Genomic DNA, 53,777 nt, shown 5'->3' with positions numbered 1-53,777 from the left:
GTCATCACGCTCGGCCGCGGCGGGCTTGGCGTCCTCGGCGGCAACCGGAGCGGCCGCAGCCGGCAGCGGCGGCGGGGTCGGTGCGGCCGCCGGCGCGGCCGGTGCTGCGTGGCCATGGCTGTGGCCGGTGTCCTGGCCGTCGGCGCGCTGCGGCAGGTTCGGGTCCAGCTCGAAGCTGGCCAGCACCGAGCCGGTCGGGATGATGTCGCCGGCCCCGCCGGACAGCTTCAGCACCTTGCCGGAGAACGGCGAGGGCACTTCCACCACGGCCTTGGCGGTCTCCATCGAGACCAGCGGCTCGTCCAGCTTGATCACATCGCCTTCCTTGACGAACCACTCGACGATGGTCGCGTCCGGCAGGCCTTCGCCCAGGTCGGGCAGGTTGAAGTTCTTGGTCTGGCTCATTTGCAGTTCTCTTCCAGCAGTTCCAGTTCGCGGGCCGGCAGCCAACCCGTCGCGCCATTGGCGCGCTCGGACCACCACCACCCGCCGTGTTCGTGATGAAGCTTCACCATCTCGCCGCTTTCCACATCCAGCTCGCGGGCGTCGTAGTCGCACAGGGCTTCAGCGCGACCCTCGTCCAGCAGCTGCAACCAGGCGATGGGCGCCCATCCAGCGCGACCATCGTTGGTGCGTACCCAGGCAAACGCCGGCCATTCCTCGTCACGGACACCTACTTCGACGATCTGGCCGGTGTGGAACCGGAGCGGGTTGGGATACTGGCTGCGGTAAGCCCCCAGAAGGCGGGCCCGCATGTCAGCCGGCCGCCACCGCGCGCTTGGCCGCAGCCACGATCCGCTCGACGCTCGGCAGGTACTTCATTTCCAGGCGGAACAGCGGAATGTGGGTGTCGTAGCCAGTGACGCGCTCGACCGGGGCCAGCAGGTCGTAGATCGATTCCTCGGCCAGGCGCGCGGCGATCTCGGCGCCAAAGCCCGCCGTCTTCGGGGCTTCCTGCACGATCACGCAGCGGCCGGTCTTGGCCACCGACTCGGCAATGGTGGCGAAGTCCAGCGGACGCAGGGTGGCCACGTCGATGACTTCGGCACTGATGCCTTCGCCGGCCAGCTTGTCGGCCGCTTCCAGCGCTTCCTTCACCTGCGCGCCCCAGGTCACCAGGGTCACGTCGGTGCCGTCGCGCAGCACGAAGCAGACGTCCAGCGGCAGGGCTTCACCGTCGTTGACGACCACTTCCTTGTACTGGCGGTAGATGCGCTTGGGCTCCATGTAGATCACCGGATCCGGTTCGCGGATCGCGGCCAGCAGCAGGCCATAGGCGCGCTGCGGCGAGGACGGCAGCACCACGCGCAGGCCCGGCACGTTGGTGAAGATCGCCTCGTTGGCTTCGCTGTGGTGTTCCGGCGCGCGGATGCCGCCGCCCCACGGCACGCGCAGCACCATCGGGCAGTGCAGGCGGCCACGGGTGCGGTAGCGCAGGCGCGCGGCGTGGCAGACGATATGGTCGACCATCGGGTACATGAAGCCGTCGAACTGGGCTTCGGCCACCGGCTTCATGCCCTGTGCGGCCAGGCCGATGGTCAGGCCGGCGATGGTGGTCTCGTCCAGCGGGGTGTCGAGGATGCGGTCCGAGCCGAAGCGCTGCTGCAGACCGGCGGTGGCGCGGAACACGCCGCCGTTGACGCCCACGTCTTCGCCCAGCACCAGCACCGACGGGTCATGTTCCAGCTCCCAGGCCAGCGCCTGGGTGATGGCTTCGATGAGGGTGATCGGGGTGGTGGTCATGCTGTCATCTCCGCGCGCGACAGCAGCGCTGTCGGCGGCGTTGGTGTGCGCGCCGGGCGCGTTGTTCTTGATCTCATCCATGGCGCTTCTCCAGGGCGATCGCCTGGGCACGCTGGGCCAGCAGGTCCGGCGGCGGATCGGCATACAGGAAGTCGAACATCGCCTCGACCGGCTGCACCGGCGTATTGAGGTACAGGTTCACTTCCTCGTCCACGCGCGCGCCGCACTCGGCGACCCAAGCAGTTTCCTCTTCTTCGCTCCACACACCAGCGTTGATCAGGTACTTGCGCAGGCGCAGCATCGGCTCGCGCTGCCAGGCATCCTTCACTTCGGCGTCGTCGCGGTAGCGGCGCGCGTCGTCGGCGGTGGTGTGGTCGGACAGGCGGTAGGTCATCAGTTCCAGCACCGTGCCACCGTCGCCGGCCAGCGCACGCTCGCGCGCCTGTTCCATCGCCGCCAGCACGGCGATCAGGTCGTTGCCGTCCACCTGCAGGCAGTGCAGGCCGCCGGCCAGGCCCTTCTGTGCCAGCGTCTCGGCACCGGTCTGGGCCGAACGCGGGACCGAGATGGCCCAGCCGTTGTTGACGATGCACAGGATCAGCGGGAGCTTGTAGGCGCCGGCCGAATTCAGTGCCGCGTAGAAGTCGGTCTTGGAGCTGCCGCCATCGCCACACACGGCCACGGCGATCTGCGGTTCCTTGTTGAGCTTGAACTTCAGCGCGGCGCCGGCGGCATGCAGGCACTGGGTGGAAATCGGCACGCAGAACGGGAAGTCCTTGGCCGCGTTGCCGCCGTAATCGTTGCCGCGTTCGTCGCCGCCCCAGTACATCAGCACGTCGTGCGGGCGCACGCCCCGCATGAACATCGCGCCATACTCGCGGTACGAAGGCGCGAACACGTCGTCCTTCTGCATCGCCGCGCCGATGCCCACGTGCGCGGCTTCGTGGCCCAGGCAGGCGGCATAGGTGCCCAGCTTGCCGGTGCGCTGCAGCGCGATGGACTTGCTGTCGAACGTGCGTACGAACAGCATCTGCTTGAACAGCGGTACCAGGACCTTGGGGTCGCGCAGCGACGCGGGCAGGTCATCGCGGACGAGCTTGCCGTCCGCGTCCAGGTACTGCAGGTATTCGATCTTGAATTCAGCGGCAACCGTCATTGCGTACTGCACCTTCGACAGAGAAGTTACAAATGATATGAATCGCCATGTTAAGGAACGCGTACGGAATAGCCTTCCTGCGCCGCAACACGGCAACGCCCTGTTTTACCCCTGCCGGCGGGTGGGGGGCCAATAACAACAACGTATTCAGTCGTTGCTGCAAAGCATCAGAATACGCCTCTGGCTGACCGCCGGCGCAACGACCCGATCGGTTCCACGCGCAGGCCCGGCATCGGCCAATGCTCCACGGGGCACCGCACGCCCCGGTATGGACGGCGCGGCTGCCCGCGCGGCTGGCAACGCGCTACCCTTGCCGCCCCCGATCTGGCCGCACCCATGTCCGTCGACAACAACCAACGCGATCTCGAAGCCGGCATCCACACCGACCTGCAGGGCCGCCTGACCTATGGTGGTTACCTGCGGCTGGACCAGCTGCTCAGCGCGCAGCAGCCGTTGTCCAGTCCGCCGCATCACGACGAGATGCTCTTCATCATCCAGCACCAGACCTCGGAGCTGTGGCTGAAGCTGCTGGGCCACGAGCTGCGTGCGGCGATCGGCTTCCTGCAGCGCGATGAGGTGTGGCAGTGCCGCAAGGTGCTGGCCCGCAGCAAGCAGGTGCTGCGCCAGCTCACCGAGCAATGGTCGGTGCTGGAAACGCTGACTCCGTCCGAGTACATGGGCTTCCGCGACGTGCTGGGCCCGTCCTCGGGCTTCCAGTCGCTGCAGTACCGCTACATCGAGTTCCTGCTGGGCAACAAGAACGCGCAGATGCTGCAGGTGTTCGAGCACGATCCGGCCGGGCAGGCGCAGCTGCGCACCGTGCTGGAGGCACCGAGCCTGTACGAGGAGTTCCTGAAGTACCTGGCGCGCTTCGGTCATGCCGTCCCGGCGGTGTACGAGGCCCATGACTGGACCCAGCCGCATGTGGCCGACGACGCCCTGCAGCCGGTCTTCGAGCGCATCTACCAGGACACCGACCGCTACTGGCGCGAATACGCGCTGTGCGAGGACCTGGTGGATCTGGAGACCGCCTTCCAGCTGTGGCGATTCCGGCACATGCGCACCGTGATGCGGGTGATCGGCTTCAAGCGCGGCACCGGCGGCTCGTCCGGCGTGGGCTTCCTGGCCAAGGCGCTGGAGCTGACCTTCTTCCCCGAACTGTTCCAGGTGCGCACCAGCCTGCAGGCCGCGCCCCCCTCAGCGCTGGACTGATCCCCATTCAGCTTGGTCCCGGCCGCTGGCTGGATCGTTTCAGATGCAAGTTCAGCGAGCAGGCCGGCACCTGCCTCAAACGGCGTGTATTTGACGTGAACGCCAGAAGTCGGTGATCCTCGCGCGTTGCTCCAACTGCACAGCGGACGTGCTCGTCATCCACCGAACCAGGAAATCCGCATGAGCCTAAACGCCACTGCGAACACCCCAGAGCCGGCGCTGCCGGACTTCAAGACCACGCTGGGCCACCCGCGCCCGTTGTGGATGCTGTTCATGACCGAGTTCTGGGAGCGCTTTGCGTTCTATGGCATCCGCTGGGCCTTGGTGCTGTACATCGTCGCCCAGTTCTACAACGGCAGCGCTGCCGGTGAAGGCGACGCCAGCCGCATCTATGGCGCCTACCTGGCCCTGGTGTACGCCGCGGCGATCTTCGGTGGCTACGTGGCCGACCGGGTGCTGGGCTACCAGCGCTCGATCCTGACCGGCGCGATCATCATGGCCGCCGGCCTGTTCATGATCTCGCTGCCGCAGGAGCACATCTTCAAGCTTGGCCTGGCCACGATCATCGTCGGCAACGGCCTGTTCAAGCCGAACATCTCGACCATGGTCGGCAAGCTGTACGGCCTGAAGGACGAGCGCCGCGACTCGGGCTTCACCATCTTCTACATGGGCATCAACATCGGCGCGATGATCGCCCCGGTGCTGACCGAGTACCTGGCCCGCAAGGTGTTCGGTACCGATGCGATGCCGTCCTACAAGGTCGTGTTCATCGCTTCGGGCGTGGGCATGCTGATCTCGCTGGTGTGGTTCTACATCGGTCGTGCCGGCCTGAAGGGCATCGGCGCACCGCCGGCCGGCGCTGAAGGCTTCGGCCGCATCATCATGGTGCTGGCCGGTGCCGTGGTCGCCATCCCGGTGGCGTACTTCCTGCTGGCCACCGGCGCCACCGCGCTGGCCTGGATCCTGGGCGCGATGTTCACCGCCCTGGCCGTGCTGCTGCTGGTCGAGGGCGTCCGCGAGGGCAAGGTGCAGCGCGACCGCGTGATCGCCATGCTGATCATCTTCGCCTTCAACGTGATGTTCTGGATGTTCTTCGAACAGGCCGGCAGCTCGTTCACCTTCCTGGCCGAGAACATCGTCAACCGCCAGTTCGGCAGCTGGACCTTCCCCACTGCATGGTTCCAGTCGGTCAACTCGGTGGCCATCATCACCCTGGCGCCGGTCATCGCCTGGATCTGGGTGGCCATGGGCCGTGCCAATCCGTCCATTCCGCGCAAGTTCGGCCTGGGCCTGCTGTTCAACGGTGCCGCCTTCGCCCTGCTGATGTTCGCCCTGTCGCAGATGGTCGTGGACGGCAAGATTCCGTTCTGGACCCTGTTCATGGTCTACGTCATCCAGTCGGTCGGCGAGCTGTGCCTGTCGCCGATCGGGCTGTCGATGGTGACCAAGCTGGCCCCGGTGCGCCTGGTCGGCTTCGGCATGGGTGGCTGGTTCCTGTCCACCGGCATCGGCAACAACCTGTCGGGCATCTTCGCTGGCGTGGTCAGTGGTGAAGGCGGCATGACGGTCGAGTCGGCCCTGAAGGGGTATACCTTCGGGTTCTGGGCCCTGATCGGCTCCGGCGTGGTGCTGTTCCTGATCGCCCCGCTGATCAACAAGCTGATGCACGGCGTCAAATGATGATGAGAGGGTAGAAGGCATGCGTAGCAAGCTCGGTACTGCGGTAGTGGTGGTCTGTGCGGCGCTGATCGGCGCCTGTTCGCAACCGCAACCGCCTGCCGCCGCCGAGCCCACGCAGCCGCTGGATACCCGCCCCACCGAGCCACCGGTCGCTGATCCCAGCGAACCGGTGGCCTCGGGCAATACCCCGGTGGCGGCGGACATCGCCGCCATCGCCGGGCTCGGCGCGCAGTTCGACCCGGCGCGCGACCCCGCCGATGACCTGGCCACCGCCAAGGTGGAAGCCCAGCGCGGCAAGAAGCGCATCCTGCTCGAGGTCGGCAACGCCGCCTGTGAGCGCTGCCGGGCGCTGGACGACGTGGTGGAAGGCAACGGCGACCTGCGTCGCTTCCGCGATGCCCACTACGTGTGGGTGAAGGTCAACGCCAGCGACGAGCAGCCCAACACCGCCTTCCTTGCCCAGTTCCCGGTGATGGAGCGCGACTACCCGCACCTGCTGGTGCTGGACGCCGATGGCGGCCTGCTGGTGTCGCAGGCCACTGCTGAGCTGCGCAAGGGCGAAGCCTTCCAGCCCGCGCGGGTGGACGCCTTCCTCAAGCAGTGGGCACCGGACAAACCGGAGTAGGGTAGTGCCGGCCGCTGGCCGGCAGCTGCGGTAGGGGTCGACCGTGGGTCGGCACTGAGGCGCATCCACGCCTTGCGCGGATCTACTGCGCGCCCCGTCACACTCTCTGAATCCGTGTCTCAACTTCACCGTGAGCACGCCGTTACCGGCAAGGACCTCAGTCGACGCCCCGTCGACGCAACCTTCCGGAACGCCCATGCACAGCGACCACGCCGAACGACTGCCCGAACCTGCCAGCGACCTGGCCGAGGCTGGGGCAGGCGAGGGCGTGACCCTGCCCCAGCAGGAGGCGCTTCTAGATGATGCCGGTACCGGAGAGGACAGCGTCGACCTGGCACCGCCACGCCACCGCCTGCCGCAGATCGCGCTGCCCGACAACGTGGTGCTGAAGGGCGCGGTGCAGAAACTGGTCGAACAGAAAGCGCGCCTTGATGCGCTGGCCGCCGAAGCCCAGCTGGCCGGGCTGCTGCCGCCCGAATGGCAAGGCCACGGCGCGCGCGCGATCGAGCTGTCCACCTTCATCCAGGGCGTGCTGCCCTTCCTGCAGACCGGCGAGCGTGGCGAGACCGCCCCCGCGCGACTGCCGGTGCGTCACGTACTGGGCGATGACAGCCGCTGGGGCCTGGAAGATGTTGCCGAACCCAAGTCGCTGGCCTGGTACCTGGCCAGTGACGAGCGCGCCACGGCCGGCAGCAAGGACGTCGCCGAGGCGTATCTGGTGGGCGCATTGGGCCTGGCGTGGATGCAGGAAGGCCGCAGCCGCCCCGGCTTCCTGCGCGCGATGGGCCAGGACAGCCTGGCAGCGCGGGTGACCATGCTCGGCTACCCGCCGGCCAACGAACTGGCGCTGTACAGCGTCACCGCGCACGGCCAGCCGCAGATCTGGTGCGTGCACGGCCGTCGCCGCATGCGTCCGCTGGTGGCGCCGTGGTTGAGCGTGCCGCTGCTTACCGCCTACGGCGTGCCGGCGCCGGTGGCGTGGCCGTCCAGCTTCCCGCCGGTGGAGGCGGTGGCCGAGCTGCTGGCGACCGCCCGCCTGGGCCGCGCGCTGCCGGAGGTGGACCTGGCCAAGGCGGTGGCGAAGATCGCCGAGGACGCCGCCTCCGACGCCTGGCAGCCGGTCAGCCTGCTGCAGCTCAACACCTGGTCGCCGCGCTGGCACTTCTTCCTGGGTACCTTCGTCGGCCTGCCTTCGTTGCTGTTGGTGGCGGCGGCGCTGGCGCTGCCGGGGGCGGTCGAAGCAGCCACGGTGGCCGCTTCACTGGGCTTCGCCGGCGGTGCCATCGCGGCGCTCGCGGTGCCGTGGATCCATGCACGCCGGAAGCACCTGAGCTGAAGCATGAACGCCATCCGCGCGTGGCGTGGATCTACGGGAGGCCGGGCGCCGCGGTCTGCAGCTGTTGCCGCGCCCGCTCCATGGCAGCCTGCAATCTTCGCTTCAGGACCTCACGGGAGGGCAGCGTCGTCAGGTACTCCGCAACATGGATGCCTGAGCGATCCAGCTCCAGCAGTTCAATCTGGCCCGCCTTCTTCCCCGTGCAGAGGATGATACCTAACGGCGCCTGCTCGCCGTCCTCACGTTCGTAGCGGTCCAGCCAGCGCAGATAGAGTTCCATTTGTCCCTTGTAGGCCGGCTTGAACTCGCCGATCTTCAACTCGATGGCAATGAGTCTTCGCAGGCGCCGGTTGTAGAACAGCAGGTCCAGGTGGAAGTCATCGCCGTCGATCTGGATGCGCTTCTGGCGGGCGACGAAACTGAAGCCGGTACCAAGTTCAAGCAGGAAGCCCTGCATCTCGCGAAGGATCGCGGTTTCAAGGTCCTGCTCGTCCCAGCTGTCCTTGAGGCCAAGAAAGTCCAGTACGTAGGGATCACGCAGTACCAGCCCAGGAGACAGCTGCTGGTTGCCGCGCAGTGCCGCCAACTCTTCGGCGATGGTCTGCTCTGGCTGGCTGGAGAGTGCCGTGCGCTCATACAGCATCGAATCGATGCGCTGGCGCAGCGTGCGTACACTCCAGCCCTCGGTGGCGGCCATCTGGGCATAGAAATCGCGCTTGAGTGGATCCGCCAGTGGGATCAGCGCGATGAAATGGGTCCAGCTCAATTGTCGTATCAGCGATACGACAATCTGCTCGTCTGCAAATGCGATGGAGAACTGCACCATCCGGCGCGGGCTCTTCTCACCGAAGGACGTGCCGAACTCGGCAGACAGCGCCTTGGCGATCCGGGTGAAGAGAGCCTCGCCGTAACGCGCACGCTGCCCCGCCATCTGGTCAACATGGATGCGACGACCGATTCGCCAGTACAGCAGCGTCAACTCGGCGTTGATGGACCTGTGCATCCTGCTGCGCGCTGCGCAGATCAGCTCTCTGAGATCGGCCAGCAATTCCTGGCCATGCGGCGACGTTGAACGCGAGTCATCCATGAGGGGGCCGTTCGATGTGGATGGCCGGGCTGATGCCCGTTGAACGCGTACCGTCCGGCCGCACGCGCCGACAGTCCAATAAGAGAACTCATTGGATCAGCCCGTTTCGATACACCAGCTTCGCGGAAACGGGTCGTATCGGGCCAATGCGGAAATGCCGACGGGCGAGGGCGACACTTCATGACGGATTCCGCGGGAAGTGAATGCGTGCAGTGTCATCGCTTGTGGTCGGCCCACAGCTCGTACAAGAGCGGGGCCCGGCAGATCAAAGGGGGGCGGACGACAATCGCCCAGCCACTGTTCTGCTGCCGGCCAGGGTCGGCACCCGCGCCCTGGTGCCCAAAGCGACTTAATCCCCTCCGTCCCCTTTTTTCTTTCAGACCCCTTGGCCCATCCGCTCCAGGCCTTCGCCGGCCAGGCGCAGGATCAGCTTCTCCAGCACCTGCTCTTCCTCTTCGCTCAGCACCGACATCAGCTTGCGGGTGATCTCGATCACCATCGGGGCGATGGTCTCGTAGACCTCGAAGCCGGCGGCCGACAGCGCCAGCACCGAGCGGCGGCGGTCGTCGCCGTGGGTCTCGCGCTTGATGAAGCCGCGCTCCAGCAGGCGGGCCACGGCGCGGCTGACCGCCACCTTGTCCATTGCCGTGCGGTCGGAGACCTCGCTGGCCGAGGAACCCGGGTACAGCGCCAGGATGGTGATGACCCGCCATTCGGGAATCGCCAGACCGTAACGATCGCCGTATAGCTTGGCGATGTTGCCGCTGACCCGGTTGGACAGCACGCTCAGCCGGTAGGGCAGGAACTGTTCCAGGTCGAGCAGGACGTGCGAGGCACGCAGGCGGGTCGAGGCGGGATCGGCGGGGCTCATGTTGCGGTGCACCTTGCTGGTGGTTTCAAGTGTAACTATAAGGGGTGGGTCCAGACCCTGCATTCTCGCCGGGTCCCAACCTGCCCGCACCTGGTTTGTACCGATGCGGTACCGATTCGGAGCCACGCCATGAATACCGCAGTCCCGACCGCCTCGCATCCCAACCCCGGCATGCAGGTCACCACCTTCGAGAATCCGATGGGCATCGACGGCTTCGAGTTCGTCGAATTCGCCGCCCCCGCCGGCCGAGGCCAGGAGTTGCACGCGTACTTCCGGAAGATGGGCTTCAGCGCGGTGCTCAAGCACAAGCAGCGTCCGATTACCGTCTATCGCCAGGGCGACGTCAACTTCCTGGTCAATGAAGACCCCGATTCGTTCGCCGCCGACTTCGCCGAAAAGCACGGCCCCTGTGCCTGTGGCTTCGCCATCCGCTTCAAGAAGCCGGGCCAGGAGGTCTACCAGACCGCACTGGGCAACGGCGCCGAAGCCATCGCCTTCAAGCCGGACAGCAAGGCGGTCAGCGCACCGGTCATCAAGGGCATCGGCGACTGCATGCTGTACCTGGTCGACCGCTATGGCGCGGCCGGCAGCATCTACGACGGCGACTACGAGCCGATCGCCGGTGCCGACCTGCACCCGTTCGGCTTCGGCCTGACCTTCATCGACCACCTGACCCACAACCTGTATTTCGGCAACATGCAGCAGTGGTCGGACTACTACGAGCGCCTGTTCAACTTCCGCGAGATCCGCTACTTCGACATCAAGGGCCTGAAGACCGGCCTGGTGTCCAAGGCGATGACCGCGCCGGACGGCATCGTGCGCATCCCGCTGAACGAATCGTCCGACCCGAAGAGCCAGATCAACGAGTACCTGGACGCATACAAGGGCGAGGGCATCCAGCACATCGCCTGCTTCACCGAGAACATCTACGAGACCGTCGAAGCGATGCGCGCGCAGGGCGTGGATTTCCTCGACACGCCGGAAACCTACTTCGATGTGATCGACCAGCGCGTGCCGAACCACGGTGAAGACGTGGCACGCCTGGCCAAGAACAAGATCCTGATCGATGCCGATCCGGAAACCCACCAGCGCAAGCTGCTGCAGATCTTCACCCAGAACTGCATCGGCCCGATCTTCTTCGAGATCATCCAGCGCAAGGGCAACGAAGGCTTCGGCGAAGGCAACTTCACCGCGCTGTTCGAGAGCATCGAGCGCGACCAGATCCGCCGCGGCGTGCTGTAAGGTCTGCAGGCACTGCCGGCTTCCCGCCGGCAGTGCCTGTCCGAATGCTAGTGCCGGCCGCTGGCCGGCCATTTCTGGAGCCCCCATGTCCCCCGCCATCACCGCCCGTGGCTACCAGTCCGGTTTCGGCAACGAGTTCGCCACCGAGGCCATCGCCGGCGCGCTGCCGGTCGGGCAGAACTCACCGCAGAAGGTGGCCCACGGGCTGTACGCCGAACAGCTGACCGGCACCGCCTTCACCGCGCCGCGCGGAAGCAACCGCCGCAGCTGGCTGTACCGGATCCGTCCGGCGGTAACCCATGGCGAGTTCACCCCGTTCGCGCAATCGCAACTGCAGTGCGATTTCGGCGCCCAGCCTGCCTCGCCGAACCAGCTGCGCTGGAGCCCGCTGCCGCTGCCGGAACTGCCGACCGACTTCGTCGAGGGCCTGTACACCATGGGCGGCAACGGCTCGCCCGACGCGCATGCCGGTGTAGGCATCCATCTCTACGCCGCCAACCGCGACATGGTCGGCCGTTACTTCTACAACGCCGATGGCGAGATGCTGATCGTGCCGCAGCTGGGCGCGCTGCGCCTGCTGACCGAGCTGGGCGTGATCGAGATCGAGCCGCAGCAGATCGCGGTGATCCCGCGCGGCGTGCGCTTCCGCGTTGAACTGCCCGATGGGCCGAGCCGCGGCTACCTCTGCGAGAACTACGGTGCACTGCTGAAGCTGCCCGACCTTGGCCCGATCGGTTCCAATGGCCTGGCCAACCCGCGCGACTTCGAAACCCCGCACGCGGCGTTCGAGGATGTGGATGGCGATTTCGAGCTGATCGCCAAGTTCGAGGGCCGCCTGTGGCGTGCGCCGATCGACCATTCGCCACTGGACGTGGTGGCCTGGCACGGCAATTACGCGCCGTACCGCTACGACCTGCGCCGTTTCAACACCATTGGCTCGATCAGCTACGACCACCCGGATCCGTCGATCTTCCTGGTGCTGCATTCGCCCAGCGACACGCCGGGAACCAGCAACATGGACTTTGCGATCTTCCCGCCGCGCTGGCTGGTGGCGCAGAACACGTTCCGTCCGCCGTGGTTCCACCGCAACATCGCCAGCGAGTTCATGGGCCTGGTGCACGGTGCCTACGATGCCAAGGCCGAAGGCTTCGTGCCGGGCGGGGCATCGCTGCACAACTGCATGAGCGGCCACGGCCCGGACGCACCGACCTTCGACAAGGCGTCCAATGCGGATCTGTCGAAGGCCGATGTGATCAAGGACACCATGGCCTTCATGTTCGAAACCCGCGCGGTGATCCGCCCGACCGCACAGGCGCTGGCCGCCGGCCACCGCCAGGGCGATTACCAGCAGTGCTGGAACGGCCTGCGCAACAACTTCCGCTGACCCGAAAAAGGGGACGGAGGGGATTAAGCCGCAATCAGCACACGTGTGCCTGAAACGACTTAATCCCCTCCGTCCCCTTTTTCTTCAGGCGACCTCGGCGAACGCGTCGCAATGCTCCAGCGGCAGCGCTTCCAGCAGGCGTTGCCGCACGCGCTGGCAATAGCCTTCCGAGGCCAGCCCGGGCAGCGTCCGCATCGCAGACTGCAGTACCTGCAGGACATCGCTCTCGGCCCGGGCCTGTTGCAGTTCGCGGAACAGGGCCGCTGCCTGTGGGTGGCGCTGCATCTCCAGGATCCCCAGCACATAGATGCGCGCGGCCACCAGCGAGCGGCGGCGTTCGCTGCCGGTTGCGGGTGCAGCCGGTGCCGCAGCCGGCGTGGCGGGCGCCGGTGCTGCCGCGGCTGCGGGTGGCGGCGGTGCGGTTGTGGCGGCGGTTCCGGTGCTCAGGTAACCGGCCTGCACCAGCTGGATGACCATGGCCGCCGCATCCTGGCCAATCAGGCCGGTCAGGTCGGCCAGGGTGCGCTGGCCGTCGCACAGGATCAACAGCCGGCGCTGGCGCATGTCCAGCGGCGCGCGATGGGCCTGCAGCGCGGTTCGGGCGAGATCGGTCTTGCGCGGTTGCATGGAAGGGACAGCCAAGTCGGTGCACGCCGAGCCTGAACGAAGGCGATGAAACGGCGATGACAATGCAGCGCCTGCACGCGCGCTGCGCTAGCGTGCAGCTACCTTCGTGCCAGGGAACCGCACCGATGAAGCACCTCCCGATTGCTGGTCTGTTGCTCCTTTCGCTTGCCGCCTGCAGTGGTGGCCCCGACAAGCAAGGCGCCGCCGGCAGCGGCAGCGACACCCCGGCAGAAACCGCCTCGGCGACCGGGCCGGCTCAGTCGACCGATCCCGACCTGGCGGCCCGCCCGGCGAACGATCTCCGCAAGGACAGCCCGGCGCGCCTGGATGGCTTCGGCGGCGCCGCGCTGGGCGCCGGCATCGCCGAGGTCCGCAGCGGCTTCGGCACGCCGCTGCAGGGACTGGGCACCGACGCCAGTGGCAAGCCCTTGCCGGCCGACGACAGCAACGACGGCTGCTACTTCCTGCGTCCGCAGGGCGCCGAAGACCCTCGCCTGATGATCGAGGCACGCAAGCTGGTGCGCTACGACGTGCGCAGTGCGGCGATCATCGCTCCGGGCGGCGGCAAGGTCGGCATGACCCTGGGCGAGCTGCAGGTGCTGTACCCCGAGCGCGCGGACGTCGGTCCTGACAAGTACGACGAGAAGGCGCAGCACCTGCGCGTGCGGCCGGCGCAGGAGGGCGGGGCGGTCATCGACTTCGCACTCGGCGCTGATGGACGGGTCAGTGCCTGGCGCGTCGGCAAGACCCCGCAGGTCGATTACGCCGAAGGCTGTGGCTGATCCTTGATCCACCGCCCAGCCATGCGCTCGGGCCACGCGTAGAATCGCGCCACCACTGCTGGGGGAGTGCTCGATGATCGCCATTGCCATTGCCTGGTTCCTGCTTGGCCTGCTGCTGCTGGCCCTGGGCGGGGACTCCATCGTCAAGGCCGTGTCCGGCCTGGCCCAGCGTTTCGGGGCCAGCCCGTTCACCGCCGGATTGCTGCTGCTCGGGGTGGCCACCTCGTTGCCGGAACTGGCGGTCAACGCGCGCGCGCTGGCGGTGGGCCAGCCAGAGCTGGCGCTGGGCAATGCGGTCGGCAGCAGCATCGTCAACCTGGGCCTGACCCTGGCCGTGGCCGCCATCGCTGCGCCCCTGCTGCTGCGCGCGCGCCTGCAGACCGTGCTGTGGTGGTCGCTGCTGGTGGCCGGCGTGCTGCTGGTCCTGTTCGGGCTGGATGGCCGCCTGGTGCGCTGGGAGGGCGGCGTGCTGGTGGCGGGCTTCATCGTCATGCAGGTGCTGCTGCTGCGCCGCGGCCGCAGCGAGAGCGAGGAGGTGCAGGCCGCCATCGCCGAGTCCGCCCTGAGCCGCACCAGCCTGCCGTTGAACGTGCTGCGGGTGCTGATCGCTGCGCTGACCCTCTACTGGGGCGCACGACTGGTGGTCGGAGCCGCCGCCGATTTTGCGGTCGCACTGGGCTGGACGCCGCTGCTGGTCGGCCTGCTGCCGGTGGCGATCGGCACCGCGCTGCCGGAAGTGGCCGCGGCGATCGCCGCCGCCCGTCGCGGCCACGGCGACATGGTGCTCGGCCACGTGCTGGGCTCCAGCGTGGTCAACCTGCTGCTGGTGGTCGGCGCGATGGCGCTGTTGCAGCCGTTGGCGTTGCCGGCCTCGTTCGTGCGCCTGGAACTTCCGGCGCTGCTGGCCTTCGCGCTGGTGCTGTACCCGATGCTGCGCGGCGACCTGAAGATCAGCCGCAGCGAAGGCGGCATCCTGCTGGCCGCATTCGTCGGCTGGTTCGTGCTGGAACTGCTGCTGGTAGGCGCGGCATGAGATAGTGCCGGCCGCTGGCCGGCAACCTCATCGCCTCTGACGGATCCCTTGCCACTGCCGGCCAGCGGCCGGCACTACCGGTTCTGCGGGGTGTCTTCTTCCCGCGCCGGTTCCGGCGGCGGCAGCTGCTCTTCGGCGGCACGCTCGTTGCCGGGCAGGCTGGGGCGGGTCTCCATCAGCAGCGACAGCGCGGCCTTGGCCATCATGTGCGCGCTGATCGGTGCGGTGATGAACAGGAACACGGTAATCAGCAGTTCGCGCGGTTGCGGGTCCTGGCCGAGGAAGATGTGGTAGCACACCGAGCACACCAGCACGCAGCCCACGCCCAGCGTGCTGGCCTTGGTCGGCGCGTGCAGGCGCTTGAAGAAGGTGGACAGCTTCACCAGGCCCAATGCGCCGACCAGGATGAAGAAGCAGCCGAACAGCAGCAGGATCGACAGGCCGATCTGGATCGCGGTGATCATTCGACGATGTCCCGGCGCAGCACGAACTTGCTCAGCACCACGGTGCTGCCGAAGCCGAGCATGGCGATGATCAGGGCCGCCTCGAAATAGATCGGCGAGTTGAGGTACATGCCGAACAGCATCAGCTCGGCGATCGCGGTCACCGACAAGGTGTCCAGGGCGAGAATGCGGTCGGGCACGGTCGGCCCGCGCAGCAGGCGCCAGGTGGCCAGCAGCATGGCCAGGCCGACCACGTGCATGCACACCACCAGGGTGGTCTGGATGACTTCAAAACCGGTCATGGGAAGATCTCCATCAACGGCGCCTCGTAACGGCGCTTGATCGTATCGATCAGGTCCTGGGGGTCCTCCAGGTGCAGCACGTGCACCAGCAGGAACCTGCGGTCGTCGCTGAGCGCGGCCGAGACCGTGCCCGGGGTCAGGGTGATCATGCTGGTCAGCGCGGCGATGCCGTGGATGTTGGCGATGTCCAGCGGCAGCCAGATGAAACCCGGGTGGATGTTCTTTTCCGGGCCCAGCACCTGCAGGGCGACGCGGATGTTGGACATCAGGATGTCCCACAGGGTCACGCACACCAGCTTGGGCAGTGGCCGCAGCGTACCGATGCGCGCGAACTCGCGGTCCAGGCGCGCGGCGAACAGCGGCACCACCACGCCCAGCAGCAGCCCCAGCACGATCTGGCCGAGGGTGAAGCTGTCGGACATCAGCAGCCAGAACGCCACCACCATGATGCTGAGCATCGGCGAGGGGATCAGGCGGCGGAACAGGGAGCGCTGGGCAGTCATGGCTGGCGGATCTCCGGCGTGGTCGCGCGCAGCTGCTGCACGTACTCGCTGGGTTGCAGCAGCTGTGCGGCGGTGGCGTCGGTGTAGCGCATCAACGGTGCAGCGGCCAGCGTCATCCCGATGCCGTAGGCCAGCAACAGGCAGGCGGCGTAGAGCTCCACCCGGCGCAGGGGAGCCTTGCGCGGCTTCGGTGCCTCCGGGTCGACCGGCGGCACGCGCCAGAACAGGCGGATGCCGCCGCGGGTCAGGCCCATGATCACCAGCAGGCTGCTGACCAGCACGGCGGTCCAGACCGGCCCGGTGTACTGCGCCGGCATGCCGGCCAGCAGCGCGGCCTTGGCCAGGAAGCCGGACAGCGGCGGCAGGCCGGCCACCGACACTGCCCCGATCAGGAACAGCACCGCTGGGGTTTCCTTGCCCGGCATCGGCGCCACCACTTCCTTGCGGTCGCTGGCACCGCCGCGACGACGACGGATCAGGTCGGCGATCAGGAACAGCGCGGCGGCGACGAAGCTGCTGTGCGGCAGGTAGTACAGGCCCGCCGAGAGAACCTGCGGCGTGCCCACCGAGAAGGCGATGAACAGCGTGGCCGCCGACACGATCACCAGGTACGAGATCAGGACGCGCAGGCGGGTCGCGGCCAGTGCACCCAGGCCACCGAGCACCAGCGTCGCCACGCCGGCCCACAGCAGCCAGTCGCGGCCATAGCCGGCCATCGCGCCTGCGTCGTCGCCGAACCACAGCATCTGGATGCGCAGCACCGAGTACAGGCCGACCTTGGTCATGATCGCAAACAGCGCGGCGACCGCCGCCGGCGCGCGCGAATAGGCTTCCGGCAGCCACAGGTAGAGCGGCATCAGCGCGGCCTTGGCGCAGAACACCAGCAGCAACAGGCCCATCGTCGCCTTCACCAGCGTCAGCTGTGCCGGCGGTACCTGCGCGATGCGCTGCGACAGCTCGGCCATGTTCAGCGAACCCAGGGTGGCGTACAGCAGGCCCAGCGCGATCAGGAACAGGGTCGAGGCGGTGACGTTGAACACCACGTAGTGCAGGCCGATGCGCATGCGCAGGCCACGACCGCCGCTGAGCAGCAGGCCGTAGGAGGCGATCAGCATCACCTCGAAGAACACGAACAGGTTGAAGATGTCGCCGGTCAGGAACGCCCCGTTGAGGCCGACCAGCTGGAACTGGAACAACGCGTGGAAGTGCGGGGCGCGGCGGTCCCAGCCGGAACAGGCATGCAGCAGGCAGGGGATGGCCAGCAGCAGGGTGGTCAGCAGCATCCACGCCGACAGCCGGTCGGCCACCAGTGCGATGCCCAGCCGCGACGGCCAGTCGCCGAGCAGGTAGACGTTGATCTCGCCGCCGGCGGTGGTGGCAAACAGCAGGCCCACCGCCAGCGCCAGCGCCGACAGGGCGGTCCAGGCCACCGCGCGCTGCACCCGGGGGCCATAGCGGCGGTGTTCGACGAACAGCGACAGTGCGGCACCCAGCAGCGGAATCAGGATCGGCAGGATCACCAGATGGTTCATGCGCGGTCCTCGCCCTGGCGCGGCGGCGCGCGTTCATCCTGCAGGTCGTCATCCGGCTCATGGGCGTCCACATGGTCGCTGTGGTTGTCGCTGCGGCTGCGCATGGCCAGCACGATGCTCACCGCGGTCATCGCGAAGGCGATCACGATCGCGGTCAGCACCAGCGCCTGCGGCAGCGGGTCGGTGTAGTTGCCGAGGTGGCTGTCCACGCCTTCCTGCAGCACCGGCGCCTTGCCCAGCACCACCCGGCCACCGGCGAAGATCAGCAGGTTGGTCGCATAGGACAGGAAGGTCATGCCGAGGATCACATCGAAGCTGCGCGCACGCAGCAGCAGGTAGATGCCGATGGCGGTCAGCACGCCGATCGCGGTGGCCAGGGCCAGTTCCATCAGTGCATCTCCCCGGTGCGTGCCGAACGGCGTTGCAGGTCGATCTCGCCCTTGCGGGCAGTGCGGGTACGCGACGGCTTGATCGTGCCCATCATCGACAGCATCAGCATGGCGCCGCCGAACACCACCAGGTAGACGCCGATGTCAAAACCAATCGCACTGGCCAGCGGCACCTCGCCGATCAGCGGCAGGTGCAGGTCGAGATGGCCGCTGGTCAGGAACGGCACGCCGAACAGCATCGAGGCGCTGCCGCTGAGCAGGGCGATCAGCAGGCCCATGCCGATGCAACGGATGTAGTCGAAGCCGAAGCGCGACTCCACCGACGCGGTGCCCTGGATCACGTATTGGATCAGCAGCGGCACCGCCAGCACCAGGCCGGCGATGAAGCCACCGCCCGGTGCGTTGTGGCCGCGCAGGAACAGGAAGATCGACACGGTCAGGGTCAGCGGGAACATGATCTGGGCCAGGTCGGCCGGCACCGGCAGCTTGATCGGCGGGCCGGGCATGATCTGCTCCGGTGCCATCCGCGTACGCCGCAGCAGCGCATGCACCACCAGCGCGGCGATGCCGAACACGGTGATCTCGCCGAAGGTATCGAAGCCGCGGAAGTCCACCAGGATCACGTTGACCACGTTCTGGCCGTAGGCCTCGGGCAGCGCCCGGGCGAGCAGCTCGCCGGCCATGGTGTTCGGCGGCAGGGTCATCGCGGAGTAGGCCAGCGCGCCAAGCCCGGCACCGGCGATGATCGCGATCACCGCATCGCGGCGCTTGCGCCAGCGCGGCCGCTCCGGCCCGGACTGCGCCGGCAGGTAGTTCATGCCCAGCAGCATCAGCACCAGCGTCACCATCTCCACCAGCAGCTGGGTCAGGGCCAGGTCGGGCGCGGACAGGAACACGAAGGTCAGCGCCACCATCAGGCCGACGCCGCCGACCAGCAGCACCGCCAGCAGGCGCTGCTTGTAGATGCGCAGGGTAGCCACCGCGCAGGCCATCATCACCAGCCACAGCGCCCAGCCCAACAGCGGGATCGGCTGTGGCCTGGTCCAGTCCGGCGAGGCGGGGTTGGCCACGAACGGCGCGGCGGCGGCCACGATCGCCACCAGCACCAGGCCCAGCAGCATGCGCTGCAGGCTGCCGTTGGCGATGCCGTTGGTCAGCCGCATGGCCAGTGCGGAGATCGCGTCCAGCTGCGCATGGAACACATTGCGGCCAGTGCTGACGTTGGTCACGGCGTGCAGGTTGATCAGCTTGCGCAGGCCGAAGTACAGGGCCACGCCGCCGACCACGCCGATCGCGCTCATCGCCAGCGGCAGGTTGAAGCCGTGCCATACCGCCAGGCTGTACTCGGGCATGGCGTCGCCGAGGATCGAGGCCGCAGCGGCGTGCAGCACCGGCGCTACGGTCAGTGCCGGTGCCACGCCCACCGCGATGCAGATCACCACCAGCAGTTCCACCGGCACCTTCATCCAGCGCGGCGGTTCGTGGGGCACGCGGTCCAGGTCGTGCGGGCCGGGGCCGAAGAAGGTGTCGTGCACGAAGCGCAGGCTGTACGCCACCCCGAATACGCCAGCCAGCAACGCAGCGATCGACACCGCCGTGCGCATGATTCCCGGGCCGCCGGCCGTGATCGCTTCGGCGAACAGCATTTCCTTCGACAGGAAGCCATTGAGCAGCGGGATGCCAGCCATCGCCAGCGAAGCGATGATCGCCAGCGCGCTGGTGAACGGCATCAGCCTGCGCAGCCCGCCCAGCTTGCGCATGTCGCGGGTGCCGGTCTCGTGGTCGATGATGCCGGCGGCCATGAACAGCGAGGCCTTGAAGGTGGCGTGGTTGAGGATATGGAACACACCGGCCACTACCGCCATCGGCGTGGACAGGCCGAACAGCAGGGTGATCAGGCCCAGGTGCGAGATCGTCGAATAGGCCAGCAGGCCCTTCAGGTCGTGCTGGAAGATCGCGTTCCAGGCACCGATCAGCAGCGTGAGCGCACCGATGCCGCTGACCGTGTAGAAGAACAGGTCGCTGCCGGCCAGCACCGGGTGCAGGCGCGCCAGCAGGAAGACGCCGGCCTTCACCATGGTGGCCGAGTGCAGGTAGGCCGAGACCGGGGTCGGCGCGGCCATCGCGTGTGGCAGCCAGAAGTGGAACGGGAACTGCGCGCTCTTGGTGAAGATGCCGGCCAGCACCAGCAACAGTGCGTACGGATAGAGCGCGCTGGCGCGGATCTGCTCGCCGGCGGCCAGCACCACGTCCAGGTCGAAGCTGCCGACGATGCGGCCGATCAGCAGCACGCCACCGAGCAGGGCCAGGCCGCCGCCGCCGGTGATCACCAGCGCCATGCGTGCGCCTTCGCGCGCGTCCTGGCGGTGCGACCAGAAGCCGATCAGCAGGAACGAGCTGATGCTGGTCATTTCCCAGAAGATCATCAGCAGCAGCAGGTTGCCCGACAGCACCATGCCCAGCATGGCACCCATGAACAGCAGCAGGTAGCAGTAGAAGCGGTGCGCGTTGTCCTGCTGGCTCAGGTAGTAGCGCGCATACAGCACCACCAGCGCGCCGATGCCGAGCACCAGACCGGCGAACATCCAGGCCAGCCCGTCCAGTCGCAGGGTGAAGTCCAGGCCGATCTGCGGCAGCCACGGCACCAGCGTGCGGACCACCTGGCCGTCGAGCACCGACGGGGTCAGCCAGCCGAGGATGGCCAGCCCGCCCAACGGCGCCAGTGCCGCCAGCCAGGCAGCAGTGGAGCGCGAACTACGGGGGAAGGCCGCAACGGCCGCTGCCATCAGGAACGGCAGGGCCAGCAGCAGGGGCAGGCTGGGGAGCATGCAGGGAATCCATGATTCACGAGCAGGTCAGGGAGGATAACAGGCTGCGAAATGTCGCCGAAACCCATCGAACGGCGATCAACTGCATGTAACGTCCGCTGATTCATTTTTTTCGCGGCGCAGCATCGCGTTCCTGTTGCTCCTCCCCGCTTGCCCTCGGGGGACACCCTACGCCCACGCAGGGAGACCGCAGGCCCTGTCGCACAGGGGCTGCCGCCAACGGGCGAGAGGTGGGGAGCGAGTCACTGCCGCAGGCTGGCAGGGCCGCCGTGGAGCGTGGGTGACGGAATCCGCCCGTTCAGGAAACGACGGCCACTGTCGGCCACCGCAAGGTCAGTAGCGCCAGTCGAGCTTGCGGTAGAGCTTGGCCATCACCCAGGCCGGGCCGATCAGCAGGTAGGTCAGGTCGGTCAGGAAGCTGGGCTTGCGGCCCTCGAACTTGTGGCCGATGAACTGCGCGATCCAGGCCACCACGAACACCCCTGCCGCCAGCCAGCGCAGCCCCTGCAGGCCGATCTCGGCCTCCAGCAGGCGGCACAGGCAGCCGAACACGAAGAACTGGATGAGCATGCCGATGCCCAGCGGACGCGACAGCTTGTTGTAGAAGCACCAGGCACTGAACATCGCCAACGCCGACCAGATGCCGTACTGGAACCAGGTGATCAGCGGTGGCAGGCACCACAGCAGGGCCACCACCGACCACAGGATCGCCGGCACCGCCACCACGTGGATGCGCTGGTTGATCACATTGCGATGGTCGTCGGAGTAGCTGGCGAAATAGCGGTCGATCGGCCGCGCAAGCTGGGTGGATGTCTGCATGCTGCGTCGCTTCCTCGGACAACGGTAGTGCCGGCCGCTGGCCGGCACTCCAGAGCATAGCCGAGTTCGCGAGGTTGCCGGCCAGCGGCCGGCACTACCGCGGGCAACCGGCAGTAGAGCCAGGCCATGCCTGGCTGCAGGTGTTCGCTGAGGTTGCCGGCCAGCGGCCGGCACTACCGCGTTCAGAACGCCCCCCGCCTTTCCGGCCGGGGGGCGCAGGGGATCAGTCGACGCTGATCCCGGCCAGGCGCTGCAGCGCTTCGGCGTACTTGGCGCGGGTGCGCTCGATGATCTCGGCCGGGATGGTCGGGCCCGGGGCGGTCTTGCCCCAGTCCAGCGTCTCCAGGTAATCGCGCACGAACTGCTTGTCGTAGCTCGGCGGGCTGGTGCCCACTTCGTACTCGTCGGCCGGCCAGTAACGCGAGGAATCCGGCGTCAGCATCTCGTCCATGATGTACAGGCGGCCATCGGCGTCGGTACCGAACTCGAACTTGGTGTCGGCCAGGAGGATGCCGCGTTCGCGGGCGTAATCGGCGGCGAACTTGTAGATGCGCAGGGTGGCGTCGCGCACGCGCTCGGCCAGTTCCGCACCGACCTGCTTCACCATCGCATCGAAATCGATGTTCTCGTCGTGGTCGCCGACGGCGGCCTTGGTCGACGGGGTGAAGATCGGCTCGGGCAGCTGCTCGGCCTGGCGCAGGCCATCGGGCAGGTCGATGCCGCTGACCTTGCCGGTGCGCTGGTAGTCCTTCCAGCCGCTGCCGATCAGGTAGCCGCGCGCGATCGCTTCCACCGGCACCGGCTTCAGCTTGCGGGTGACCACCGCGCGCCGGGCGTACAGGGCCGGATCCACGCCCTCGGGCAGCACGCTGGCCACGTCGATGCCGGTCAGGTGGTTGGGCATCAGGTGCGCGGTCTTGGCGAACCAGAAGTTGGAGACCTGGCAGAGCATCTCGCCCTTGCCCGGGATCGGGTCGGGCAGCACCACATCGAACGCCGACAGGCGATCGGTGGCCACCATCAGCAGGTAATCGCCCGGCGGGGTTCCGGCTGGCAGCCGCTCGCGCGGGATATCGAACACATCACGCACCTTGCCGCGATGGCGCAAGGGCAGGCCGGGGAGATCGGATTGCAACAGCGTGGTTGGCACGGGCACTCCTGGGGCGTTGTCGATACGGCTGCTGCCCAACGGACCCGGCGGGCCCGCTGACCAGCGGGCGGCCTAGTGTAAAGCGGTCCGGGCCCGCTGTGACGTAAAATGAGCGTCCATTTCGTCGGTCCACCCCGGAGCGCCATGCGCTGGTACGGAAAACTGCTCGGATTCATCGCCGGCGCCCTGCTGTTCCGGCCCAATCCGCTGTTCGGCGCCGTGGTGGGGCTGCTGATCGGCCACGCCTTCGACTCGGACTGGTTCCGCCTGAACAAGGAGAACCCGTACCGGGAGCTGGGGCTGACCTCCGAGGCCACCGATGCCGAGATCGAGCGCGCCTACCGCAAGCTGATCTCCCAGTACCACCCCGACAAGCTTGGCGGCGCCGCCCCCGAGCTGCAGCAGCAGGCCGAGCAGAAGTCGCGGCGGATCAATGCCGCCTACGACCGCATCAAGACCCTGCGCAAGCGCTGACCCCTTTCCCCTCGTTGCAAGGCCCGGCCATGTCCCACTGCCTCATCGCCCCCTCCATCCTGTCCGCCAACTTCGCCCGCCTCGGCGAGGAAGTCGACAACGTCCTCGCCGCCGGCGCGGACTGGGTCCACTTCGACGTGATGGACAACCACTACGTGCCGAACCTGACCATCGGCCCGATGGTCTGCCAGGCGCTGCGCAAGCACGGCGTGACCGCACCGATCGACGTGCACCTGATGGTCGAGCCGGTGGACCGCATCATTCCGGACTTCGCCGAGGCCGGTGCCACCTACATCAGCTTCCATCCGGAGGCGAGCCGCCACGTGCACCGCACCATCCAGCTGATCCGCTCGCTGGGCTGCAAGCCGGGCATCGTGCTCAATCCGGCCACGCCGGTGGACATCCTCGACTGGGTGCTGGAGGACCTGGACCTGGTGCTGCTGATGTCGGTCAATCCGGGCTTCGGCGGCCAGGCCTTCATCCCCTCGGCGCTGGACAAGCTGAAGGTCGTGCGCAAGATGATCGACGCCAGCGGCAAGGACATCCGCCTGGAGATCGACGGTGGCGTGAAGGCCGACAACATCGGCCAGATCGCTGCCGCTGGCGCCGATACCTTCGTCGCCGGTTCGGCCATCTTCAATGCCAAGACCAGCTACCAGGACGTGATCGCGCAGATGCGCGCCAACGTTGCCGCGGCGCGGGGCTGAACCATGAGCACGGTGGCCGTGTTGAACATCCGCCCGGCCACCGTGGCCGATGCCGGTCTGATCCTGCATTTCATCCGCGAGCTGGCCATTTACGAGAAGGCCGAGCACTCGGTGCAGACCGATGAGATCGGCATCGCCGAGAGCCTGTTCGGACCCGATGCCACGGCACGCGCCCTGATCTGCGAAGCCGGTGGCGAGGCCATCGGTTACGCCGTGTATTTCTACAACTACTCGACCTGGCTGGGCCGCAAGGGCATCTACCTGGAAGACCTGTATGTCAGCCAGGAAAAGCGTGGCGCAGGCGCTGGCAGGGCGCTGCTGAAGTACATCGCCCGCCAGGCCGTTGCCGAAGGCTGCGGCCGGTTCGAGTGGTCGGTGCTGGACTGGAACACCCCGGCCATCGCGTTCTACACCGCTGCCGGCGCGAAGCCGCAGGACGAGTGGACCGTGTACCGGCTGCAGGGCCAGGCGCTGCACGATTTCGCCAACGGGTGAGATGACGTGCATCCACGCACGGCGTGGATCTACGGCCGGGCAAAAAAAAGCCACGCCCATCACGGGCGTGGCTTCGCTGCATGCGTGGGAGGCTGATCCTGCCTCCATCCATCGTCCCTGCTATGGCCTTCCATTCTCCGGGCCGGCAATGACATCTGCATGACATCGCGGTTGCGGTGCCGCGTCGGCTCGCCTGCACCATCATCCACGCATGGCGTGGATCTACGGCTTCCAAGCGTTGGCGTTCACTGGCAGCGAACGCGCGATTGCTAGCCTGTGCCCCCCCTGTCCTGGAAGCTCTGCATGACCACCCCGCGCTGGCGCCTGATCCTCAATGGAAAATCCGCTGGCAACGAGGAGCTGCGCGATGCCGTCGGCCACTGGCGCGGGCAGGGCGTGCAGCTGGACGGACGGGTGACCTGGGAAGACGGCGACGCCGAACGCTACGTTGCCGAAGCCATCGACCATGGCGTGGACGTGATCGTGGCCGCCGGTGGCGACGGCACGCTCAGTGCGGTGGCCGAAACCCTGGCCCATCGCGATGAACCGGCGCAGGCGCTGCCTTCGCTGGCGCTGATCCCGATGGGGACCGCCAACGATTTCGCCACGGCTGCCGGCATCCCGACCGGGCCCCAGGAGGCCTTTGCCCTGATCGGCCAGGCACCGCCGCATGCCATCGACCTGCTGCGCGTGGACGCCGATGGCACGCCCTGGTGGTGCGCCAATCTCGCCAGCGGTGGCTTTGGCACGCAGGTGACGGTGGAGACCGATGCCGGCTTGAAGAAGATGCTGGGTGGGCTGGCCTACGTGATCACCGGCATTGCCAAGCTGGGCCGCATCGAGCCGATCACCGCGCGCCTGTCCGGCCCGGATTTCGCGTGGGAAGGCGACTTCATCGCGCTCGGCATCGGCAATGGCCGCCAGGCCGGCGGTGGCCAGCAGCTGTGCCCGCAGGCCCTGATCGACGACGGGCTGCTGGATGTCACCGTGCTGCCAGAGCTGGAAGGGGAGGTCACCGCGACCCTCGGCCAGATGCTGAAGTCCGGCACGCAGGCCGCGCTCGAACAATTGGCCACGCGCGCGAGGCTGCCGTGGCTGCAGGTGCAAGCCGAGCGGCCGCTGACGCTCAACCTGGACGGCGAGCCGGTGCAGGCGCGCCAGTTCCGCATCGCGTGCGTGCCGGGCAGGGTGCGGATGCACCTGCCGGTCGGTTGCCCGTTGCTGGCGGGGCAGGGGTTAGATGGGTAGGGGGTAGAGTCGACTGTCAGTCGACTGCTCTTCGTTCCGACGGCGTAAAACCCCGCGCGACGCGCGCAAGTCGACCAACAGTCGACTCTACCGGTCCGCGTCGTCGGTTCCCGTGGCCGGCCCCGCCCGTCCCGTGGTTCAGTTTCCCAGGGTTCCCCTGCCGACCAAGCTGCGATACAGTCAAGGGGTGTCCAGCCTGACGACCCCGCATACCCTTTCTTCCGCACGCCGTTGGTGGCGATGGTGGCCCGTTGCCGTCGTCCGCCCCCATAACGCTGTGTCCCGGAAGGAAAGTCGTCTTGAACTCGCACGCTCAGTTTCAGCAGCAGGCCGCTGAAGGCCACACCCATATTCCCGTCGTCCGTGAAGTGCTGTCCGACCTGGACACGCCGCTCTCGGTCTATCTGAAGCTCGCCGACGGCCCCAATACCTACCTGTTTGAATCCGTCGAAGGCGGCGAGCGCTTTGGTCGTTACTCGATCATCGGGCTGCCGGCGCGGCGCGTGTACGCCTTCCATGGCCACACGCTGACCGTGCGCGAAGACGGCCAGGTGGTTGACACCCGCGAGGTGGCCGACCCGTTCGCCGAAGTCGAGGCACTGCGCAGCGCCCACTCGGTGCCGAAGCTGGACGGCCTGCCGGGCTTCACCGGTGGCCTGGTCGGCTGGTTCGGTTTCGAGTGCATCGGCTACATCGAGCCGCGCCTGGCCCCGCCCGCTGGCCGCGATGAACTGGGCACGCCGGACATCCTGCTGCTGGACTCCAACGAGCTGGCGGTGTTCGACAATCTGAAGGGCCGGCTGTACCTGATCGTGCACGCCGACCCGCGCGTCGACGGTGCCTTCGAACAGGCCCAGGCGCGCCTGGATGCCCTGACGGCGAAGCTGCGTGCACCGGGTGCCGGCTATCCCGCCCCGCTCAACAGCGACGTGCTGGATGAATCGGATTTCGTCTCCGGGTTCACCCGCGAAGGGTTCGTCGATGCGGTCCAGCGCAGCAAGGAATACATCCGCGCCGGCGACATCTTCCAGGTGGTGCTCAGCCAGCGCCTGAGCGTGCCGTTCAAGGCGCGCCCGGTGGATGTGTACCGCGCGCTGCGTGCACTGAATCCGTCGCCGTACATGTACTTCCTGGATGTCGGCGACCTGCAGGTGGTCGGTTCCTCGCCGGAAATCCTGGTACGCCTTCAGGATGGCGAAGTCACCGTGCGCCCGATCGCCGGCACCCGCCCGCGTGGCGCTACCGTCGAGCAGGACCTGGCGCTGGAAGCCGAGCTGCTGGCCGACCCGAAGGAACGCGCCGAGCACCTGATGCTGATCGACCTCGGCCGCAACGATGCTGGCCGCGTCTCGAAGGCCGGCACCGTGGAAGTGGGCGAGCAGTTCGTGATCGAACGCTACAGCCACGTCATGCACATCGTCAGCGAAGTCACCGGGCAGCTGCAGCCGGGGCTGAGCTATGCCGACGTGCTGCGTGCCACGTTCCCGGCCGGCACGGTCAGCGGCGCGCCGAAGATCCGCGCGCTGGAAGTGATCCGCGAGCTGGAACCGATCAAGCGCAACGTCTATGCCGGCAGCATCGGCTACATCGGCTGGCATGGCGATGCCGATACCGCGATCGCGATCCGCACCGCGGTGATCAAGGATGGCCGCCTGTACGTGCAGGCCGGTGCCGGCATCGTCTACGACTCGGACCCGGACAAGGAATGGGACGAGACGATGAACAAGGGCCGCGCGCTGTTCCGCGCTGTCGCCCAGGCTGCCAAGGGCCTGTGAGCCTTTCCGTGCCGTGGCCTGCGCCGCGGCACCTCCTGCTGTTCCCATTCAAGACAAGGAGTACCGCATGAAGCTGCTGAGCGCATTACTGTGGTCGTCGCTGCTGGCCACGATGGCCCCGTCTGCGTGGGCGCAGGCCAATACCATCCCCTCGCAGCCGCACCTGCTGGTGAAGGGGCAGGGCACCCGCACGGTGATGCCGGACCGGTTCGGCCTGCAGTTGAACATCGAAGAGACCGACATGGATGCCGATGCGGCGCGCCGCCGCGTGCAGGGCAACGTGGCCCGCGTGCTGGCGCTGTTCAAGCAGCACAAGGCGGTGGAGGGCAGCGTGCGTGCGGACAACCTGCGGATCGGCCCGGCGACGCGCTACGAGCAGAACCGGCAGGTCTTCATCGGTACCCGCGTGTCGCGCCAGCTGCGCGCCAGCTTTGCCAGCGTGAAGGCGATGCAGGACGTCCTGGGTGCGTTGAAGGCCAACGAGAACGTGCAGGTCAGCAGCATGGCGCCGACCTACTCGGGCGAAGCGGCGTTGCGGCGCGAACTCAAGGGCGAGGCCGCAGCCCAGACCCGCCAGTCCGCGCAGGGCCTGGCCAAGGCCTACGGCACGCGGCTGCGCGGTCTGTACAGCATCTCCGACGTGGCGCCGAACTTCGCCTACGGCATCCAGGCCGGGCAATGGCCGCAGCCGGGCGAAGACGGCGGGGATCTCGACAGGATCTCGGTGACCGGCAGCTACGCGCCCGCCTCGGCGCCTGCGCCCGCTGAGCCCGAATCCGTTGAAGCCGGCCCCATCACCTACACCGAAAACGTATACGCCATTTTCCTGATAAGCGACGGAACCTGACCATGTTGTGGATGATCGACAACTACGACAGCTTCACCTACAACCTCGTGCAGTACCTGCAGACGCTGGGCGCCGAAGTGAAGGTGGTGCGCAATGATGCGATGAGCGTGGATGAGATCGCCGCGCAGAAACCCGAGCGCATCGTCATCTCGCCTGGCCCGTGCACGCCCAACGAAGCGGGCGTGTCGCTGGAATTGATCCAGCGCCTGGGCCCGACCACGCCGATCCTCGGCGTGTGCCTGGGCCACCAGGGCATCGGCCAGGTCTACGGCGGCACTGTCATCCGTGCCGGCAACATCATGCACGGCAAGACCTCGCCGATCCGCCATGAAGGCAAGGGCGTGTTCGCCGGCCTGCCCGACCGCTACCAGGCCACCCGCTACCACTCGCTGGTGGTGGACAAGAACAGCCTGCCCGATGTGCTGGAAGTGACCGCCTGGACCGAGAACGAGGACGGCTCGATCGAAGAGATCATGGGCCTGCGCCACCGCCAGTTCCCGGTGGAGGGCGTGCAGTTCCACCCCGAATCCATCCTCACCGAACACGGTCACGCCCTGCTGCGCAATTTCCTGCAGCGCCCGGCGGCCTGATCCAAGGAGCATTCCCATGAGCTTCTCCCCCCAGGAAGCCCTGCATCGCACCATCGAGCATCGCGAAATCTTCTTCGACGAAATGGTCGACCTGATGCGGCAGATCATGCGCGGCGACGTGTCGCCGATGATGACCGCGGCGATCCTCACCGGCCTGCGGGTGAAGAAGGAGACCGTGGACGAGATCGCCGCGGCGGCCACCGTGATGCGTGAATTCGCCCGGCCAGTGCCGGTGGCCGATACCTCCAACCTGGTTGATATCGTCGGTACCGGTGGTGATGGCTCGCACACCTTCAACATCTCCACCTGCTCGATGTTCGTGGCCGCTGCCGCCGGTGCGCGCGTGGCCAAGCACGGCAACCGCAGCGTGTCTTCCAAGTCCGGCAGTGCCGACGCGCTGGAAGCGCTGGGCGCGGTGATCGAACTGCAGCCGGACCAGGTGGCCGCCGCCATCGACCGGACCGGCATCGGCTTCATGTTCGCGCCGATCCATCACCCCTCGATGAAGGTGGTCGCGCCGGTACGCCGCGAAATGGGCGTGCGCACCATCTTCAACATCCTCGGCCCGCTGACCAATCCGGCCAGCGCGCCGTCGGTACTGATGGGCGTGTTCCATCCCGATCTGGTGGGCATCCAGGCCCGCGTGCTGCGCGAGCTGGGCACCGAGCGCGCCATGGTGGTCTGGGGCCGCGACAACATGGACGAGATCTCGCTGGGCGCCGGCACTCTGGTCGGCGAGCTGCGCGACGGCAAGGTGCGTGAGTACGAGATCCACCCGGAGGACTTCGGCATCGCCATGTCGGCCAGCCGCAACCTGCGCGTGGACGGCCCGGAGCAGTCCATCCAGATGCTGCGCGCCGTGCTGGACAACGTGTCCGGCCCGGCGCTGGACATCGTTGCGTTGAATGCCGGCGCCGCCCTGTACGTGGCCGGCGTGGCCAGCGACATCGGCGATGGCCTGGCCCGCGCCCGTGCCGCCATTGCCAACGGCAGCGCCCGCCAGCGCCTGCAGCAGTACGTGGAAACCACCCGCGCGCTGGTTGCCTGAGCGCGCGGTTCAGCCTGACCCCGTCGATGGCCGATAATGGCCGTCCTCACCGCCCCCCGCACCGACCCGAAGACGATGAGCGACATCCTGCAGACGATCCTGGCCCGCAAGGCCGAAGAAGTGGCCCAGCGCCGCGCCCAGCGCCCGCTCGAGGCGCTGCAGGCCGCCGTGGCCAGCGCCCCGCCGGTACGTGGCTTCGTGCGCGCGTTGCAGGCGGCGGTGGCCAACGGCGACCCGGCGGTGATCGCCGAGGTGAAGAAGGCCAGCCCGTCCAAGGGCGTCATCCGCCCGGACTTCCGCCCGGCCGACATCGCCGTCAGCTACGAGTTCGGCGGTGCCAGCTGCCTGTCGGTGCTGACCGACGTGGATTTCTTCCAGGGCGCCGACGCCTACCTGCAGCAGGCGCGCGAGGCCTGCACGCTGCCGGTGCTGCGCAAGGACTTCGTGATCGACGCCTACCAGGTGTACGAGGCACGCGTGCTGGGCGCCGACTGCATCCTGCTGATCGTGGCCGCGCTGGACGACACCCAGCTGGCCACGTTGTCCGAATTGGCGTTGTCGCTGGGCATGGACGTGCTGGTGGAAGTGCACGACATCGATGAACTGGAGCGCGCCCTGCAGGTGCCGGCGCCGATGATCGGCATCAACAACCGCAACCTGCGCACGTTCGAGGTGTCGCTGCAGACCACGCTGGACATGCAGCAGGCCGTGCCGCGTGACCGCCTGCTGGTCACCGAGAGCGGCATCCTCGGCCCGCAGGATGTCGCGCTGATGCGCGATGCCGGGATCCATGCCTTCCTGGTCGGCGAGGCCTTCATGCGCGTGGAAGAGCCGGGCGAGGGCCTGCGTCAGCTATTCTTCGCGGCATGACAACGCACTATCCAACGCCGCGCGAGGATGCGCCGCTGGTGGTCTTCGACTTCGACCACACCCTCTACGACGGCGATTCGGGCACCCACCTGTTCGCCTCGCTGATCAAGCGCAACCCGTTGCGCATGCTGGCGGCACTGCTGGTCACGCCGATCGCCGGGCCGATGGTGGCGATGCTGCCGACCCGCCGTGCGGGCATCTCGGTCTATGTGTGGATCGGCAGCTTCGGCCTGCATCGTGCCCGCGACTTCAACAAGGTGATCGACGCCTATGTGCTGCGCAACCAGGCGCAGATGCGCGCCAAGCTGCTGCCGCAGGCGCTGGAGGTGTTCGCCGCGCACCGTGCCAAGGGCGACCGCGTGGTGGTCGCCACCGGCGCGCCGCCGGAACTGGCACGCGCCATCCTGGCCTTCGTGGCCCACCAGGACGTGCCGGTGATCGGCACCGAGGTCGGCCCGCGGCTGGGCGGCGTCGGCCCGACCCGTCACTGCCACAACGAAGAAAAGATGCGCATGCTGCGCGAGCGCGGCTATGGCGACATCGATATCGCCTATTCCGACAGTACCGCCGACCTGCCGCTGCTGCTGGCGGCCAAGGCGCCGGTGGTGGTGAACCCGAAGCCGGGCCGGGTGGCGTTCTTCCGCCGCGTGCTGCCAGCCGGCACCCGCATCCTCAACTGGGGTTGCGTGGACCGGGGCGGCGACAAGGCGTAGCCCGGGGCCAGATCCCGTCGGGGGCCTGACCCCATCGCACGATGACGGATCTGCCGGCCAGCGGCCGGCACTACCCTCCTCCGTCGCGGTAGTGCCGGCCGCTGGCCGGCAAACGCTCAATGCCCCAGGTACCCGTACACCGCGTGCCCGACCTGGAACAGGCTGATCCCCAGCACCAGCACGCCGACGGCCACCAGCACCCAGCGCTCTTTCACCCGCTTGACCAGGATCGCCGCCACCGGCGCGGCCATCATGCCGCCGATCAGCAGGCCGGCGACGATCTGCAGGTGCTGCACCCCCATCGACAGCAGGAAGGTCGCCGACACCGTCAGCGTGACCACGAACTCCGCCGCATTGACCGTACCGATCGTGGTACGCGCCTGGCCACCACGGGCGAGCAGGGTGGACGTGGCGATCGGCCCCCAGCCGCCACCGCCGCTGGCGTCGAGCAGGCCCGCGAAGAAACCCAGCACCGGTACCCGGCGGATCTCGCCCTTGGGCATCCAGCGTCCGGCCGCGCGGGCCAGGATGATGATCGCCAGCACCAGCAGGTACAGGTAGATCAGTGGCCGGATGATCTCGCCCGGGATCTGCGTGAGCACGTACGCGCCCACGGCACCGCCCACCGCGCCAGGCAGGGCCAGGCGCAGGAACAGGCGTTTATCGACATTTCCGGCTGCGAGGTGCGACACACCCGAGGCACCAGTGGTGAACACTTCGGCGGTGTGGATGCTCGCGCTGACCTGCGCCGGCGGCAGGCCCATGCTCAGCATCACCGACGAGGACACCAGGCCGAAGGCCATGCCCAGCGCGCCGTCGACCAGCTGTGCGCCCAGGCCGATGAGGATGAACCACCAGAATTCGCTGCTCAGCTCCATGCCCCGAGCCTAGCGCGCGAAGGGGGGCGGACCAAGGTCCGCACCCACCGGGGGCTCAACGGTCAACGGGTGCCGTACAGCACCACGGTCTTGCCGCGGGCATGCAGCAGGCCGTCGGTCTGCAGCTTCTTCAGCACGCGGCCGGCCATTTCGCGCGAGCAGCCGACCAGGCGTGCCAGTTCCTGGCGCGAGACGCGCAGCTGGCTGCCCTGCGGGTGGCTCATTGCTTCCGGTTCCTGCGCCAGGTCGTGCAGGGTGCGCACGATCCGGTCGGTGACGTCCAGGAATGCCAGTCGGCTGGCCTTGCGGCTGGTGTCGAGCAGGCGCCTGGAGATCTGCTGGCCCAGCGCGTACAGCAGGCGCGGGGCATCGGCCGACAGCGGGCCGAGGAACAGCTGATGCAGGCGCTCGTAGCTGATTTCAGCCAGCTCGCAGGCGGTGCGGGTCCGCAGGATCACCTCGCGGCGGTCCGATTCGACGAACAGGCCCATCTCGCCGACGAATTCGCCGGCACCGAAGTAGCCCAGCACAAGCTCGCGGTCGTCATCTTCCTCGGCCATGATCGAGACCGAGCCGCTGATGACGTAATACAGGGTTCCCGCCGGGTCACCGGGTCGGAAGACGTCGGTACGGGTGGGATATCGCCGCCTGTGGCTGTGCGCCAGGAAACGATCGATTGTGGCGATATCCAGGGCCAGTGGACTGCTAGCTAGGCGCACGGTTGACACGATAGGGGCGCTCCCTCTGCGCATGAACGGATTCACGGGGTCGATAGCGGAGCTTAACCAGCGCAATTGTTAAGGGCAAACAGTGTGCCAGAACTCTTGCGTCTTCACGTTCCCCCCGGGGGCAGTTTGCCCCATAATTCCCCCTTTCCCTTCTTACACAGGAATCGACCGCCGTGGTCAAGCCGTTGCCTCGCCTGAGGCTGCAGGGTTTCAACAACCTCACCAAGGCGCTGAGCTTCAACATCTATGACGTGTGTTACGCGCGCACCGAAGAGGAGCGTCAGCGTTACATTGAATACATCGATGAAGAGTACAACGCCGACAGGCTGACTCAAATCTTGACCGATGTCGCCGAGATCATCGGTGCCAACATCCTGAACGTGGCCCGCCAGGACTACGACCCGCAGGGTGCCTCGGTGACCATCCTGATCTCCGAAGAACCGGTGATCGACAAGAAGCTGGCCGGCAAGGAGCTGATCTCCGACGCGGTGGTCGCGCACATGGACAAGAGCCACATCACTGTCCATACCTACCCGGAAACCCATCCGCAGGAAGGCATCGCGACGTTCCGCGCGGACATCGACGTAGCCACCTGTGGCGTCATTTCCCCGCTGAAGGCCCTGAACTACCTGATCGAGAGCCTTGAGTCGGACATCGTGATCATGGACTACCGCGTCCGTGGCTTCACCCGCGATGTGAAGGGCAAGAAGCACTTCATCGACCACAAGATCAACTCGATCCAGAACTTCCTGGCCAAGAACATCAAGTCGCGTTACGAGATGTTCGACGTCAACGTCTACCAGGAGAACATCTTCCACACGAAGATGCACCTGAAGGACTTCGACCTGGATCAGTACCTGTTCGAGGAAAAGGCCAAGAACCTGTCGTTCAAGGAGCGCATGAAGATCGAAGCGCTGCTCAAGCGCGAGATCGAAGAGCTGTTCCACGGCCGGAACCTGTCCGAGTAAGCCCCATGCGCGATGCCTGCAGGCATCGCCGCCCAGGCGGGACGACCCGCCCCGTGGAACTGGTGTCGCACTTGCGATATTGTTCCACGGTGATGTGCCGACCCACGGCCCGGTGTGAAAACACCGGGCCGTTTTGTTTTCCCAAGAAAGGTAAGGAGCCCCCACCCATGCCCTGGATCTACCTGCTGCTGGCCGGCCTGTTCGAGATCGGTTTCGCCCTCGGAATGAAGTACTCGGAAGGTTTCAGCAAACCCCTGCCCACCGTTGCCACGGTGGTGTCGGCCCTGATCAGCCTGTACCTGATGAGCCAGGCGATGAAGAGCATCCCGGTCGGCACCGCCTACGCGATCTGGACCGGCATCGGAGCCATGGGCGTGGCGGTGCTGGGCATCTACCTGTTCAACGACAGCGCGTCGCCGGCCCGCCTGGCCTGCGTGGGACTGATCGTGGCCGGCGTGATCGGCCTGAAGCTGGTCTCGCCGAACTGATCTGTCGTGCCGGCCGCTGGCCGACCGGGCGGTCACAACGGACCGCGTGTCGCGGCTACAGCCGGTAGGCAATGGCCTTCATCACCCTGGAGGCCAGGGCCATCGCGCCGGGGATCGGGAACGGCAGGCGGCGTGCGCCGGCCTGCTCGGCATGCTCCGCATGGCGCGCCTCGTCTTCCTTCATCACCTGGATGACCGCGCGGCTGCGCAGGTCGCCGGCCGGCAGGTCGACCAGGTGCTCGTCCAGATGGGCTTCCACCTGGCGCTCGGTCTCGACCACGAAGCCCAGGTTCCAGCCGTCGCCACGCAGCCCGGCCAGGGTGCCGATGGTGTAGCTGCCGGCGTACCACAGGGGGTTGAACAGGCTGGGACGGCTGTCCAGTTCGGCCAGCCGGGTGGCGCACCAGGCCAGGTGGTCGGTTTCTTCCTGGGCCGCTTCCAGCAGATGGTCACGCGTGGCCGGGTCACGGGCCACGGCGGCCTGGCCGAAATACAGGCCCTGCGCGCAGACCTCGCCCACGTGGTTGATCCGCATCAGGCCAGCCGCGTGGCGGCGCTCGGCGCGATCCATGCCGGGCTCGCCGGTGTCCGTGGCGGGGTAGGGACGGGCCGCCGGCGGGTTGCCGAACACGGTGTCCAGGGCGCGCTGCGCCTCGGTCAGCAGGTGGTCCAGCGGGGTGGTCTGGCGGGGCACGGTCATGGCGGTACGCGGCGGGGCGGAAGACCCGTCGATTCTCGCCCGGCCCCGTCCCCCTGCCAACCCGCGGCGGGGCCGGCTTGCATCGCGGGCGTGACCTGCGTACAATCCCGCCTCTTGCGCTTCACCTTTCACAACGCGTGGCAGAGTTCCGGCGAGTCCTTCGCCGCAATGAGCCCGACCTAACCTAGAGTTCTTCATGAGCACTTTCACTGCCAAGAACGAGACCGTCCAGCGCGACTGGTACCTCGTCGACGCCGAGGGCAAGACCCTGGGCCGTCTCGCCACCGAGCTGGCCCGCCGTCTGCGTGGCAAGCACAAGCCGGTCTACACCCCGCACGTTGATACCGGCGACTACCTGGTCGTCATCAATGCAGAAAAGATTGCCGTCACCGGCAAGAAACTGCAGGACAAGATGTATCACCGTTTCACCGGTTACATCGGCAACCTGAAGACCGAATCCCTGGCCCAGGCGCTGGAGCGCCACCCGGAGCGCGTGATCGAGATCGCCGTGAAGGGCATGCTGCCGAAGGGCCCGCTGGGTCGCCAGATGTACCGCAAGCTCAAGGTCTACGCCGGCACTGAGCATCCGCACGCCGCACAGCAGCCGCAGGTTCTGGATATCTAATCATGGCTATCACTCAAAACTACGGCACTGGCCGCCGCAAGTCCTCCACCGCTCGCGTGTTCCTGCGCAAGGGTTCGGGCAACATCACCGTCAATGGCCGTCCGCTGGACGAGTTCTTCGGTCGTGAGACCGCGCGCATGATCGTGCGCCAGCCGCTCGAGCTGACCAAGAACACCGAGAGCTTCGACATCCTGGTCACCGCCGCTGGCGGCGGCACCACCGGCCAGGCCGGTGCGATCCGCCTGGGCATCGCCCGTGCGCTGGTCGAGTACGACGAAAGCCTGAAGTCCGAGCTGCGCAAGGCTGGCTTCATGACCCGCGACGCCCGTGAGGTCGAGCGTAAGAAGGTCGGTCTGCACAAGGCCCGCCGCGCCACCCAGTTCTCCAAGCGCTGATCCACCGCGCCTGGTTGGGCCCCTTCGGGGGCCCGCTGGATGGAAAAGCAAAAGCCCGGCTTCGGCCGGGCTTTTGTCGTTCTGGGGTCATGGATTTCCTGGTTGCCGGCCAGCGGCCGGCACTACCCATGGTTTCGCATCTCGGAAGGGGTGGGGTCAGGGCCCTTTCCTTTGGAAAAGGATCCGACCCCGGGCCTCTCTCTGGAGGAGGGTCCCCTTGGTGTTCAAGCGGGTGTGCCGACAGGCGCGGGGATAAGGTGGAATGCGCGACCAGATTAAAAGCAAAAGGCCAGATCTTTCGATCTGGCCTTTTGCTTTTAATTTGGCTGCCCCGGATGGATTCGAACCACCGAATGCCTGAGTCAGAGTCAGGTGCCTTACCGCTTGGCGACGGGGCAAAACGTGCAACTATTTTCTCACTCTTCACACTGAAAAACAACTTGAATTTCAGCGTGGTGGCTATGGGTGGACTCGAACCACCGACCCCAGCATTATGAGTGCTGTGCTCTAACCGGCTGAGCTACATAGCCTTGGTGAGCCCGCTATTCTGCGGATGTGTATGGCCCCTGTCAACACTTTTGTGCCGTGCTTGTGGGCCGACAGACGGCGTGGGATAGTCCCGACCAGTAGATTTTTTAGGAGTCCGCATCGTGATCGATCCGGACGGCTATCGACCGAACGTCGGCATCGTGCTGATGCGGCAGGACGGCCAGGTGTTCTGGGCACGACGCGTGCGCCGGGATGGTTGGCAGTTCCCGCAGGGCGGCATGAATACCGACGAGACGCCTGTCGAGGCCATGTATCGTGAACTGCAGGAAGAGACCGGCCTGCTGCCTGAGCATGTGGAAGTGCTCGGGGCGACACCCGGCTGGCTGCGCTACAAGCTGCCGGCGCGGGCCATCCGCCGCAACGAGCGGCAGGTCTGCATCGGCCAGAAGCAGGTCTGGTTCCTGCTGCGCCTGACCGGCGACGAATCCCACGTGAAGCTGGACCACACCGACTCGCCCGAGTTCGACCACTGGCGCTGGGTCGATTTCTGGTACCCGGTGGAGCACGTGGTGATGTTCAAGCGCGGGGTCTATGCGCGCGCGTTGCGACACCTGGCGCCGTTGGCGCGCGGGGTGGCAGGGCCGGGCGTCACCGCCATGCCCAAGAGTGCGGCCGAGGCCTGGATGCCCGGCCACACCGCCGGCCACGACCGGCCGCGCAAGCGCCCCCGGACCCGGGGCTATTGGCCGAAGAAGGCCACCGGCGACGGTCCGGCGAGCTGACAGCCTGAACGGTATCGAGAATGGTTCAGGTCTCTGATTGACAACCATTCTCGTTTCCATTGGAATAGCCAACAGGCCGCTACTGGCCTGCCAGCCCGGTTCCCGCCTGTGTACGTCTGCATCTGCAACGGAGTCACCGACCACCAGATCCGCGAAGCCGCCAGCCATGGCGTCAGTACGGTGGCCGAACTGACCATGCGTACCGGATGTGGTGCCACCTGCGGTTCCTGCCTGGACATGGCGGGTGATCTGCTGGCCAAGGCGCGCGCGACCCATGACCTGCCGCTGCCGGTCCTCGGCCTGGCACAGGTCGCCTGAGCGGTTCTTTCGCGGCGCAATGACGCCGCGCTTTCGCATCCTTCACGCGCGGCCGCGCAGGCCAATGCGCACGATTCGCGTTCCTTCACCCCGATACGCAAGGCGTTAAAGTGCCTGCGTTTTCAGCGTGCAGGAGCATCCCCATGAAGGGCGACACCAAGGTCATCGAATTCCTCAACAAGGTCCTCTACAACGAGTTGACCGCGATCAACCAGTACTTCCTGCACGCCAAGATGCTGAAGAACTGGGGCATCAAGGAACTGGCCGAACACGAGTACAAGGAATCGATCGACGAGATGAAGCATGCCGACATGCTCGCCGACCGCATCCTGTTCCTCGAAGGCCTGCCGAACTTCCAGGCGCTGGGCAAGCTGCGCATCGGCGAAAACCCGACCGAGATCCTGCAGTGCGACCTGTCGCTGGAACGCGATGGCGTGGTCACCCTGCGCGAGGCCGTCGCCCATGCCGATTCGGTCGGCGACTACGTCAGCCGCCAGCTGTTCGTGAAGATTCTCGATTCGGAAGAAGAGCACATCGACTGGCTGGAAACCCAGCTCGACCTGATCGAGCGCATCGGTGAGCCGAAGTACCTGCTGAGCAAGCTGGAAGAGTGAATCAGCCGGACTGGCCGGCGCGATGCTGTGCCAGGTAGCCGGTCAGCGCCACCCGTGCGCGGGCGAATTCGGCCACCAGCAGCGCCACCGCGACCGCGGGGCGCTGCAGGCTGCCACTCCGGGCTTCGTGCTCGATTCGCTGCGCAACCGCCGACAGCGACAGCGCGCCCACGTTCGCGCTCGATGATTTCAGGCTGTGCGCGAGCGCCTGCAGGCGCGGCTCATCACCGGCCTGCGCGGCCTGCTGCAGCTGCTGCACCATGACCGGTGCATCTTCCAGAAAGACCGTAACGATCTGGGTCGCAGCGTCGCCGATCACCGCGCGCAGTTCGTCCAGCACCCCGCGGTCGAGGACCGGTTGCGGCGTCGTGCCGACCGGGCCGTCATCGCCTTGGGGCGCCTGCTCCAGGCCGTCGCCAGCGACGTTGGCAGCCGCGCCTGCCGCTGCCGCCGGCTCTACGGAAGGCAGCGGCAACGAGGCCGCGTTCCGGCGACCCCAGCGCTGCAGCAGCGCGTGCAGCGTGGCGCGGTCGATCGGCTTGGACAGGTAATCGTCCATCCCCGCCTGCAGGCAGCGCTCGCGGTCGCCGGCCATGGCGTTGGCGGTCATTGCGATGATCGGCAGTCGCGCACGACCGGTTTCTGCTTCTTCGGCACGCCAGTGGCGCGTGGCGGCGTAGCCGTCCAGCACCGGCATCTGGCAATCCATCAATACGACGTCCACCTCACCCTGGCGCAGGGCAAGCAGTGCCTGCTCGCCATCGGCCGCATTGCGGACCTCGCACTGGAACACGCGCAGCAGCTGCTCGGCCACCATGCGGTTGACCGTGTTGTCCTCCACCAGCAGCACGCGCAGATGCAGCGGCGGCAGCGAGGCCACCGGTTGCGCGTCGTCCGCGTTGGCCAGCAGTGCTGCGGGGCGGGCAGGGGTGACCGGTGCAGCCAGCAGCGCATGCACGGCGGCATCGTCGAAGTGCGTGGGCAGCTGGCGCTGGCGCGGTCGTTGCGCCGGTGCGTCATCCTGCAGCCAGAGCACCTGCAGTGTGTCGTCGTCACCGCGCTCGGCCAGTGCCTGCTGCAGCGTCGCCTCGCCGCTGCGGCGCGCGCGCGCGTCGACCAGCAGCCAGGCCGGTGCCGGTTGTCCGGGCCGTGGCGCCGCGCGCAGGCGTTCGACCACGGCGTCCAGCTGCGACAGCACCTGTACCTGCAGCCCATGGTGGGCCGCGATGCGCCCGATGCGGGCCTGCAGCGGCGCGTCGGCACTGAACAGCAGCAGCGGGGCCGGCGCCCGCGACATCGCGGGCAGGTCGCCCGGCACCTTCAGCAGCGGAATCTCGAACCAGAACGTAGCACCCTGGCCGGGCGTGGACTGCACGCCGATGCGGCCGTGCATCAGGTCGATGATGCGTTTGCAGATGGCCAGGCCCAGGCCGGTGCCGCCATAGATGCGGGTGGTCGAGGCGTCGGCCTGGCTGAAGGACTGGAACAGGCGCGCCTGCAGGGCTTCATCGATGCCGATGCCGGTATCGATGACCTCGAAACGCAGCTGGTGCTGTGCGGCGCCTTCGCCCAGGCGCAGCACGCGTAGCTGCACGTGGCCGCGCGCGGTGAACTTGATCGCGTTGGCCAGCAGGTTGCTCAGGACCTGGCGCAGGCGTACCGGGTCGCCGCGCACCGGCAGGCGCACCGATGGATCAAGCTGCAGGGCCAGGGCCAGGCCCTTGGCATCGGCCGCGCGCTGCATCAGCTGGACGACGCCATCGAGCAGATCGCGCAGGTTGAAACTGGTGATCTCCAGTTCCAGCGCCTGTGCCTCCAGCCGTGAGTAATCGAGGATGTCGTCGACGATGCGCAGCAGCTGCTGCGAGCTGGCCGAGGCAGTGGCCAGCATCTGTCGCTGGTCTTCGCCCAGCGGCCCGCGCGCGATCAGCTCCAGCATCGGCAGGATGCCATTGAGCGGGGTGCGGATCTCGTGGCTCATCGTGGCCAGGAACTCGCCCTTGGCCAGCGCAGCCGCTTCGGCGGCCTGCTTGGCCTGCAGCAGCTGCTGCTCGAGCTGGCCCTGGCGTTCGGTGGTGCGGCGCAGCTGGTCGCGCTCAGCGGCGAGCGCGTCGTGGGCGCGCCGCAGCTGGGCCAGTGCCTGGGCGCGCGCGCGCAGGCGCAGGCCCACCACCAGCGCCGGGGCGGCTGCAGCGAGGGCAACCAGCAGCACGCCCCACAGCGGCACGTCAGAGCACCGCGTTGTGGAAGTCGAAGTTCAGGTCGCTGCCGGCCGACTGCACCATGTTGCCCTGGATGTAGTCCACGCCGCCGACCCACATCGCCGCAGCCGCCTGCGGATCCTCGATCTGCTGGCCGATGATCTTCAGTCCGGCGGCATGCGCCTGTTCGATCGCCTTGCGCAGTTCCTCGCGCGTGGCGGGGTTGGAATGGCTGCTGGAGAAGCGCGCGGCCATGCGCACGAACGACAGCGGCAGCTGGGTCAGCAGGGCGTCGGCCTCGCCGCCGGGTTCGAACTGGCTCAGGCAGAAGCGCACCCCGGCACTGGCCATGCGCTGGCAGAACTGCTGCAGCGGCACGGTGTGGATCAGCGCATCGGGCAAGCGCACGTCGATCACCAGCGCAGCGCCGGGCAGGTCACGTTGCTGCAGCGATTCCAGCAGCCAGTCGGCGAAGGCATCGCGCTGCAGGGTGCGCAGCGACTGCGAGACGAACAGGTTCAGCGGCTGCGTCGCGTGCCGGTACAGATCCAGCAGCCCCAGCGCGTGGTCCATGACCTGCTGGTCGAGGTCGGCGATGCGGCCCGCTGCTTCCGCCGCCGGGATCACCTGGCCGGCGGCCAGCACCGTGCCATCGGCCTGGCGCAGGCGCAGCAGCAGCTGGTACTGCGCGGTGTTGCCACCGGCAACGGCGACGATCGGCTGGTAGGCCAGTTCCAGCTGGCCTTCCAGCAGGGCCAGATGCTCCTGTTCGGTGACCGCCTGGCGATGCACATGGCCCGCCACGCCGGCACTGAGCAGGCGGGCCTGCAGGGTGGTGCGCTCGACCGCCTCCAGCGCACTGTTGGCATCCTCGAAGCCCGGTGACAGGGGGGCATAGCCGACCACGCCGCGCAGGTGCACCGATTCGTCGTCGCGGATCACGAAGGCGCGTGCCGACAGCTGCTCGCGCAGGGAAGCGGCGATGCCCTCCAGCGCGTCCTCGTCGGCGTTGCGGGCCAGCAGCAGGAAGCTGTTGTCGTTCAGGCGGGCCAGCAGGTGCGGATGCCCGGCCTCGGCCAGGCGCTGCCCGGCCTGCACCATCAGCCGTTCAAACGCGGCATAGCCATAGCGCTCGCGCAGGCCCAGCGCGCTGGCCACTTCGACGAAGAACACGCCGCCGCGGTCGCGGTGGGCAAGTGCGGTGTTGAGCTGCTGCAGCACGTGATGGCGCGTCGGCAGCCCGGTTTCCGGATTGCTGGTGGCCGGTGCGCCGCTGGCACCAGGCAGGGTCGCCGCCTGGGCGCGTGCGCGGCGGATGCGGTTGGCCACCGCGGCGATCAGGTGGCGGGGCCGGATCGGCTTGCTCAGGTAATCGTCGGCGCCGCTGTCGAGTACTTCGAACTGGCGCTCCGGATCCGGATCACCGCTGAGGAACACGATCGGCAGCAGCTGCAGGCCGGGCTGCTGGCGGATCAGTGCGGTCAGCCGCATGCCATCCAGCCCGGGCAGGTGCAGATCCATCAGGATCAGGTCGGGGCGGTGTTCCTTGATCGCCTGCAGCGCGCCATCGGCGTCGCTGTGCACGATCGCCTGCATGCCGGCGCCGTGCAGCACGCTCTGCGCGAACAGGGCCTGCGCACGATCGTCTTCGACGATCAGCACGCGGTAGGGCGAGTCCGATGACGGTGGGGCAAGATCGTTGTTGCCGGCTTCGGCCGCGGTGATCGGACCGGGCAGCGGCGGCGGTGCGCCGTTGACCGGGGCAGGCACATCGGCCGCCACGGCGGGCGGGGCCGCAGCCATCGGTGCGGCAACCGCAGGCGGCGCCACCTCCGGCGTCCAGCGTTGCCAATGATCGGCCGGAGGGGTTTCAGCGCGTCCCGGGCGGGCGCCCGCGGGGGATTCGTTTGCGGCCATCGGTGCTCCTGGTGTTCGCGTCCATTATGCGACAAGCCCGGTGCTCAGCCGCTGCCGGTGTGCCCGGGGGCTGATGCGGATGCACCGCGCGCCAGCCAGCGCACGCCCTTCCACAGTGCGCGCCAGACCAGCCACACCAGCAGTGCGCCGGCCAGGCTGCAGGCCAGCACCACCACCAGGGCGATCCACGGATGCGCCAACGCCAGTGCCAGCCCGCCGACCGCCACGGTGTCTTCGGCAGCGGACGCCACCCAGTTGCTGGCCGGTTCCGGTGAGGTGTTGAGCAGGGCGCGGGTGCCGGCCTTCAGGCCGTGGCTGGCCAGGGCGACGCCGGCACCGGCGGCGAGTGCGCCGGCGCCGAGCTGACCGTCCGGCGACAGGGTGGCCGCTGCGAGGAACGCGCCGGCCGGCACGCGTGCAAGCGTCTGCACCAGGTCCCAGACCGAGTCCACGCCGGGAATCTTGTCGGCGAAGAACTCGGCGATGGCCAGTGCTGCCGACGTGCCCAGCACCCACCAGGATTCGGTGGCCTGCAGGGCGGACGGCAGCTCGACCCAGCCGAGCAGGCCGGCCAGGCCGACGCCGAACACGGTGAGGTAGACGCGGATTCCGGCCAGCCAGGCCAGCAGGATGCCGATCACGAACAGGTGGGCTTCGGTCATGGCGGTGCTCCGGCGACGGAACTGTGCAGGGGGCCACACTATCGACGATGGCGTGCCTGAACGCCACAGACCGTGGCCGGCCAGGGCGCAGGAAACCCCCTCGTCCTGTCATACACTAACCCGTCGTTTGCCACAGGGGCCGTACCGGTGTCGCCCTCGCGATACCCCGGAAACCACCCATGACCAACCGTCCTCCCATGCGCGTGCAGGTCCGCCTGCCCGGCGCGCCGCAACCGCCTGCCGACCGTCGCCGCCTGCTGGTGATCGGCGGCATCTGGCTGCTCAGCCTGGTGCTGGCGGTGCTTGGCGGCTGCTGGATGGCCACCCCGCGCGATGCCCAGGGCCAGCGCCTGCAGGCCGCCGAGAAGCGTGCCGAGACGCTGCAGGCGCAGTTGACCGAGCTGCGCCAGAAGCAGGCCACGCTGGAAGCCTCCGACCGCATCAGCCGCGCCGCCAACACCGAGGTGCAGTCCTCGCTGGCCGAACGCGATGAGGAAATCGCCGGGCTGCGCGCCGATGTCGCCTTCTACGAGCGACTGGTCGGCTCGACCAGCCAGCGCAAGGGCCTGAACACCCATTCGATCGAGTTCAGCCCGGAGGCGGCCGGCACCTGGCAGTACACCGCCGTGCTGACCCAGAACCTCAACCGCGGTGCCATCAGCCAGGGGCAGATGCGCTTCACCGTGGAAGGCGTGAAGAACGGCAAGCTGGCCACGATCAGCTGGGATGATCTGCACCAGCGCAGCAAGGTGCCGGGACAGGATTACTCGTTCCGGTACTTCCAGCAGCTCACCGGCAGCGTGATGCTGCCGGCTGACTTCACCCCGCAACGCGTGCGGGTGACATTGGGGAGTGGTACGGGGGGTACCACCCAGGTATTCGACTGGAAACAGGCCGGTGCGCCGGCCAGCAAAGGGGAGTAGGCAGATGTTCGGAAGCAGCAAATCCAACCGTGACGGCCAGCTGGTGGTGGATGCCCTGATCGGCAACCAGGTGGTGATCCGCGGTGACGTGGAATTCAGTGGGGGGCTGTATGTGGAAGGCCGCATCCACGGCAAGGTGATTGCCAGCGAAGGCGCCAGTGGTGCAACCCTGACGGTTGCCGAGCATGGCGTGATCGAGGGCGAGATCCGCGCGCAGGTGGTGGTCATCAGTGGCCGCCTGGACGGCGACGTGCATGCCACCGAGAAGGTCGAACTGACCCCGAGCGCACGGGTCAATGGCAATGTCCATTACCAGGTGGTGGAGATGAATGCGGGGGCCCAGCTGAACGGCCGCCTGATCCATGCCAGCGCACCGGTCGCGGCGCTGCCGGCACCGGACGGCGACGAGGCCAAGGGCGACAAGGGCGACACCGCCGCGCGCCGCAAGCTGGCCGAGGCGATGGCTTGAAAGCCGTCGCCGGCACCCCCATGCTGGCAGCATGAGTACGCTAGTCTCCCTGCCCGGCGCCACCCCGGTTGCCGCGCCCGATTACCAGTCACTGGAGCGTCCGCTGAACTTCACCGAGTCGGCGGCCGCCAAGGTCAAATCCCTGATCCAGGAAGAGGGCAACCCCGACCTGGCGCTGCGCGTGTACATCGAGGGCGGTGGCTGTTCGGGCTTCCAGTACGGGTTCGAGTTCGATGAGAACCGTGCCGAGGACGACCTGGCGGTGCAGACCAGCGGGGTGACCCTGCTGGTCGACCCGCTGAGCCTGCAGTACCTGATGGGGGCCGAGGTGGATTACACCGAGAGCCTGACCGGTGCGCAGTTCGTGATCCGCAACCCGAACGCGAAGACCACCTGCGGCTGCGGCAGCAGCTTCAGCATGTAGCAGATCCACGCCACGCGTGGATGCGCGGTGCCCGCGACCGCGCCTGTGGACCACACGGGCAAACTGCGCACAGTGCCGACCTTGCCACCCGCCTCGATTGGCGGCACGCTTGGCGGATGCCCAATACTCCTTCGCCGCTTTCCGGTTTTGCCTTCGTTGGCGAACCCCTGGAGCGCGCCGATGCCCTGCGCGAGGATGCCGATGCATTGGCGCGCCTGTGGCCGGGCGCGCGCATCCTCGTCCTCGATCAGGACGGCAGCGCCTTCACCGGCGATGATGACCAGCCGTTGGCGCTGACCGGCGCCGACATCGGTGGTGGCCCCGGTGCTGCGATCTTCCTTGGCCTGCGTGGGGAACAGGCATGGTTCTCGGTCGAAGCCGCCAATGTCACGGTGAGCGCACCCAGACGCCTTGATCTGCGCCAGGCGGCCTTGCTGTGGTCGACGGCTGACGCGACCGCCTTCAGCTATGCCCGCGGCATGTCCTACTGGCACTCGCGCACCCGCTTCTGCGGTGTGTGTGGCGGTGCCGTGGCATTCGCCCGGGGCGGCTTCGTCGGCCGTTGCGCGCAGTGTTCCACCGAACATTACCCCCGCGTGGATCCGGCCGTGATTGTCGCGGTGGAAAACCAGGGGCGGTTGTTGCTGGGCCGGCAGTCGAACTGGGCCCCGCGTCGTTACTCGGTGCTGGCCGGCTTCGTCGAACCCGGCGAGACCTTCGAGCAGACCGTGGTGCGCGAAGTCCATGAGGAGAGCAAGGTGCGGGTAACCGCCTGTCAGTATCTCGGATCGCAACCATGGCCGTTCCCCGGCGCGCTGATGGTCGGCTTCCGTGCGCAGGCATTGGACGACCTGCCGACCGTGGATGGCGAGCTGGAGGATGCGCGCTGGTTCAGTGCCGACGAAGTTGGCGCTGCGCTGGCCCGTGATGTGGAGGATGACGGCGAGGGGATCCGCCTGTCGCCGCCGATCTCGATTTCGCGTGGGCTCATCGAGCACTGGTACCGCGAGCAGCAGGGCTGAGCCGACGCTGCCGCCGGGCCGTGGTGGCCGCTGTATTGCCGCCACCTGAACACGGCCCGGGTTACAGTCCGGTTCACCGCTGAGGGGGCCGCTGCGACAGGTAAGGTAGCGGCGCCGAGCGTTCTGTTTCGTAGGGAGACCTGCCATGTTCACCACTCTGGCCGCCGTGCTGGTGGCGCTGGCCCTGGGCCATGTTGCCCCCGCCGCTGCCGCTTCGCTGCGCCGTTTCGACGGCTTCCGGCGCTGGCTGGGCTGGCTGGACGCGCACGGCGGCAAGGCATGGCAGGGACCGGCCGGTGTGGCGCTGGCGCTGCTGCCGCCGCTGTTGCTGATGGCGCTGCTGGCGTGGCTGCTGCGCGGGGTGCTGTTCGGCCTGCCGTCGCTGCTGCTGGGCGTGGCGGTGCTGGCCTGGTGCTGGGGGCCGCGCGACCTGGATCGCGATATCGAAGCCATCATCGATGCCGATGACGCGGCGACGCGGCAGGCGGCCGTGCGCAACCTGCAATCCGCCGGCGGCAGCCTGCGCGAGGACGTGCCATCGCTGGTCGAGGCGACCGTGCTCAATGCGCTGCGGCGCTGGTTCGCGGTGCTGTTCTGGTTCCTGTTGCTGGGCCCGGCCGGTGCGTTGGGCTACCGCTTGCTGGCGCTGATGGCGGAAAGCCCGATGCGTGCACGCGTGCCGGTGGAGCCGCTGGCACTGGCGCAGCGCCTGCTGGGATGGATCGAGTGGCCGGTAGCGCAGCTGATGGCGTTCTCGATGGCGCTGGTGGGCAACTTCGATACGGCGTGGAAGGCCTGGCGCCAGGCCCATGGCGAGCGCCTGGCGGGCACCATCGGTTTCCTGGGCGCGGTGGCGCGGGCCAGCGTCAACGCCGAGCTGCGCGAGGATGCGCACGATTACACCGAGGCCGGGCTGTTGCCGGTGTGGCAGCGGCTGCCGGACCTGCGTGATGCGATGAGCCTGGTGTGGCGGATGCTGCTGCTGTGGCTGGCGATTCTCGCCCTGCTGGTGATTGCAGGCTGGGTGACGTAGGTGTTTTGGCAGGGCTTGCAGCCCTGCACCTGCAGAGGCAACAGAGCAACAGCAACGGCAACCGCTGGATTGCTGCGGGTTGGCGGGGTGGGTCGGATGGCGGGGGACGCCGTGAATCCGTCCATGGAGGCTTGGTCGCCGCATCCATGCGGCTCACACCCCCGCCATCCGACCCACCCCGCCTTCGACCGTTTTCCGCGCACGGACGTTCTCCAGAGCCGAGCCATGCTTGGCTCCGAGCGAGCGTAGCGAAGCGATCCGCTTCCGCTTTTGATCTTCTTTTTCTTTTCCGTGGTGGACGTGCACGGAAACTGTCCGTGGCCGGGCGGGTGGGCTGCGCAGGGGCGTGAGCCGCATGGATGCGGCGACCGAGCTTACATGGACGTACTTGCAGCGACCCCTGCGCAGTCCACCCGCCCGGCCAATCCCATGATCGACAAACGCCGCCCATCACGAGGGGCTGCGCCGTTGGCTGGAAGCCTAGACCGGTGCCAGTGCGGTGAACGGTGCCCACGGCAGGTTGCGCAGCAGCGCATACCCGGGCAGCAGCCAGAGCCAGAACGTGGGATTGGCCAGTACCCGCATCAACGGGTCGAGCACGCGCGGGCGGATGCCGGCGGTGTTCAGCAGCATCAGCAACAGGAACGGCAGGCTGATGACCAGCAGCGGGTTCATCGCCATCGCGCCGGGCAGGTCGAAGTGGACCAGTGAATACAGGCAGCGGGTGCTGCCACAGCCCGGGCAGTACAGGCCGGTCAGCGCGTACAGCGGGCAGCTCGGCAACGGATTGCCGGCGACATAGGGATTGACGTTGCGCAGCACCAGCGCGGCACCGGCGGCCAGGCCGGTGGCGGCCAGCAGCGGTGCCCAGCGGGCCAGTCGGGATCGGGAAGGCAGTGCGGACATGCAGCAACGGATCCGGCGCAGGCGCCGGATCCGTCCACGCGGATCAGTAGCCGCTGTTGCTCATCGCACCCATGCCGCCGAGAGCGACGATCAGGATGCCGTACAGCACGGCGACCACGACGGCGGCGATGGCCGACCAGATGGCCCACTTCTTGGCCTTGGCCGAGGATTCCTGGGCACCGGCGATATCGCCAGCGGCCAGCTTGCCGTTGACCTGCGCGGCGTAGACGATCGACACGATACCGGCCGGCAGGCAGCAAAACAGGGTGCTCAGGATGGCCCAGACCAGGTTGTTCGGGACCTGCGGAGTGGCGGTGTTCATGGGTTCAAGCTCCTTGATGGGTGGTGGTGGTGAATCATTGGTCGGAAAGAGCGCCCAGTACGGCCAAGCCGCCGAACAGCCCGAACCACAACAACAACAGGACCGGCAGGGCCACGGCCGAAGCCACCGCCCACCAGCCCGCCTTGCGCGACGCGCTGTAGGCCCCCGGCAGGTCGCCCGCCGCGCGGCGGCCATCGACCTGGGAGGCGTAGACGATCGACACCACGCCCAACGGCAGGCAGCAGAACAGCGTCGTCAGGATTGCCCAGACCAGATGGTTGGGGATGTAGACCGGACGGCTGAGCGGTGGCGGTTGATTCAAAGCGAGACTCCATTCCTTGGTGGCCGGCCCTGGTGCATTGGCCGAACCTCCCCCCTGTGGGTGCGTAATCTACCTCAACCTGCGCTGCATGTATGCGGTTACAGTCAGATACTGCCGTGTATGGCCCTTGACCGGGCGCGTCTGACGGCCCCTGCAATGAAACAGAGGCCGTCGTGGCAGGGGGGATGGGGTTGTTGCCTGCAAGGGTTACCGGCGGCCGCGCGGCCGATCAGGCGTGATCACCACGCAGGGCCCGCACCTGAGCCTCCAGCACCGGGGCGCTGGTGGCGCGGCCATCCACGGCCGGTGCCGCCACCACCTCGACCGTGGCGCGGAAACGACGCGGCACCCGCATGCGGCCAAGCCGGCTGACGCGCCGGCTCCACATGCTCGACCACATGCCACGCAGGGCCATCGGCACCACCGGCACCGGCCGTCGCTCGAGGATCTTCTCGACGCCGGACTTGAACGGCGCCATCTCTCCGTCGCGGGTCAGCGCACCTTCCGGGAAGATGCATACCAGCTCACCCTCGGCCAGCGCAGCGTCGATCTCGTCGAACGCGCGCTGCATCAGCGCCGGGTCCTCGCGCGCGCCGGCAATCGGGATCGCCTTGGCAGTCCGGAATATCCAGCGCATCACCGGGATGTTGAAGATCTTGTAGTACATGACGAAGCGCACCGGGCGCGGAATCGTCGCCGACAGGATCAGCGCGTCCATGTAGCTGACGTGGTTGCAGACCAGCAGTGCGGCACCTTCGTCCGGCACGTTGGCCTCGATGCCGTGCGGGCGCAGCCGGTACAGGGTGCGCACCATCAGCCAGCTGAGGAAGCGCATCAGGAATTCGGGGACGATGGTGAAGATGTAGATCGCCACCAGCGCGTTGGCGATGGCCAGCGCCAGGAACTGCTGCGGAATGGTCCAGTGCAGCAGCGTGTGCGCGGCCAGCGACAGCAGCGCCGCAGCGACGATGAAGCCCGAGTTCTGGATGTTCAACGCCGCGAACACGCGCGACATCTGCGCCTTCGGGGTGCGGCTCTGGATCAGCGCGAACAGGGGTACCACGAAGATGCCGGTGAACAGGCCGATGCCGATCAGGTCGATGACGATGCGCAGGCTGCCGGGCTGCTGCAGGAACGGCCCGATGGTCAGCCCGTGCACGGTCGCTTCGCCGCTGCGGGCGAAGTACAGGTCGAGCAGGAACGCGGTCATGCCAAACGCGCCCAGCGGCACCAGGCCGATTTCCACGGTACGGGCCGACAGCTTTTCGCACAGCAGCGAGCCGACGCCGGTGCCGACCGAGAACAGGGCCAGCGCGAAGATGTACAGGGTCGGCTCGCCGCCCAGGTGGGTGACCGCGTAGGCCGGCAGCTGGGAGGTCAGTACGGTGCCGACGAACCAGAACCAGGACACGCCCAGGATCGAGTTGCGCACGGCCTTCTGCTGGCGCGCCATGCGCAGCACCGCCAGCGATTCCGGCAGCGGGTTCCAGTTGATCTTCAGGGCAGGGTCGCCGGCATCGACCTTCGGGATCAGGCGCGCGGCGATGTTGCCGCAGATCGCCAGTGCGATGATCGCGCACGCGGCCACCACGGTGCCGTGGCTGCCGGCCACGGTGAACACCAGGCCACCGACGATCATGCCGGAGAGAATCGACATCGAGGTGCCCATCTCGACCAGGCCGTTGCCGCCGGTCAGCTCCTCGGGCCTGAGCACCGAGGGCAGGACCGAATACTTCACCGGGCCGAACAGGGTCGACTGCATGCCGGTGCAGAACAGGGCGACCAGCAGCACCGGCAGGCTCTGGGTGAGGAAGCCGGTGGCCGCCAGCGACATGATCACGATCTCCATGGTGGTGGTGATCACGATCAGGCGCGATTTCTCCAGCTTGTCGGCGATCTGCCCGGCCAGTGCCGAGAACAGGAAATACGGCAGGATGAAGATGGCCGGCGCCAGGGTGGCGTACAACCCCAGTTCTTCTTCCGGCACGGCCATGAACAGCAGCATGCTGATGATCGCCTGCCGGTACACGTTGTCATTGAACGCACCGAGCGCCTGCACCACGAAAAACGGCAGGAAGCGGCGCTGGCGCAGCAGGGCGAACTGGTTGTGACCGGACATGGAACCTCCTTGACCGGCGCAGCCTAGCATTCCTGCCCGTGATCAGGTCAGACTGGTTACCGCCTCATTGGCCGCCGCCCGCACCTTCGGCAGCATCCGCAGGACCAGTGCCATCTGCGTACGGATCAGCTGCAGTTTCGGCGGCATCGCGTCCTCGATCTGCTCCAGCTCTGCGGCCACCGCGCGGTCAGCGTCGTTGTCATCCTCGGCGACCGGTTGCCGAGCGGCCAGCGCCGAGGCCAGCTGCTGCAGTGCCTTGCGCACGCGCTCACCGGCCGCCAATGCCAGCGGATCGCCGGCATAGCTGTCCACCTGGTCGCGATGCGCGCCCAGGGCCGACAGATGACCGAGCAGGGTGTTGGACAGCGCCAGGAAACGGAAGCCGGCGTCCAGGTTGCGGCGGACATGGCCCGGCTCGCGCAGCATGTTCGACAGCGCGGTGGACAGCGCAGCATCGGCGTTGTGCATGTCGCGGCGGGCGATGCGGTAGGCAAGGTCATCGCGCATGCCGCTGCGGTACTGGCCGAGCACTGAATCCAGGTAGCGGGCGGCGGTGTCCAGCACGCGCGCCAGCACCAGGTGCAGCTGGCGGCCCTGCCAGTCGGGCAGGATCAGGAACGCCGCCGCTGCGGCGATCGCGCAGCCCAGCACCGTATCGACCATGCGCGGCACGATCAGCACGAAGCCATCACCGATCAGGTTGAAACAGGTCAGGGCCATCACCGTGATGGCCGCCGACGCCACCAGGTAGCGGTCGGTGCGGGTGAAGAAGAACAGCAGCGCCGACAGCAGCGCGATCAGCAGCTGCACGTGCAGTTGCGGGAACAGCTGCAGCAGCGCCCAGGTCAGCACCAGGCCGGCCAGCGTGCCGACGATGCGCTGCGCCAGGCGCTGGCGGGTGGCGCCGAAGTTGGGCCGGCACACGAACACGATGGTCAGCAGCACCCACGAGCCGTTCTGCGCATTGAACAGGCGGATCGCGGCAAAGCCGGCGATCAGCGCCAGCGCCATGCGCAGGCCATGGCGGAACAGCACCGAGCCGGGCGTGAGCTGCTGGCGGATGCGCACGCCCATCTCGCGCAACGTGTGCGGGTTGCTGTCGCGCAGACGGGTGTCGACGTTGTCGAGGCTGGCTTCGGAACGCTCGGCATCCAGCAGCCGCCGTTCGATGCTGCGCAGGTTGTGCACCAGCAGGTCCAGTGAACCGAGCAGGCGCTGCCATTGCGGCCGCTGCTGGTCGCGCAGGTAGGCCAGCGCATCGGCCAGGTCACGCCCGGCCTGCTGGTTGCTTTCGCCGTACACGAACGGGCGGCGCAGGCGGATCGCTTCGCCCAGGCGCGCGCAGGCCTGGCCCTGCAGGTCGAGCAGGCGCTGGCAGCGGTACAGCACGTCGCTGTGGAAGAACGCGTCCACCAGCGCGCCATAGGGGTAGTGCGAGGAACTGGCGCGCTCGTGGAAATCCTGCGCCATGTAGTACAGGCGCAGGTACAGTCCGGAATTCACCCCCGGTCGGCCGGAGCGGCCGAAGCGGGCCAGGATCGCGGTCTTGGCCTCGTTCAACGCACCGACCACACGGCGGTTCTGTTCGGCCAGGTCGAGCTGGCGGCGTTGCAGGTCGGCTTCGCGCACCGGTTCGAACAGCGCGGCCTTCAGTTGCAGGTAGCGGCCCAGTTCCTGGTACAGCCGCGCAACGCGCTCACGCACCGGCCGGTTGGCGAACAGCGCGGTCCACAGGATCGACAACAGGCCGTACCAGACCGCACCGGCCAGCAGGTGGCTGACCGCGTCCAGCGCACTGTGCAGGTCGCTGGCACCGTGCTGCTCCAGGCCGATCATGGTGTAGATCGCCAGCGTCACCGTGGCCTGGGCAATGGACGCGTAGCGCTCGCCGAGCGCGCCAAGCAGGGTCAGGCCGAAGGTGGACAGTGCCAGCGCGCCGATGAAGACCCACGGCCACGGGAACAGCCAGATCACCGAGGCCGCAGCGAGGCAGAAGCACAGCAGCGACAGCATCACGGCCTTGGTCCGGCCCCACCAGTTGTCGTCGGTTTCCGCGATGGCACTGGCGATGATGCCGAGGAACACGCCCGGCAGGGCAGTCAGTGCATCGAACTGCCAGCACACAGCAACCGCGGTGGCCAGCGCGATGAACACGCGCAGGCCGTAGCTGGCCTTTTCGTGGGCCCAGAGGCGGCTGAGGCGGGATTGTCGGGCAGGCATGCAGGCTCGGTGGACGGATCTGCCGCCATTATTGCGGCCTGCGCGTGAAATATGGAGTGCGGCCCAGCGGTCTGCACCCACGGTAGTGCCGCCCGCTGGCCGGCAGCTTGGCCGCTCGGTGCATCGACAAAGCCGGCCAGCGGCCGGCTCTACCAGAGCGATGCGCGTTGCGCGCGCCAGCGGTCCGCACTCAGTCCGTTCCCACGGTAGTGCCGGCCGCTGGCCGGCAGCTTGGCCGCACAGTGCATCGGAAAAGCCGGCCAGCGGCCGGCTCTACCAGAGCGATGTGTGTTGCGCGCGCCAGCGGTCCGCACTCAGTCCGTTCCCACGGTAGTGCCGGCCGCTGGCCGGCAGCTTGGCCGCACGGTGCATCGGCAAGGCCGGCCAGCGGCCGGCTCTACCAAAGCGATGTGCGTTGCGCGCGCCTGCGCACGCGACGGGCGGGCCAACGGTCCGCACCCAGTCCGCACCCGCGGTAGTGCCGGCCGCTGGCCGGCAGCTTGGCTGCACGGTGCATCGGCAAAGCCGGCCAGCGGCCGGCTCTACCAGAGCGATGTGCGTTGCGCGCGCCTGCGCACGCGACGTGCGGGCCAACGGTCGGCACCCAGTCCGTTCCCACGGTAGTGCCGGCCGCTGGCCGGCAGCTTGGTTGCACGGTGCATCGGCAAAGCCGGCCAGCGGCCGGCTCTACCAGAGCGATGTGCGTTGCGCGCGCCTGCGCACGCGACGTGCGCGCCAACG

The 53,777-nt window shown here is 67.4% G+C and carries 56 protein-coding genes and 2 tRNA genes (1 of these 58 running past the window's edge); 30 read left to right on the top strand and 28 right to left on the bottom strand.

The genetic code is table 11. The annotated features are described in order from the left end of the window. The 4 genes in view from AC5P9I_RS13940 to pdhA are tightly spaced (at most 1 nt apart) and all read right to left on the bottom strand, a layout consistent with a single transcriptional unit that may run on beyond the window. Positions 1–405, bottom strand: the 5' portion of a protein-coding gene (locus tag AC5P9I_RS13940; RefSeq protein WP_057494336.1) for a dihydrolipoamide acetyltransferase family protein. The gene continues 993 nt to the left of window position 1, outside the view; 405 of the gene's 1,398 nt are visible here — the first part of the coding sequence; it begins with the start codon at positions 403–405; its stop codon lies off the left edge, out of view. Next, positions 402–755 (bottom strand): SH3 domain-containing protein, encoded by a 354-nt coding sequence (locus AC5P9I_RS13935; protein WP_005411349.1) that lies wholly within the window; start codon positions 753–755, stop codon positions 402–404. Before AC5P9I_RS13935 ends, AC5P9I_RS13940 begins: the two co-directional genes overlap by 4 nt. A gap of 1 nt (position 756) precedes the next feature. Then, positions 757–1,824, bottom strand: coding sequence for an alpha-ketoacid dehydrogenase subunit beta (locus AC5P9I_RS13930; RefSeq protein ID WP_049468055.1), 1,068 nt, complete (start codon positions 1,822–1,824; stop codon positions 757–759). Beyond that, on the bottom strand, positions 1,817–2,899 hold the full coding sequence (gene pdhA, locus AC5P9I_RS13925) for a pyruvate dehydrogenase (acetyl-transferring) E1 component subunit alpha (protein WP_049468054.1): 1,083 nt from the start codon (positions 2,897–2,899) through the stop codon (positions 1,817–1,819). The genes AC5P9I_RS13930 and pdhA overlap by 8 nt, the downstream gene beginning before the upstream one ends. Positions 2,900–3,235: 336 nt before the next feature. On the opposite strand from pdhA, the gene AC5P9I_RS13920 reads away from it, so the two are divergent. From AC5P9I_RS13920 to AC5P9I_RS13905, 4 genes are all read left to right on the top strand, one after another. After that, positions 3,236–4,111, top strand: a complete 876-nt coding sequence (locus AC5P9I_RS13920) for a tryptophan 2,3-dioxygenase (RefSeq protein ID WP_049468053.1) — start codon at positions 3,236–3,238, stop codon at positions 4,109–4,111. Between the two features lie 180 nt (positions 4,112–4,291). Continuing rightward, entirely contained in the window at positions 4,292–5,791 is a 1,500-nt protein-coding gene (locus AC5P9I_RS13915; protein WP_049468052.1) for a peptide MFS transporter, read from the top strand. A 19-nt stretch (positions 5,792–5,810) separates the two neighbouring features. Then, the gene (locus tag AC5P9I_RS13910; protein ID WP_049468051.1) at positions 5,811–6,416 is read left to right on the top strand and encodes a thioredoxin family protein; all 606 of its coding nucleotides are present in this window, start codon (positions 5,811–5,813) and stop codon (positions 6,414–6,416) included. 196 nt (positions 6,417–6,612) lie between these two features. Beyond that, complete coding sequence (locus tag AC5P9I_RS13905) at positions 6,613–7,752, top strand: hypothetical protein (RefSeq protein WP_130768258.1); 1,140 nt, start codon at positions 6,613–6,615, stop codon at positions 7,750–7,752. 31 nt (positions 7,753–7,783) lie between these two features. Here AC5P9I_RS13905 and AC5P9I_RS13900 read toward each other — a convergent pair whose 3' ends face one another. Both AC5P9I_RS13900 and AC5P9I_RS13895 read right to left on the bottom strand, forming a co-directional pair. Beyond that, positions 7,784–8,839: a PDDEXK nuclease domain-containing protein gene (locus AC5P9I_RS13900; RefSeq protein WP_130768257.1), complete on the bottom strand. Its 1,056-nt coding sequence runs from the start codon at positions 8,837–8,839 to the stop codon at positions 7,784–7,786. A gap of 376 nt (positions 8,840–9,215) precedes the next feature. Then, a complete protein-coding gene (locus AC5P9I_RS13895; protein ID WP_053461595.1) occupies positions 9,216–9,710 on the bottom strand; it encodes a MarR family winged helix-turn-helix transcriptional regulator in 495 nt (164 codons plus the stop codon). A 129-nt stretch (positions 9,711–9,839) separates the two neighbouring features. Here AC5P9I_RS13895 and hppD point away from each other — a divergent pair, with 129 nt between their 5' ends. Then, the gene (gene hppD / locus AC5P9I_RS13890) at positions 9,840–10,952 is read left to right on the top strand and encodes a 4-hydroxyphenylpyruvate dioxygenase (RefSeq protein ID WP_176422034.1); all 1,113 of its coding nucleotides are present in this window, start codon (positions 9,840–9,842) and stop codon (positions 10,950–10,952) included. 85 nt (positions 10,953–11,037) lie between these two features. After that, entirely contained in the window at positions 11,038–12,336 is a 1,299-nt protein-coding gene (gene hmgA / locus AC5P9I_RS13885) for a homogentisate 1,2-dioxygenase (RefSeq protein WP_049468044.1), read from the top strand. 84 nt (positions 12,337–12,420) lie between these two features. Here the strand turns inward: hmgA and AC5P9I_RS13880 are convergent, their stop codons facing one another. Further along, on the bottom strand, positions 12,421–12,963 hold the full coding sequence (locus AC5P9I_RS13880; RefSeq protein ID WP_049468042.1) for a hypothetical protein: 543 nt from the start codon (positions 12,961–12,963) through the stop codon (positions 12,421–12,423). Positions 12,964–13,088: 125 nt separating this feature from the next. Between AC5P9I_RS13880 and AC5P9I_RS13875 the strand changes: the two genes are divergently transcribed. Then, positions 13,089–13,745, top strand: a complete 657-nt coding sequence (locus AC5P9I_RS13875; RefSeq protein ID WP_049468040.1) for a hypothetical protein — start codon at positions 13,089–13,091, stop codon at positions 13,743–13,745. 73 nt (positions 13,746–13,818) lie between these two features. After that, positions 13,819–14,778: a sodium:calcium antiporter gene (locus AC5P9I_RS13870; RefSeq protein WP_049468038.1), complete on the top strand. Its 960-nt coding sequence runs from the start codon at positions 13,819–13,821 to the stop codon at positions 14,776–14,778. 74 nt (positions 14,779–14,852) lie between these two features. Here the strand turns inward: AC5P9I_RS13870 and AC5P9I_RS13865 are convergent, their stop codons facing one another. From AC5P9I_RS13865 to AC5P9I_RS13830, 8 genes are all read right to left on the bottom strand, one after another. Then, positions 14,853–15,242 (bottom strand): Na+/H+ antiporter subunit G, encoded by a 390-nt coding sequence (locus AC5P9I_RS13865; protein ID WP_049468036.1) that lies wholly within the window; start codon positions 15,240–15,242, stop codon positions 14,853–14,855. After that, positions 15,239–15,523, bottom strand: coding sequence for a K+/H+ antiporter subunit F (locus AC5P9I_RS13860; RefSeq protein WP_005411334.1), 285 nt, complete (start codon positions 15,521–15,523; stop codon positions 15,239–15,241). Before AC5P9I_RS13860 ends, AC5P9I_RS13865 begins: the two co-directional genes overlap by 4 nt. Beyond that, the gene (locus AC5P9I_RS13855) at positions 15,520–16,026 is read right to left on the bottom strand and encodes a Na+/H+ antiporter subunit E (RefSeq protein ID WP_049468035.1); all 507 of its coding nucleotides are present in this window, start codon (positions 16,024–16,026) and stop codon (positions 15,520–15,522) included. The genes AC5P9I_RS13860 and AC5P9I_RS13855 overlap by 4 nt, the downstream gene beginning before the upstream one ends. Then, positions 16,023–17,558 (bottom strand): monovalent cation/H+ antiporter subunit D, encoded by a 1,536-nt coding sequence (locus tag AC5P9I_RS13850; protein ID WP_049468033.1) that lies wholly within the window; start codon positions 17,556–17,558, stop codon positions 16,023–16,025. Before AC5P9I_RS13850 ends, AC5P9I_RS13855 begins: the two co-directional genes overlap by 4 nt. Beyond that, positions 17,555–17,947, bottom strand: a complete 393-nt coding sequence (locus AC5P9I_RS13845; protein ID WP_049468031.1) for a Na+/H+ antiporter subunit C — start codon at positions 17,945–17,947, stop codon at positions 17,555–17,557. The genes AC5P9I_RS13850 and AC5P9I_RS13845 overlap by 4 nt, the downstream gene beginning before the upstream one ends. Beyond that, a complete protein-coding gene (locus tag AC5P9I_RS13840; protein WP_049468029.1) occupies positions 17,947–20,775 on the bottom strand; it encodes a monovalent cation/H+ antiporter subunit A in 2,829 nt (942 codons plus the stop codon). The genes AC5P9I_RS13845 and AC5P9I_RS13840 overlap by 1 nt, the downstream gene beginning before the upstream one ends. A gap of 333 nt (positions 20,776–21,108) precedes the next feature. Next, a complete protein-coding gene (locus AC5P9I_RS13835; RefSeq protein WP_130768255.1) occupies positions 21,109–21,594 on the bottom strand; it encodes an Mpo1 family 2-hydroxy fatty acid dioxygenase in 486 nt (161 codons plus the stop codon). A 223-nt stretch (positions 21,595–21,817) separates the two neighbouring features. Beyond that, the gene (locus tag AC5P9I_RS13830) at positions 21,818–22,744 is read right to left on the bottom strand and encodes a phosphoribosylaminoimidazolesuccinocarboxamide synthase (protein WP_049468023.1); all 927 of its coding nucleotides are present in this window, start codon (positions 22,742–22,744) and stop codon (positions 21,818–21,820) included. A gap of 144 nt (positions 22,745–22,888) precedes the next feature. Here AC5P9I_RS13830 and AC5P9I_RS13825 point away from each other — a divergent pair, with 144 nt between their 5' ends. The 10 genes from AC5P9I_RS13825 to AC5P9I_RS13780 all read left to right on the top strand — a co-directional run bounded on the left by AC5P9I_RS13825 (position 22,889) and on the right by AC5P9I_RS13780 (position 31,511). Then, positions 22,889–23,218, top strand: a complete 330-nt coding sequence (locus AC5P9I_RS13825; protein WP_008265098.1) for a J domain-containing protein — start codon at positions 22,889–22,891, stop codon at positions 23,216–23,218. Between the two features lie 29 nt (positions 23,219–23,247). Continuing rightward, positions 23,248–23,925 carry a ribulose-phosphate 3-epimerase gene (rpe, locus tag AC5P9I_RS13820; RefSeq protein WP_064239392.1) on the top strand — a complete coding sequence of 226 codons (678 nt, stop codon included), beginning with the start codon at positions 23,248–23,250 and terminating at the stop codon, positions 23,923–23,925. A gap of 12 nt (positions 23,926–23,937) precedes the next feature. Then, complete coding sequence (locus AC5P9I_RS13815; protein WP_057494390.1) at positions 23,938–24,420, top strand: GNAT family N-acetyltransferase; 483 nt, start codon at positions 23,938–23,940, stop codon at positions 24,418–24,420. Positions 24,421–24,723: 303 nt separating this feature from the next. After that, positions 24,724–25,668, top strand: coding sequence for a lipid kinase YegS (gene yegS / locus AC5P9I_RS13810; RefSeq protein WP_495223787.1), 945 nt, complete (start codon positions 24,724–24,726; stop codon positions 25,666–25,668). A gap of 299 nt (positions 25,669–25,967) precedes the next feature. Next, positions 25,968–27,443 (top strand): anthranilate synthase component I, encoded by a 1,476-nt coding sequence (trpE, locus tag AC5P9I_RS13805; protein ID WP_057494325.1) that lies wholly within the window; start codon positions 25,968–25,970, stop codon positions 27,441–27,443. Between the two features lie 67 nt (positions 27,444–27,510). Further along, positions 27,511–28,290 carry an SIMPL domain-containing protein gene (locus AC5P9I_RS13800; protein WP_049468014.1) on the top strand — a complete coding sequence of 260 codons (780 nt, stop codon included), beginning with the start codon at positions 27,511–27,513 and terminating at the stop codon, positions 28,288–28,290. A gap of 2 nt (positions 28,291–28,292) precedes the next feature. Further along, the gene (locus AC5P9I_RS13795) at positions 28,293–28,880 is read left to right on the top strand and encodes an anthranilate synthase component II (RefSeq protein WP_049468013.1); all 588 of its coding nucleotides are present in this window, start codon (positions 28,293–28,295) and stop codon (positions 28,878–28,880) included. Positions 28,881–28,896: 16 nt separating this feature from the next. Beyond that, on the top strand, positions 28,897–29,928 hold the full coding sequence (gene trpD, locus AC5P9I_RS13790) for an anthranilate phosphoribosyltransferase (protein WP_130768253.1): 1,032 nt from the start codon (positions 28,897–28,899) through the stop codon (positions 29,926–29,928). Between the two features lie 75 nt (positions 29,929–30,003). Then, positions 30,004–30,798: an indole-3-glycerol phosphate synthase TrpC gene (trpC, locus tag AC5P9I_RS13785; RefSeq protein WP_049432395.1), complete on the top strand. Its 795-nt coding sequence runs from the start codon at positions 30,004–30,006 to the stop codon at positions 30,796–30,798. Next, positions 30,795–31,511, top strand: a complete 717-nt coding sequence (locus AC5P9I_RS13780; protein ID WP_005419826.1) for a haloacid dehalogenase-like hydrolase — start codon at positions 30,795–30,797, stop codon at positions 31,509–31,511. Before trpC ends, AC5P9I_RS13780 begins: the two co-directional genes overlap by 4 nt. A gap of 116 nt (positions 31,512–31,627) precedes the next feature. On the opposite strand, the gene AC5P9I_RS13775 is transcribed toward AC5P9I_RS13780, so the two are convergent. Then, positions 31,628–32,389, bottom strand: coding sequence for a sulfite exporter TauE/SafE family protein (locus tag AC5P9I_RS13775; RefSeq protein WP_053461581.1), 762 nt, complete (start codon positions 32,387–32,389; stop codon positions 31,628–31,630). A 62-nt stretch (positions 32,390–32,451) separates the two neighbouring features. After that, positions 32,452–33,141, bottom strand: coding sequence for a cAMP-activated global transcriptional regulator CRP (gene crp / locus AC5P9I_RS13770; protein ID WP_495229814.1), 690 nt, complete (start codon positions 33,139–33,141; stop codon positions 32,452–32,454). A 149-nt stretch (positions 33,142–33,290) separates the two neighbouring features. On the opposite strand from crp, the gene speD reads away from it, so the two are divergent. Next, positions 33,291–34,085, top strand: coding sequence for an adenosylmethionine decarboxylase (gene speD / locus AC5P9I_RS13765; protein WP_005411315.1), 795 nt, complete (start codon positions 33,291–33,293; stop codon positions 34,083–34,085). 167 nt (positions 34,086–34,252) lie between these two features. Continuing rightward, on the top strand, positions 34,253–34,573 hold the full coding sequence (locus AC5P9I_RS13760) for a DMT family transporter (RefSeq protein WP_005419816.1): 321 nt from the start codon (positions 34,253–34,255) through the stop codon (positions 34,571–34,573). A gap of 55 nt (positions 34,574–34,628) precedes the next feature. On the opposite strand, the gene coq7 is transcribed toward AC5P9I_RS13760, so the two are convergent. Continuing rightward, positions 34,629–35,273 carry a 2-polyprenyl-3-methyl-6-methoxy-1,4-benzoquinone monooxygenase gene (coq7, locus tag AC5P9I_RS13755; RefSeq protein WP_074726635.1) on the bottom strand — a complete coding sequence of 215 codons (645 nt, stop codon included), beginning with the start codon at positions 35,271–35,273 and terminating at the stop codon, positions 34,629–34,631. Between the two features lie 196 nt (positions 35,274–35,469). Between coq7 and rplM the strand changes: the two genes are divergently transcribed. Both rplM and rpsI read left to right on the top strand, forming a co-directional pair. Continuing rightward, positions 35,470–35,898: a 50S ribosomal protein L13 gene (rplM, locus tag AC5P9I_RS13750; RefSeq protein WP_005414692.1), complete on the top strand. Its 429-nt coding sequence runs from the start codon at positions 35,470–35,472 to the stop codon at positions 35,896–35,898. Positions 35,899–35,900: 2 nt separating this feature from the next. After that, a complete protein-coding gene (gene rpsI / locus AC5P9I_RS13745; protein ID WP_019661502.1) occupies positions 35,901–36,293 on the top strand; it encodes a 30S ribosomal protein S9 in 393 nt (130 codons plus the stop codon). A 323-nt stretch (positions 36,294–36,616) separates the two neighbouring features. On the opposite strand, the gene AC5P9I_RS13740 is transcribed toward rpsI, so the two are convergent. Together AC5P9I_RS13740 and AC5P9I_RS13735 are read right to left on the bottom strand one after the other, a co-directional pair. Next, positions 36,617–36,691 (bottom strand) — tRNA-Gln (locus AC5P9I_RS13740). A 55-nt stretch (positions 36,692–36,746) separates the two neighbouring features. Beyond that, positions 36,747–36,823: transfer RNA gene (locus AC5P9I_RS13735), tRNA-Met, on the bottom strand. A 120-nt stretch (positions 36,824–36,943) separates the two neighbouring features. Between AC5P9I_RS13735 and AC5P9I_RS13730 the strand changes: the two genes are divergently transcribed. The 3 genes from AC5P9I_RS13730 to bfr all read left to right on the top strand — a co-directional run bounded on the left by AC5P9I_RS13730 (position 36,944) and on the right by bfr (position 38,496). Then, on the top strand, positions 36,944–37,564 hold the full coding sequence (locus AC5P9I_RS13730) for an RNA pyrophosphohydrolase (protein ID WP_033833578.1): 621 nt from the start codon (positions 36,944–36,946) through the stop codon (positions 37,562–37,564). A 108-nt stretch (positions 37,565–37,672) separates the two neighbouring features. Beyond that, positions 37,673–37,882 (top strand): (2Fe-2S)-binding protein, encoded by a 210-nt coding sequence (locus tag AC5P9I_RS13725; RefSeq protein WP_005411309.1) that lies wholly within the window; start codon positions 37,673–37,675, stop codon positions 37,880–37,882. 143 nt (positions 37,883–38,025) lie between these two features. Continuing rightward, entirely contained in the window at positions 38,026–38,496 is a 471-nt protein-coding gene (gene bfr / locus AC5P9I_RS13720; RefSeq protein WP_033833577.1) for a bacterioferritin, read from the top strand. 1 nt (position 38,497) lies between these two features. Here bfr and AC5P9I_RS13715 read toward each other — a convergent pair whose 3' ends face one another. From AC5P9I_RS13715 to AC5P9I_RS13705, 3 genes are read right to left on the bottom strand one after another with little or no spacing between them, the layout of a single operon-like run. Then, positions 38,498–40,723, bottom strand: a complete 2,226-nt coding sequence (locus AC5P9I_RS13715) for a hybrid sensor histidine kinase/response regulator (protein WP_130768251.1) — start codon at positions 40,721–40,723, stop codon at positions 38,498–38,500. A 1-nt stretch (position 40,724) separates the two neighbouring features. Then, positions 40,725–42,614, bottom strand: coding sequence for an EAL domain-containing protein (locus tag AC5P9I_RS13710; protein ID WP_074726633.1), 1,890 nt, complete (start codon positions 42,612–42,614; stop codon positions 40,725–40,727). A 44-nt stretch (positions 42,615–42,658) separates the two neighbouring features. Beyond that, entirely contained in the window at positions 42,659–43,276 is a 618-nt protein-coding gene (locus AC5P9I_RS13705) for a DUF4126 domain-containing protein (protein ID WP_130768250.1), read from the bottom strand. A 179-nt stretch (positions 43,277–43,455) separates the two neighbouring features. Between AC5P9I_RS13705 and AC5P9I_RS13700 the strand changes: the two genes are divergently transcribed. The 5 genes from AC5P9I_RS13700 to ampE all read left to right on the top strand — a co-directional run bounded on the left by AC5P9I_RS13700 (position 43,456) and on the right by ampE (position 47,147). Further along, complete coding sequence (locus AC5P9I_RS13700; protein WP_005411304.1) at positions 43,456–44,199, top strand: DUF6776 family protein; 744 nt, start codon at positions 43,456–43,458, stop codon at positions 44,197–44,199. Between the two features lie 4 nt (positions 44,200–44,203). Then, positions 44,204–44,668 (top strand): bactofilin family protein, encoded by a 465-nt coding sequence (locus AC5P9I_RS13695; protein WP_049467999.1) that lies wholly within the window; start codon positions 44,204–44,206, stop codon positions 44,666–44,668. Positions 44,669–44,699: 31 nt separating this feature from the next. Beyond that, positions 44,700–45,092 carry an iron-sulfur cluster insertion protein ErpA gene (gene erpA / locus AC5P9I_RS13690; RefSeq protein ID WP_005419789.1) on the top strand — a complete coding sequence of 131 codons (393 nt, stop codon included), beginning with the start codon at positions 44,700–44,702 and terminating at the stop codon, positions 45,090–45,092. Positions 45,093–45,208: 116 nt separating this feature from the next. After that, positions 45,209–46,114, top strand: coding sequence for an NAD(+) diphosphatase (nudC, locus tag AC5P9I_RS13685; RefSeq protein WP_049467998.1), 906 nt, complete (start codon positions 45,209–45,211; stop codon positions 46,112–46,114). 145 nt (positions 46,115–46,259) lie between these two features. Then, a complete protein-coding gene (gene ampE / locus AC5P9I_RS13680; protein ID WP_049467996.1) occupies positions 46,260–47,147 on the top strand; it encodes a regulatory signaling modulator protein AmpE in 888 nt (295 codons plus the stop codon). A gap of 480 nt (positions 47,148–47,627) precedes the next feature. Here the strand turns inward: ampE and AC5P9I_RS13675 are convergent, their stop codons facing one another. From AC5P9I_RS13675 to yccS, 5 genes are all read right to left on the bottom strand, one after another. After that, on the bottom strand, positions 47,628–48,053 hold the full coding sequence (locus AC5P9I_RS13675) for a DUF2752 domain-containing protein (protein ID WP_049468614.1): 426 nt from the start codon (positions 48,051–48,053) through the stop codon (positions 47,628–47,630). A 43-nt stretch (positions 48,054–48,096) separates the two neighbouring features. After that, complete coding sequence (locus tag AC5P9I_RS13670) at positions 48,097–48,375, bottom strand: CD225/dispanin family protein (RefSeq protein WP_049468612.1); 279 nt, start codon at positions 48,373–48,375, stop codon at positions 48,097–48,099. A gap of 34 nt (positions 48,376–48,409) precedes the next feature. After that, positions 48,410–48,697: a CD225/dispanin family protein gene (locus AC5P9I_RS13665; protein WP_005419784.1), complete on the bottom strand. Its 288-nt coding sequence runs from the start codon at positions 48,695–48,697 to the stop codon at positions 48,410–48,412. A 229-nt stretch (positions 48,698–48,926) separates the two neighbouring features. Continuing rightward, positions 48,927–50,816, bottom strand: a complete 1,890-nt coding sequence (locus AC5P9I_RS13660; RefSeq protein ID WP_049468611.1) for an MFS transporter — start codon at positions 50,814–50,816, stop codon at positions 48,927–48,929. A gap of 42 nt (positions 50,817–50,858) precedes the next feature. Beyond that, on the bottom strand, positions 50,859–53,036 hold the full coding sequence (gene yccS / locus AC5P9I_RS13655; protein ID WP_049468608.1) for a YccS family putative transporter: 2,178 nt from the start codon (positions 53,034–53,036) through the stop codon (positions 50,859–50,861). Positions 53,037–53,777 lie beyond the last annotated feature (741 nt).

The sequence above is a fragment of the Stenotrophomonas sp. YJH_SMC_29 genome (genome assembly GCF_059371235.1).
This window is presented reverse-complemented; position numbering and strand designations above follow the sequence as displayed.

What these genes read in the sequence shown, in the direction of transcription:
- AC5P9I_RS13935 (WP_005411349.1), bottom strand. Translation starts at nt 755, where the DNA reads ATGCGGGCCCGCCTTCTGGGGGCTTACCGCAGCCAGTATCCCAACCCG.
- AC5P9I_RS13930 (WP_049468055.1), bottom strand. Translation starts at nt 1,824, where the DNA reads ATGGATGAGATCAAGAACAACGCGCCCGGCGCGCACACCAACGCCGCC.
- pdhA (WP_049468054.1), bottom strand. Translation starts at nt 2,899, where the DNA reads ATGACGGTTGCCGCTGAATTCAAGATCGAATACCTGCAGTACCTGGAC.
- AC5P9I_RS13920 (WP_049468053.1), top strand. Translation starts at nt 3,236, where the DNA reads ATGTCCGTCGACAACAACCAACGCGATCTCGAAGCCGGCATCCACACC.
- AC5P9I_RS13915 (WP_049468052.1), top strand. Translation starts at nt 4,292, where the DNA reads ATGAGCCTAAACGCCACTGCGAACACCCCAGAGCCGGCGCTGCCGGAC.
- AC5P9I_RS13910 (WP_049468051.1), top strand. Translation starts at nt 5,811, where the DNA reads ATGCGTAGCAAGCTCGGTACTGCGGTAGTGGTGGTCTGTGCGGCGCTG.
- AC5P9I_RS13905 (WP_130768258.1), top strand. Translation starts at nt 6,613, where the DNA reads ATGCACAGCGACCACGCCGAACGACTGCCCGAACCTGCCAGCGACCTG.
- AC5P9I_RS13900 (WP_130768257.1), bottom strand. Translation starts at nt 8,839, where the DNA reads ATGGATGACTCGCGTTCAACGTCGCCGCATGGCCAGGAATTGCTGGCC.
- AC5P9I_RS13895 (WP_053461595.1), bottom strand. Translation starts at nt 9,710, where the DNA reads ATGAGCCCCGCCGATCCCGCCTCGACCCGCCTGCGTGCCTCGCACGTC.
- hppD (WP_176422034.1), top strand. Translation starts at nt 9,840, where the DNA reads ATGAATACCGCAGTCCCGACCGCCTCGCATCCCAACCCCGGCATGCAG.
- hmgA (WP_049468044.1), top strand. Translation starts at nt 11,038, where the DNA reads ATGTCCCCCGCCATCACCGCCCGTGGCTACCAGTCCGGTTTCGGCAAC.
- AC5P9I_RS13880 (WP_049468042.1), bottom strand. Translation starts at nt 12,963, where the DNA reads ATGCAACCGCGCAAGACCGATCTCGCCCGAACCGCGCTGCAGGCCCAT.
- AC5P9I_RS13875 (WP_049468040.1), top strand. Translation starts at nt 13,089, where the DNA reads ATGAAGCACCTCCCGATTGCTGGTCTGTTGCTCCTTTCGCTTGCCGCC.
- AC5P9I_RS13870 (WP_049468038.1), top strand. Translation starts at nt 13,819, where the DNA reads ATGATCGCCATTGCCATTGCCTGGTTCCTGCTTGGCCTGCTGCTGCTG.
- AC5P9I_RS13865 (WP_049468036.1), bottom strand. Translation starts at nt 15,242, where the DNA reads ATGATCACCGCGATCCAGATCGGCCTGTCGATCCTGCTGCTGTTCGGC.
- AC5P9I_RS13860 (WP_005411334.1), bottom strand. Translation starts at nt 15,523, where the DNA reads ATGACCGGTTTTGAAGTCATCCAGACCACCCTGGTGGTGTGCATGCAC.
- AC5P9I_RS13855 (WP_049468035.1), bottom strand. Translation starts at nt 16,026, where the DNA reads ATGACTGCCCAGCGCTCCCTGTTCCGCCGCCTGATCCCCTCGCCGATG.
- AC5P9I_RS13850 (WP_049468033.1), bottom strand. Translation starts at nt 17,558, where the DNA reads ATGAACCATCTGGTGATCCTGCCGATCCTGATTCCGCTGCTGGGTGCC.
- AC5P9I_RS13845 (WP_049468031.1), bottom strand. Translation starts at nt 17,947, where the DNA reads ATGGAACTGGCCCTGGCCACCGCGATCGGCGTGCTGACCGCCATCGGC.
- AC5P9I_RS13840 (WP_049468029.1), bottom strand. Translation starts at nt 20,775, where the DNA reads ATGCTCCCCAGCCTGCCCCTGCTGCTGGCCCTGCCGTTCCTGATGGCA.
- AC5P9I_RS13835 (WP_130768255.1), bottom strand. Translation starts at nt 21,594, where the DNA reads ATGCAGACATCCACCCAGCTTGCGCGGCCGATCGACCGCTATTTCGCC.
- AC5P9I_RS13825 (WP_008265098.1), top strand. Translation starts at nt 22,889, where the DNA reads ATGCGCTGGTACGGAAAACTGCTCGGATTCATCGCCGGCGCCCTGCTG.
- rpe (WP_064239392.1), top strand. Translation starts at nt 23,248, where the DNA reads ATGTCCCACTGCCTCATCGCCCCCTCCATCCTGTCCGCCAACTTCGCC.
- yegS (WP_495223787.1), top strand. Translation starts at nt 24,724, where the DNA reads ATGACCACCCCGCGCTGGCGCCTGATCCTCAATGGAAAATCCGCTGGC.
- AC5P9I_RS13800 (WP_049468014.1), top strand. Translation starts at nt 27,511, where the DNA reads ATGAAGCTGCTGAGCGCATTACTGTGGTCGTCGCTGCTGGCCACGATG.
- AC5P9I_RS13795 (WP_049468013.1), top strand. Translation starts at nt 28,293, where the DNA reads ATGTTGTGGATGATCGACAACTACGACAGCTTCACCTACAACCTCGTG.
- trpD (WP_130768253.1), top strand. Translation starts at nt 28,897, where the DNA reads ATGAGCTTCTCCCCCCAGGAAGCCCTGCATCGCACCATCGAGCATCGC.
- trpC (WP_049432395.1), top strand. Translation starts at nt 30,004, where the DNA reads ATGAGCGACATCCTGCAGACGATCCTGGCCCGCAAGGCCGAAGAAGTG.
- AC5P9I_RS13780 (WP_005419826.1), top strand. Translation starts at nt 30,795, where the DNA reads ATGACAACGCACTATCCAACGCCGCGCGAGGATGCGCCGCTGGTGGTC.
- AC5P9I_RS13775 (WP_053461581.1), bottom strand. Translation starts at nt 32,389, where the DNA reads ATGGAGCTGAGCAGCGAATTCTGGTGGTTCATCCTCATCGGCCTGGGC.
- crp (WP_495229814.1), bottom strand. Translation starts at nt 33,141, where the DNA reads ATGCGCAGAGGGAGCGCCCCTATCGTGTCAACCGTGCGCCTAGCTAGC.
- AC5P9I_RS13760 (WP_005419816.1), top strand. Translation starts at nt 34,253, where the DNA reads ATGCCCTGGATCTACCTGCTGCTGGCCGGCCTGTTCGAGATCGGTTTC.
- coq7 (WP_074726635.1), bottom strand. Translation starts at nt 35,273, where the DNA reads ATGACCGTGCCCCGCCAGACCACCCCGCTGGACCACCTGCTGACCGAG.
- rplM (WP_005414692.1), top strand. Translation starts at nt 35,470, where the DNA reads ATGAGCACTTTCACTGCCAAGAACGAGACCGTCCAGCGCGACTGGTAC.
- rpsI (WP_019661502.1), top strand. Translation starts at nt 35,901, where the DNA reads ATGGCTATCACTCAAAACTACGGCACTGGCCGCCGCAAGTCCTCCACC.
- bfr (WP_033833577.1), top strand. Translation starts at nt 38,026, where the DNA reads ATGAAGGGCGACACCAAGGTCATCGAATTCCTCAACAAGGTCCTCTAC.
- AC5P9I_RS13710 (WP_074726633.1), bottom strand. Translation starts at nt 42,614, where the DNA reads ATGGCCGCAAACGAATCCCCCGCGGGCGCCCGCCCGGGACGCGCTGAA.
- AC5P9I_RS13705 (WP_130768250.1), bottom strand. Translation starts at nt 43,276, where the DNA reads ATGACCGAAGCCCACCTGTTCGTGATCGGCATCCTGCTGGCCTGGCTG.
- AC5P9I_RS13700 (WP_005411304.1), top strand. Translation starts at nt 43,456, where the DNA reads ATGACCAACCGTCCTCCCATGCGCGTGCAGGTCCGCCTGCCCGGCGCG.
- AC5P9I_RS13695 (WP_049467999.1), top strand. Translation starts at nt 44,204, where the DNA reads ATGTTCGGAAGCAGCAAATCCAACCGTGACGGCCAGCTGGTGGTGGAT.
- erpA (WP_005419789.1), top strand. Translation starts at nt 44,700, where the DNA reads ATGAGTACGCTAGTCTCCCTGCCCGGCGCCACCCCGGTTGCCGCGCCC.
- nudC (WP_049467998.1), top strand. Translation starts at nt 45,209, where the DNA reads ATGCCCAATACTCCTTCGCCGCTTTCCGGTTTTGCCTTCGTTGGCGAA.
- ampE (WP_049467996.1), top strand. Translation starts at nt 46,260, where the DNA reads ATGTTCACCACTCTGGCCGCCGTGCTGGTGGCGCTGGCCCTGGGCCAT.
- AC5P9I_RS13675 (WP_049468614.1), bottom strand. Translation starts at nt 48,053, where the DNA reads ATGTCCGCACTGCCTTCCCGATCCCGACTGGCCCGCTGGGCACCGCTG.
- AC5P9I_RS13670 (WP_049468612.1), bottom strand. Translation starts at nt 48,375, where the DNA reads ATGAACACCGCCACTCCGCAGGTCCCGAACAACCTGGTCTGGGCCATC.
- AC5P9I_RS13660 (WP_049468611.1), bottom strand. Translation starts at nt 50,816, where the DNA reads ATGTCCGGTCACAACCAGTTCGCCCTGCTGCGCCAGCGCCGCTTCCTG.
- yccS (WP_049468608.1), bottom strand. Translation starts at nt 53,036, where the DNA reads ATGCCTGCCCGACAATCCCGCCTCAGCCGCCTCTGGGCCCACGAAAAG.